The sequence below is a fragment of the Pseudoalteromonas sp. '520P1 No. 423' genome (genome assembly GCF_001269985.1).
In the GTDB taxonomy this organism is placed as follows: domain Bacteria; phylum Pseudomonadota; class Gammaproteobacteria; order Enterobacterales; family Alteromonadaceae; genus Pseudoalteromonas.
Genome location: NZ_BBZB01000002.1, coordinates 1 through 57,671, shown reverse-complemented (window position 1 = coordinate 57,671; position 57,671 = coordinate 1). Strand labels below are relative to the sequence as shown.

The following is a 57,671-nucleotide window of genomic DNA, read 5'->3' as shown; positions in this document are numbered from 1 at the left end:
TTTATAACGTACCTTAAATCAGAAGAAGCTAAAAATATTATTAAACACTATGGCTACCAGGTGAAATAATGAATTTATCACTTGGTCCTGCAGAAATAGCCGCATTTTGGCTCACGCTCAAACTGGCATTATCAACAACCATTATTCTAATGCTAATATGCATTCCACTTGCTTGGTGGCTAGCTAAAAGTAAATCTTGGTTTGCCATGATCATAGAATCCATTGTTGCATTGCCTATTGTATTACCCCCTACGGTATTGGGATTTTATTTACTTATTGCTTTTTCACCACAAACCTTACTTGGTGAACAATACCTTGCGCTCACAGGGCAACAATTGGCATTTTCTTTTTATGGTATTTTGTTTGCTTCGCTCATTTATTCACTGCCTTTTGCGATACAACCTTTGCAAGCGACATTTTCACAACTCGATAATCGATTATTAGAGACAGCACAATCATTAGGTGCCAAACCTTTAGATGCCTTTGTTTCAGTTGTATTACCTATATGTAAAAACGGCATTATTAGTGCTGCATTATTATGTTTTGCTCATACTGTAGGCGAATTTGGCGTTATATTAATGATAGGTGGTAATATCCCCGGCGAAACGCAAGTACTGTCAATTGCATTATTTGATGCCGTAGAATCACTGCAATACGATAAAGCACATTTAATGGCTGCAGGGTTATTAGTATTTTCTATGGTTATTTTAATTGTAATGAATATTTTAAAAAGAGGGCAATTACGTGCTACAGATTGATTGCGCTATCACATTAAATCAAAGACATTTTAAATATAAACAAAGTTTAGATCTTAACAACCGATGCATTGGCATTAGTGGCGATTCAGGTTGTGGAAAAACCACACTACTACGAATTATTGCAGGCCTTGAGACACGTGCTACCGGCATGATTCAATTAAATGCAATTGTGTTACAAGATTCTGATAAAAAGCTAATGGAACCTGCTTTTAACAGAGATATCGGTTTTGTTTTTCAAGATACACGGCTATTCCCACACCTTAATGTTTTAGCCAATCTAAATTACGCTTTAAAACGTGCTAACAGTATAAATTTTAGTTTAGAGCGGGTAGTTGATGCATTTTCTTTAACGGCTTTATTAAAGAGAATGCCACAAATGTTATCTGGTGGTGAAAAACAAAGAGTCGCAATTGCCCGTGCTATTTTAAGCTCTCCTAAATTACTTTTAATGGACGAACCACTCAGTGGTTTAGATTTAGCTCAAAAAAATGATTTATTAAAATATTTTAATCAAATTAAATCTGAGTTTAACCTACCCATTATATATGTCTCACATATAGAGCAAGAGCTTAATGAGCTCAGTGATGAAATAATTTATTTATAACGTTAAGATTTTTCAACTGTAATACTCCATATATTCCTTTATTATCAAGATTAATTTTAATAAAGGAATATTCAAATGATACGTTTGATTTTGTCATTAATGGAGATATTTGGACAACACAAAGACAAGAGTCCAATGTATACATCAAAGAAGTATGGCGAAAACTAGATTAATTTAGAGAAGTGTATGACACCTGCTATTGTTTTTTTAAAAAAGAAAAAGGTCTCATTTGATATTCACCAATACCAACATGAAGCAGGTGCGGCATCTTATGGCATTGAGGCAGCACAAAAACTAGGTATAGAGCAACACCAAGTTTTTAAAACAATCGTGCTTGAAACCGAACAAAAAAAATTAGTCGTTGCTATCGTACCAGTTGATAATCAGGTTAATTTAAAAAAACTAGCTAAAGCATGTAAAGTTAAAAAAGTGGTTATGGCTGATAAAATACAAGTTCAAGCCAGCACTGGGTATATATTAGGTGGCGTCAGTCCATTAGGTCAAAAGAAACAGTTACCAACCTTTATCAATAAGTCAGCTTTAGATCAGCATAAAATTTATGTTAGTGCAGGGCGTCGTGGTCTAGAAGTGTCATTAGCTGCAAATGACCTATCACAATTATTACAAGCTAACTTTTGTGATTTAGTTTAATAGCTGTTTAGTTTATAGCATTAAACAGCTATTCATTAGTTAAAAAGTGCTTATTCTGGTTTTTTAAACAATAAAGTAAAACGATCTGAATTGCCGCGTACAGTTTTACGACCCACTTCGAAACGTAATTCATCATCCGATTTATAGTGTAAATTTGAATAATCAACCAAAGTGAAACCCGCTTGCTGAATTTCTTTTATTGCCAGTACAGGATCAAAACATCTACCATTTTCATCATTCTTTTTTTGCATATGTCTGCGAGTTTGATCTACAACACCATAAACCCCACCAGGTTTTAAGGCTGAAAAAGCCGCTTTATTAATACTTGTACGTTCTTTTTCATCAAAGTTATGATAATTACGGAAGGTTAAAACCGCATCTAATCATTGACTTCAAAATCAAGATTTTCTAGCTTGTAATCAACAGGGCCAATCTCTTTGACTTTATCAAAAGGTTTTGTAGTTAATAAACTATCGCTTAAGCGTTTAGTACCAAGACTTAAATAAAATTGCCCTTTATCTCTTAAAGCGGGCGCTAATAGTTTTGTATACCAGCCACCTCCAGGAATAATTTCTAGCACTTTCATATCTTCTTTAATGCCAAAAAACTCGAGTGTTTCAGTTGGCTTTCTATTACGGTCTCTGTTTTTTTCTTTACCTGTACGAGTTTCTGAAACCATCGCAAGTTTAATATTACCAGTAAAGGCCCCAGCTAAAAGATTTGGTGCGATTAGTGTTGTTGTAATTAATAGTGGGAACAAGAATTTTTGTCATCGTACTTCCTTTAATTTCTATTTTGATATACTCATCAATGGTCAGAATATTTGGATAACAAATCCATCAGCCATTTATTTTGTTAAATAGGCATATTGAATATGTATAAACTGCCCATATAGGATTTCCAATATATGTAAGCAAGTACTTGAAAATTAGTCTTATAATAAATCTATTTATCTGTTTCTTGAAAAATTATAGAAAATAAAAAGTTACAATCAGGTATTAATATTGTTTATCTATCAACTTAGAGCAGCCAGTAGAGTTTAATTTAAATCTATGCCGTTTTCTTGATAGCAGTTGTCCTTTTAGTTAGAAATTTTGTTCTTAACCACATTGTAAATATTGCCTTCAAACCCATACTGAATACTATTGTCTATCAAATTCGTGACTAATTGTGCATGACAACCAGGAGAAGAAATGAACTTATCGTAAATAATTTATAATATAAAGTTCATTTTATTTTTGTAAGTAAATCGACTTGCAAGAATGAAGTTGGATTTTGAGTGGAGTAAATAATTAAAAGTGTACTTATCAAAGTGTAATAAGTACCAATTCACTTGTGGAAATTGAACCGAAGGAATAATATAAAAACTTTAATGCTTTGGTTTTACACCATTACGTACCATATCTTTTCCTGATTCAAATACTTCTTTAGTCACCCATTTGGAAAAAAGAAGTTTCTGGCTTTTATCAAATACAGCAACAAAATGTCTTCCATCAGCGTTATTAGTTGCTAAACCAACACCTTCAACACCGTTTAGACCCAGGCTACCATCTTCAACTGATAGTAAAAAACGTTCTAATTCAACCAAATTATCAATTATGTCTAGTTCGCTACTCATTTTTTATACTCTTAATTTTTATCTCGCTGCAACTACTGCAGCTAACGTTTTAATTAGGTGTATTTTACAGTTGATACTTAAAAAATTGAAACTAAAACTTATTAATATTTTTCAAACATTATCCTAAACCACGAATGCCTAAGTATAAGCCTGAAATATAAGAAATCATCCAAGAAGCCCCCACTAAAATGCTAAATCGATGAAAGTTATTTAATAATTTAACATCATTATTTCGTATTGGTAGAAATGCCCAGCAAAAGTGAAACATCATTAAGAAAAGCCCAAGAAAACCTGAAATCGAATGAGCTGTGAATATTAAATGGCCAACATACAAATACATTAATAGCGTACCAAGTGTATCTGTTAAGACACCTAAGCCAAACATTGTAATATGCCATTTTTTTAATTGTTTATGGCAATAGTCATTCCAAATACCAACGGAATAAAACACAAGGGCAAGAGTGAAAAATACGGCTCACCATAAAATAAGTAAACTCACTTAAATATCCTTAGATTAAAAAATGGAGTTTAATCTAATTGAGAATCAATTTCACTTAAGTTGTATACATTAAATTATGACGTAACGCGTAACGAACTAATTAGGATAATAATAAAAGCCTTTTTCGAATGTCGGCAGGCATTTTTTCAATTGCATAACGGATCGTAGCACGTGTCATTCTTTTATAATTACTCTCAATATAGGTTGCCACATCTTTTTCATGATGTACGGATGTCACTTTTAATAACCAACCTATGCTTTTTTGCACATACTCATCAGGGTCATTAAGTAAGGTGTCACAGTTTTTAAAAATTAACTTTTTATCTAAACAGTATATTGATTTTCCTATTTTTCTGTTAATAAACTTAACCCAGACAACATTACTCGCACGGCGACACCAAGATACTTCTGAATATATCCAATGTTGGGTTTGCTCAATTAAATGCGGTCGAGTAAGTAAAAACTGATAAATGGTTTTAATACATAAATCATCTACTAAAGACCAATTAGATGCATAATTTTCTAACCAAAACTCAAAACGCAACAGTAAATCATCATTATAATATTTTTTAACAAATTTATTTATTAAACCAAAAGCAAGCATAACTTCTTCACTGTATTGTGCTTTATAAAGTAAACTTTCAGATATAAAAAGGACTTGATTTGCAGTAAGGTCATTGTGCAGTTTATGAAAGTTTGTAATCACTGACTTTATATCAGAGGCATTAACGCCAAGGCAATTGATCCCACTAGGGAAGTAACGTTCGCTCGCTTTTACTTTTAAAGGCGAGCACACTTTAGCCAGGCTGGTTTTCAACTCTTGAACATAACTTTCATTTTCTATCATAATTAAACACAGTGCTAAATATTATGGATCCATAAAAAGTAATTTAGCATGTTTATATAAGCTATCCCAATCAACTTATTTACCAACATAAAACGCTACTTCTGTATGATTTTCAAACCAAAAGATGTATTTTTATACATTTTTGATAAGAAATATAATGCGCGTACTGTGAGCGGGTGCTTATTAACTTTTAAATAATATTGTAAATAACTTAATTATTGATTAAATTCTACAAATTAGCTTTTTACTTTGCATTAATTAGACTTTAACTAATAAAAGATCCTAACTAGAAAGTTAGGATCAGGGCTTCAGTACAATACATGCAAGACACTGATTTATATTAAAAAGTTATAATCTAATTTTAAATGGGCTGATCTCAGATAACATAACTTGATGCCTGTGAGTTATTTTTCCATCTATATCTTTTAAACCAAATGAAATAGTAGGATCTTTTTTTTGCCAATCTATTAAGATCTCTCCGTAATTAACCTGATTTGTAAAATTCCCAACTCTATGAACGTTTGGGCTAACATGCTTCCACTTTTCAGTGAGCCCTGAACTTGTTATCTCCCACAAGGGGTAGTCTATTAAATTATTAACCCTAGATACTTCGCCCCAATGTGTATCTCCACTAACGATAATAACGCCATTCACTTGATATTGTTGAATTAAATCCATTAAACGCGCACGATCTTCAGGGTAGTTAGCCCAAGATTCCCATCCTGTAAATTCAGGTAATAACTGAAGGCTAGACCCGATGATTTTAATCTTTGATGGTTTTTGTAACTGTATTTCTAACCAATCCCATTGAGACTCACCTAACATAGAAGCTTTGCTATCTTTATGAATTTTATACGGACCCATATTTAAAGGTTTTCGTATATTTTGATACTCACTTTTTGATACCGCAGAAAGTTTAGAACGATTCCAGCGTAAATCAGGTAATATTACCTGAACCTTTTGATCTGCTTCACCATACATATATGAAGTGTATATGCCATCAGGCCGTGTTCTCCTTATTGAGTTTTTGTCTTCGTTAAAGAAATCCAGCATGATCTGACGGCTTTCTTCTTTTTTAGCATATTCAATGCCCGCATCATTTTCGCCAAAATCATGATCATCCCAAATAGCAATTACTTCAGTATTTTCTTTCAGGGTTTTTATGCCAGGTATGTTTCCAAGTTGTTTATATTTATCTGCAAGTAAATCCATATCTTCTGTATCGCCATAAACATTATCACCAAGGAATATAAACAGATCGGCTTGTTCTTTATTAATCGCATCTAAAATCGGCATAGGTTTAGTTTGATTACCGCAAGAGGCAAATATGATTTTTTGCTCTTGCGATAACACTAAATTAGGTAATGCCAATAAAAAAAATACTATTGACAGTGATAAAATTTTTTTCATTATAAATCTCTATAAGCTTGCATGTTGCTGATATTTTTTAAGAATAAAGTTAATAGGTTTACCTGCGACTGAGCTAAACTTTTTTGAATCTTGCCCTAATATGGTTAATACAGTTGCCGCAACCTGATCTTGTTTCACTTCATAAGGGGTGGGGGTGATACCTGAGGGAGTTATATCAGGGCCAATAGCTGCAAGCCAAATTTGTTCCAAACCTATAATGCCTTTTTTAAAATCCTTTAAGCTTTTTAAATAACCCGTAGTTGCTTGTTCTGATGCATGATGCTGCCAATCATCTGCAGTTGCACCACGGCCATGATCAGTAACCATTAACATCACTGTATTGTTTTTATATCCTGGCGTTGACTGAATAGTGTGCCATAAATCTGCCAAATATTGATCCGTACGTTTAGCTGCATAGAGGTATTGATCGTAATGCCCATCATGAGCAAAATCATCAGTCTCGCCTAGTGCGATATAGGTCATTTTTGGTTTATTTTTAAGTAAATTATGTTGTGCAAATCGATATGTAAAAGAATCAAGTCGTACATTGTGCCAAGGGCTTGGGATCTCATCTTGCAAGGCATTTAATAATTGACTGTAATTATCAGTTTCACTTGATTTGGCAAAACCTGCATTCACTGTCAATTTACTTCTATCTGTATTGATGATGTACGGAAATACATCCCAACTAGCAAAAGAAGCCACTTTATTTTTATATTCTTTTTGTGCATTGAGCCATTCAAGAAATGTGATATTTGGGTTATTGAATTTTTTATTACTATCAATTTTTGGATCTGCAAAACCCGTTAAAATTTCACTATAACCTGGATATGAAAAATACCATTCATTTGCCACTGACATGTAAGAATTTTTGTTCCTATCACCAATAACAGCGCCCTGTGTGACGATACTTTGCCAAAAGAATGGCATCAGCTTTTCTCTTCGAACAGTGATATCCTGATGCCAAAAATCTTGTTCAAGTTTTGATGGGTTAGATACAAATTTTTCATTATTTATCATGCTAAGTTGCGCACCATAAAATACTTCTTGCCAACGTAAACCATCGATTGTTACCAAAACCACATTATCAGCAGCAGGGTTACAAAATTTACAAGCAGTGCACTAACGCACAGTAATTTTTTAAACTTAATAAAACCTTAAAAAAAGAGCAGGTGATAAGCCTGCTCTTTTATTTTATATAATAAACTAGAAGTTAGCTGTGAATGTTAAGCTTGCTGTACGTGGAGCACCAATGAAATATGAACCTTCAATACCACCCGCTAAGTAATCTTTATCAAATACATTATTAACAACAAATGATACATCCATTTCACTGAGGTTACCGACACTCAAAGGAATTGCATATCCTATATTAAAATCAACAATCGTCGCATTGTTTAAAACATCTGTATTTTCTTTATTACCGAATCTATCAGAAGTATATTTCATGCTGGTACCAAAACGGAGATCTCCGTTAAAGTAATTCGCTGACAGTGCCAAAACATCCTCAGCCGCACCCGCAACTTTATTACCTGCTGTACCATCAGCTTCTGATATTTCGGTGCTTGCATATTCCGAGCGGTTATTTGTATAAGATCCTAGTACAGACCAGTTTGATGACAGATGATAAGTTGCGCTTAATTCAACCCCTTGTGATTCAATGCCACCGTCATTTCGATAAGTGCCATTTTCACCATCATAATCAGGTGCCCCCGGTGTATTAGCAGAAATAAAAGTAATACGATTATCAAAATCAATTGTGTAGGCAGTCAGTGATAAGTTTAAGTCTTGTGTTTGGTAACGTAACCCTAAATCTATATTATCAGCTGTTTCAGGCTCGATTTGAGTTAAATCAGCCAATCCAGACTCTAAAATCTCATCTTTGATTGCCGAGAAGTTTTGACTAAATCCAGCAAATAAAGCTAATGAATCATTGAAATCGTAAACCGTACCAATACTCGCTAATAAATCTGAATCACTATTTATACTGCCCGTTTCTTGTTTAATAAAATTATCAACACGGTCAATATCTACAAAGTATTGCTGAACACCCGCATTAACACTTAAATTACCAAAATCGATATTATCTTGAAGATATAATCTCACTGTATTAGTCGTATAACTTCTATCATATTGAACTCGGTACGGTGTATTGTTATATGATGGGCCTTGGCTTGCATCTAACATGTGATGCCAATCTCTAATTTCATCACGATCAGAATTTTCAAACCATAACCCCGTTTTGATCTCATGTTGATCAACTTGTAAATTATAATTGCTCGTAAAGCCGTATCTATTCTTTTTGTAATGAGTATGGCGATAAGACATAACTGCTATCGCATCATTTTGATAACAATCAGGATGAAGTAATGAATCACCTCCAAATTGAGAAGTACAATTTTCATCAGGTTGTAATGGGTTTCCAGCTAAATCAGTAAAACCATATTTTGTTGTGCTACCCCCTGACTCGTCTTTATCTACAATATTGCCTTGTGCATCAGTTGCTGCATTAATATACGGAGGCATCCAATCACCACGGCCTGAGTTTTCATGGTAGTAAGGTGTAAATTGAATATCAGAGGTATCAGAAATAACATAATCAAGTTTCACGTAAGCTAGCGTATTTTCTCTTAATGTAGACCAACCTTCTGCAAAGTTTTGATCATAGTATGGCGTGCCAGTCCAATCACCTGTTAATCTATCTGAATCAGGGTTTTCATTAAACTGGGCAATTGACACACCATTGTAGTTATCTTCTTCAACATCATCATAAGATAAACGTGCTGCCACAGATAAATAGCCAATAGTAGACTCTACTTTCGCTTCAAAGTGTTGGCGTTCAGCCCCAGCATTAGAGCCTTCATCAATCCAACGTTTATTGCTTGTTTGCGAGTAACTTAACATTGCATAAGTATCAGAAGCTATTTCGCCTGTTTCATGGCGAACAAAATATCGCGTGGCATCATGATCTGCATTGGTATATGCAAAAGTTGTCATTTGTCTATCACTGAGTTTCTTTGTTAAGAAATTTAAGTTACCACCTAAAGCTTCTAACGATGCAGATGAAATATCAGATGTCCCTTGTGCAACTTCAACCGTAGCTAGATTTTCACTATCAACATAACGATTAGCTTTAGCACCGCCTCCATAACTAGAACCACCATTAGGCACGGCATCTACAGTCATACCTAGTTGCTGTTCATTCAAGTTAGTTGAAAAACCACGCATACTGATCGTTGTTGACCAATCATCGCCGCCAAATGAATCACCTTCGCTTATGATCACACCTGGTATGCTTTTTATTGCAGCTAGCACGCTATTGTTAGGCGCTTGTCGTTCAATTGCATCTAAAGTAACCACATTATTTGCATGTGAAACGCGTTTACCTATTACCGAAATTTGCTCTATCACTTTTTCATCTTTTGTTATTACTTCTTGCGCCCAAGTTGGACCACATAAAGCTAATGCAACCGATGTCGCCACAAGGTTTGATGCTTTAAACTTAACCATTTTAAATCCCAAAATATTCATTCATTAGAAAATGCTTCAAAGTTGAAAGGTTCTGGCCACATAAATACTCTTAAAAGAAAGCGCTAAAACTGTTTAACGATGAAACTATTACGAAAATTCGTCGCTATTCTTAAAGATTTAAATGACATTGGCATGACAATAAAAAGTCATTTAAATGAATATATAAAGTCACCTTTTTTACTAAAAAATAAGTAGTTACCAAATTTTATTGTTTATCTTGTACTTTTAATTAGTCGTTAAATTTTTTTTAGCTTTAAGTCGAATTAAATTAAATACTCTAAACCATTGAATTTTAGTATTAATTTATAAAGTAAATTTTAAAATGATAAATTTTTGTTAAAAAAACGAATAGAGTATTTGATCTAAGCGCGTTTTTGTGACGTAATATAGATAATTACACTGGTCAGATGAGTCAATTATGAGCCTTAGAACAACTTTAAGAAAAGTATTACCTACAATTTCAACAACAGAGCAAGAAGCATTAGATGCTGGTGATGTATGGTTAGAAACTGGAATTTACCAGGGTAAGCCAGACTTTAATGCTCTAAGATCTATTCCTGTTGCTAAACTAACTGCAGAGGAACAAGCTTTTTTAGATGGCCCAGTTGCAGAATTAATCGAAATGATTGATGATTTTGAAATCCAAAACAGCATTCATCTACCAGATAAAATATTAAACTTTCTTAAAAAAGAGCGCTTCTTTTCTCTTATTATTCCTAAAGCATATGGTGGTCGTGAATTTAGCCCTTATGCAAATTCAACAATTGTAGGCACTATTTCGACTAAAAGTTCAGGTGTTGCTGTAACAGTGATGGTTCCTAATTCACTAGGTCCAGGTGAATTGTTAATGCACTACGGAACTGATGAACAACGTGCATTTTGGTTGCCTCGTTTGGCTGATGGCACCGATATTCCTTGTTTTGCCCTTACAAGCCCAGAAGCGGGCTCTGATGCCGGTGGTATCCCTGATGAAGGTATTGTTACTATGGGTGAATACCAAGGCGAACAAGTACTTGGTTTAGAGGTGACATGGGATAAACGTTATATAACATTAGCCCCAATCGCGACTGTGCTAGGACTGGCGTTTAAAGTAAAGGATCCACAAAAACTATTAAGTGCCGATCAAAATCTAGGTATTACTTGTGCCTTGATCCCACATGATCACAAAGGTGTACAACTTGGTAACCGCCATAAACCTATGGGCGTGAACTTCTATAATGGTACTACTCGTGGTGATAAAGTATTTATCCCAATGGAATTTATTATTGGTGGTCAAAAGAACATCGGTAATGGATGGAAAATGCTTGTAAGTTGTTTAGGTGCTGGTCGTGGTATTTCTTTACCTGCCATGGGTGTATCTACCGCTCAAGTGTCTTTTAAAAGTGCAGCAGAATACTGTGCTGTACGTGAGCAATTTGGCTTATCAATTGGTCAGTTTGAAGGTATCCAAGAAAAACTCGCTGATATTGCAGGTAAAGCATTTTTACAAGAGTCTATGCGTGTACTAACGACGGAAGGACTTGGTTTAGGTTTAAAACCATCAATCGTTACTGCAATTGCAAAATACCATATGACAGAAATTGGTCGTGATGTATTAAACTCAGCTATGGATATTCAAGCAGGTAAAGCAATTCAATGTGGTCCACAAAATACCTTAGCGCAAGGTTATATCGCACAGCCGATCGGAATTACAGTAGAAGGTGCAAACATTTTAACACGTAACTTGATGATATTTGGTCAAGGTGTGATGCGTTGTCACCCGTATTTACAAAATATGGTAGAAACAATTCATAGTGACGAAAATGGTTCAGATAAAAAGTTTAACAAAATCTTATTAAGTACTGTCGGTTATAGTGTATCTAATAGCTTACGTGCTTTTAGTTTAGGTTTAATGCCATTTATGGCAAGTGCAAACTCAAGTTTAGCTGAAGTTCGCCCTTACGAAAAAGCGATAAACAAACTCGCTTCTAAACTTGCCGTATACGCAGATTTTTCATTATTAGTACTTGGTGGCAAATTAAAGCAAGCTGAAATGTTATCTGCCCGCTTAGGTGACGTTATGAGCTATTTATATGCAGCTATGGCATCAATTAGATACTACGAACAAAAAGTAGCAACTGAAGATAAAGAGCAAGCAAAAGCTTATTTCCATTATGCGACACGTTGGTCTTTATTACAGGCAGAACAAGCATTATTTAAATTCTTAGATAACTTCCCATCAACAGCCACTAAACATTTGATGAAATTATTAACACTAACTTACAATGAAAAGATGCCGAAAATTAGTGATGATTTAATACGTGAACTTGCAAAACAAGCACAGCTAGATACACAAATTAAAAAGCAACTAACACATTTAGTAAAAGTTACACCTGGTAGCGGTCATGAAATTAATGAGAATGCTTATAAGGCGAAATTAGAATGTTTAGATTTATTAGCTAAAGTTAAAAAAGGTTTACGTGGCAAAGTATTTAAATCAGGTGTGAGATTTCCTGATACTTTAAGCAATGCTTTTACTGCAAATGTCATTACAGCCGATGAACTTAAAAAGCTACTTGATTATAATACTAAACGTGAACTTGCAATTCGAGTAGACGAGTTTGATTTTGATATGAATTTATTAAGTGCAGTTACCAATGAAATAGAAAAAAAAATTGCATAATCCTCCCTAATCAACATTGTAACAAAACGTCACTTTAACCCAGTGACGTTTTTATTTTAAATTGATGAACAATTAAACTAGCGTGGAGTCTTGTTAATGGATTAACAAGGCTTTTTTTATTTCCGACTCGTATATAAATTAAGTGTATTACAACGCACAACCCTGTATTAATAGCAATAATCATATATCCTGTTATCTTATTTTGTTAATTTTTGACAGGGGCCTTATATGTCTTCTCCTCAACCTGGCATATTTGTAGAAACAAGTAACCAATTCTATTTTCTTGAATATCAAGTAGATCACAACTTACCGTTAAATGAAATCAAGCAACAGCTTACAAAAGCACTCGATAGCCAAAACAATGTAAATCTGGTGATTGCCTTTGGTAAATCTTTGCTTAATAAGCTTGAAACACAAACAAGCATATTAGAACTAAAAGAATTTAAAACCATTAATGGCGTTAAAAATTTCACAGCTGAAGGCACACAAAGAGATGTGCTATTTTGGATCCATAGTAATAATATCGGAAAAAACTTTGATGCTATGATGTCTATTCATAATGCAATGAAACCAATCGCCACAGCTGAGCTTGATTTACACGGTTTTACATATCACGACGATAGAGATTTAATTGGCTTTATTGACGGTTCTGCCAATCCAAAACTTGCAGAGCAACATCAAGTTGCCTTGATCCCTCAAGGCGAAAAGTATGCTGACGGTAGCTACATGCTTACTCAGAAGTGGTGTCATAACTTAGCTGAGTTCAATAAAATGCCAATACCTGAGCAGGAACAAACAGTAGGGCGTACTAAAATAGACTCAATTGAACTTGAAGGAGAAGAAATGCCAATAAATTCACATGTTAGTCGCACAGATGTGAAAGTAGATGGTCAGGCAATGAAAATGTATCGCCGCAGTGCGCCTTTTGGTAATACTAGCCAAAACGGTTTGTATTTCTTATCTTTTGCTTGTGAAATGCAAAGGTTTACCAGCCAGTTAAATAGCATGTATGGTTTAACTGAAGATGGTATTCACGATAAATTAATTGAATTTTCTAGTGCTAAAACTGGCTCATATTGGTTTGCGCCTGCAATAAATGATTTAAAACGTTTTATTCAGTGTAATTAAAAACTTTATAATAACTCATTGATAAGCTAGACTAATATTGAAATTCATAAGATATTAGTCTTTTGACTGAGGTATATACACGAGTGAATAAAACATCATTAAATCAAGAAGAAAATCTTTCTTTTGCTATTAGTCATCAATTATTACCACAAGCACATCAAAGGCTAGACCTTTACTTTTCAATTCCAGTTGAAATGGGGATCAATCCATATACTTTATCCGAAGAAAACTTTTTTCATAGCAGTATCAATACCCGAAGCGCTTATTATTCGGACCAACTACATTTACCCTTAGTACGAAGCCGTTTTATTGCAAAACAAAAAGGTGAGCAAACAGATTATCGTGTAAACCTAAATTTATTTTCATATCAAATCAGAATTGCTTTAAAAACAGATATTAAGCAAACTTTATTAATAAAAGATGCTGATGAGTTTTATCCTAAAGTCGATGAAATTGTAGAGCAAATTACTTCATTACTTAAGAAACTACGTCGCTATACTCCGCCAGATAAAAAGCTAAGTTCATTTTTTGAAAATGCAGATAACTACTTAAGTTGGAATGTTGAGCAATCATTTTTAAAATTACTCAGCAATGGTCCAAAAAGCAGTGAACATGCAGAAATCAGAGAAAAGCTATTTGAAGTGTGTCGAAACGAAAATGAATATCGCACCACCAATCAATATAATTCGGCAACAACAATTGATGATCCCAACCGGATCTCCAATAAAATGCGTTTATTGCAAAGATTAATTGAATATGGCGTTGTATTTAAAAAAGAAAATAGAAAATTAAACATTAACTATAAAAAAGTTGTTCGCGGCTTAGTAACAGCTGTTATTATGGCTTTTGTGATGATGTTGATTTTACGTGCCCGTACAACATTTACTGAAATCACATTGTTATTAGTCTCTTTTCTTGGGTTTATTTATGGCTTACGTGAAATATTTAAAGATGATATCACAACACTCATTTGGAATTATTTGAAAAAAGGCAGACCCAAATGGCAGAATATCTTCACTAATAGTGCAACAAAAACCAAAATTGCCGTGCAAACCATTTGGTTAGAATATATTTCAAAAACAGATTTACCGGAACAAGTAAATAAACTTTTTCAAAGCCGTCGACAACAAAACAAACAAGATGCTCAATTGTTGCACTTCAGAAGCGATACCAAAGTACTTGTAAAAGACTTTATGCCCGGTTATGACGAGATCCAAGAGCAAATATTATTTAGCTTAGCGCCATTTGTAAGATATTTAAAAAAAGGAGATGGTAAATTATATAACTTTGAAGGTAACAAGATCAGCAAGCAAGCCGTTGAACGTAGATATCAAATTAATTTAGTTATGGTGCAAACTAATAAAGACAATAAGCAAGAGTTACAAAGGTATAAAGTAACTTTAAATCGTTCTGGTATTATAAATATTGAAGGGATCACCACAAAATAATAGTAATTAGTTTTTTTACTTTCTGTAAAGCCCCTTACAAAATAGTCATTCAAAATGTATGCCCAAATGTTATACTCTCGGAGAAATCACACTTTAGGCTATCAAATGAAAACCATATTTTTACTTCTCTGTTTATTTAGCACTCTTGTATTGGCAAAACCTGAGGTAAAACCATTTGATCTCGAAGCAAATATGAAAAATATGGGATTACAATTTAAAAAAGCAGTTAAAGCCCCAAATCAAGAGGTATTAACTGAACAATTATTAAAACTGACTAAGCTTGTTAAATTAAGTAAAACCGCTAAATTTCCAGATGGTAAAAAATCCATTTCTATAGAAGGTTTAAACAAAGTAATTAAACAAATAGAATTATCTCAAAAGCTAAATTTTGATGGGAAGTTTAAGCAAGCAAAAGAAACACTAATGAAGGTGGATAACTTAAGAAAAGAATATCATGAGCACCATAAGCCACCGAGTGTTTGGAAATTGATTTTTGGTTAGAAATTTAGTTTTAAATCATCAAAATATGATACAAATTAATCACTACGCTCACTTTATCAGCAAACAAACATAATATTGATAAATATACTGGAATATTCATAAAACACTGGTATAACAAATAGTAGAAGGTTTGTTATAGGTGAGCAGATATGAATACAGAATTAAGCCGTGAATGTTTAACAGCCATTGAGTCTCATGATGTTAAACTTGATATTTTTGAAGAATTAGAAAAACAAAATTTAAATTTAACCCAAGTGATCTCATTACTTGCTCAATATCAATCTATCAGTGAAAACGATGATGATGATATTGCTGATACTTGGTTAGACGGCCTCTCTGATGTTGACCGCCAAATTTTAAAAGCCTTTGAAATTGCTCGAGGTCGCTACGAACAAGGCCATTAACGCCTTAATTAGATAAATCGTACTGAGCAATAGTTTTATCTATAAACCTTGCTCGATAACTTTGCGCTCGTTCATGTGGCGCAAAATTACTCAATGATTTATTTAAATACTTTATTGCTTGTCTGATCTCATTTTTATTTTCATCAGTGAGTTCATCAACACTATGGCAATGTGTTATATTCATAATAACCATCATACCAACCTCCGCTTCAACAATTTCTTCTATAAAACCGTTTTGTGTCGTTAAACTAAACTTACCATTGATAAAATGCTGCCATTGACTCTGAACATGTTCTTGTAGCTGATCAGTAAAGGTTTCATCTTCACAATAAAAGCCTAGATTTTGTAAATAAGATAAATGCGTACAATACTTATTGAGAAATAACTCAAATGCTTGTGATGGCGTGCAATCCTCAATACTATTAATTAATTTAGCCCATTTATCACAGCCTCTAGCGTAAAAATCCCAATACTCTTTACATTCATGTAAACCATAATAAGAGCTACATTCGATTTGACTATTTAATCGATACGCTGGTTTGGGGAATATACCCAGTTCTTGGAGTCTAGTTAATTGCTCAATATCAATAGAGCACGACTCTAAAATCTGGTTTTGATCGTAAAAATGTGAAGATAAATATTCAAATAAGCTCATTAGGTTACCACTGTTTATTTATACAGTTATTGTATAATGCAAGATATCAGCATTTATTTCAAGCAGATATTTATCATTTAGTATAAACAGTAACAAAAAAAGCTGAAAAAACAGGCTTCAAAGATGCTAATTTTGCGAAAAATATGGTACAAATAGGAAAATTTTAAATAATCAAATTATGCTAATGCGCTCTATAGAACAAATCAAACAAGCAAGCCTTATCACAGCGATCAAAACACCGTATTTAAGCAACGGAGATATTGACCTTAAAACTTACGACGCATTAGTTAATGCTCAAATAGACAATGGCGTAGAAGGTATTGTTGTTGGCGGTACAACAGGTGAAGGCCAATTAATGAATTGGGAAGAGCATCTTATGCTAATCGCCCATACCGTTACTTTATTTTCGGGTAAACTGATTATTATCGGTAATACAGGTAGTAATAATACAAGAGAAGCCATAAAAGCCACAGAATATGGATTTGCGACAGGCATGCATGCATCTCTTCAAATAAACCCTTATTATGGACGCACATCAGATCGCGGTGTTAAAGAGCACTTTGAAAGACTATTAGCCTTAGGTCCTGCTTTTGTTTACAACGTACCAGGGCGTACAGGCCAAGATTTAACACCTGAAATCATTGAACCACTAGCCAAACATGAAAACTTTATCGGCGTAAAAGAATGTGCCGGTAATGAACGCATTGCTGCCTATGAAAGTAAAGGCATTGCATGTTGGTCAGGTAATGATGATGAATGTCACGATGGTCGCCATTTATTTAACTCTCACGGTGTTATTTCAGTGACTTCTAATTTATCGCCAGCATTAATGCGACAATTAATGGATAAGCAAGATGATGTGTTAAATAAACAGTTAATACCTTTAATGAACTGGTTATTTTGTGAGCCTAATCCGATTGCAATCAATACGGCATTAGCAATGACATCAGCTGCTAATCCAGTATTTAGATTGCCATATTTGCCGCTAACACTTGAACAAAGAGATGCAGGCTTCGCATTAATGTCTGATATCAACTCTTCAGATTTAGTGGGAACTACACTTAATGTTATGTCTGATGATGATTTCATTATTTGCTAACTAGCGCTAAAATCATATAAAATATGCCTTCTAGAAGAAGGCATTTTTGTTTCTGGTCATAGGTTGTAGCCAACTAAATTGTAACCCTGAAGCGCGATTCATATTAGATTCAGTTTACTTGCTCTTTAATAAGGTAATAAATACCAAAAGAGTAAGCTAAAATGAAAAATAGAATAATTAGATTTACCATATATATTTTAATTGCTGTAACGTCTTTATCGAGTTATTCAAACGAAGAATATGAATTCACTGAAGCAGAACTGGCTCAAATGCTCGCGCCAATCGCGCTATACCCCGATAGTTTATTAACACATATCTTGATTGCATCAACCTATCCTCTTGAAATAGTGCAAGCACACAGATGGCAGCAAGAGAGTGAATATTCACGCCCAACATTAGAGAGTCAAACTTGGGATCCCAGCATAAAAGCCCTGATCCCATTTCCTAAGATCATTGAAAAATTAAATACAGACTTAAATTGGACACAAAACTTAGGTGATGCATTTTTAAATGATGAGCAAAGCATATTAGCAAGCATTCAAATATTACGTCATAAAGCAAAGCAAGCTGGTAATTTATCACAAATGGATAATGTTCAGATCAGCCAAACGAATGACAATATCATTATCAAAACAATTCAAAGGGAAGTGGTATATGTGCCTTATTATGATACTCGTGTAGTGTATGGAGATTGGCATTGGTCACATCACCCGCCAGTATATTGGCATTATGCACGTCATCATAATTACTACCACCGAGATGTATTTTCTTGGTCACCTGGGGTACATATTTCGTTTAATCATTTTTTTACCACATTCCATTGGCATAATCGCCATGTGATTATTAGGAAAAAATACCCAAAGAATCATCACAATATCACAATAGTAAAACCTAAACGTTGGCACCATAACCCAAAACATAGACACAATGTTGCTTACCGTTCAGTTAAAGTAAAGCAAAAATATAAAACAAACCGTGCTGCGGTATCACAAAATAATATGGTTAAAAAATTAGCCCTACAAAAACCGTATAAAAAAAATGTGCTGGTAAATAAACACAAAACATCTTTTAAAGCCAATACTCGCCATAATCAAAAGGTAACAAAAGCCAGCTCAAAACATACCAAAGTAATTAAAAATCAAAATTACAACAAACAAAAAGTTGTAAAACAAATTAACAATCGAAATCATAAAACTACTCACTTTAAATCATCAAAAGTAAAAGTGACAAAAAACAATACTCATAAAACTAAAAGCAATAAATCAACAAAAAGTAGCTTAAGAAAAAACAACCATCAAAATAGACATCAACACAAAATTAAAAGAAACAATCAGAGCAATAAAGTTAAAAATAGAAGAGAGCATCACTAACTCTATAACGAAAAAACCCTGCAACATTGCAGGGTTTTTATTAAAAAGACTAGGCTTTTATCTCGTTAATTAACGATAACTAGTACTTAAACTTCCTAACAATACTTGACATATTAATCGCTAATTTGGCCAATTCATCAGATGCTTGCGCAGTTTGTAATGATGCGCCAGCAGTATTTTCTGTATAACGAGATATCTCAATAATATTATTATGTACCTCTTCTACATTGGCATTTTGTTTACTGGCAACTGTTGCATTTTCAGCATTTTGGTTGCTTACATCTGATACCAGATCTGTCACTAAATGCAGACTGCTAGTGGTATCTTTTACCAGAGTAATTCCATCAATAGCTTGCTGAGATGCACTACTCATCGCACTTACTGAACGATTTGATGATTCTTTAAGTGCAGATATTTTATTCTGAATTTCAATCGTTGACTGTTGTGTTTTACCAGCTAACATTCTGACTTCATCTGCAACAACTGCAAAACCACGTCCTGATTCGCCGGCTCTTGCGGCTTCTATCGCGGCATTTAAAGCAAGTAAATTAGTTTGGTCTGCGATGCTATCAATCACACCTAGAATACTACTAATATCTTGTACTTGTATTTCTAGCTCTTTTAATTCAGTCGATGCACGCTCAACTGAGCTCACCAAATTTTTAATCGCACCTTGCGAGTCTCTCGCCACTTGTGCACCATTAATAGACTCTTGATTTGCACGATCTGTTAAAGTGGCAGTTTGCTCTGTATTCATTGCGATTTCAGTAATGCTACTACTAAAATTGACCATAGATTGAGAGGCTTGATCTGTTTTACTTTTTTGTAATGTCACAACTTCATTCGTTTCTTTTGTTACACATGATAACTCTTCTGACGCTGAAGCTAGTTGACCCGCATGTTTATCAATATCTATAATTACATTTCTGATATGTGCTACAAACTTATTAAAAGCTTTACCTACATCTCCAATTTCATCTTTACGTTGCGCAAGACACAGAGATGCTGTTAAATCTCCTTCACCTTCAGAAATATCAGTTATGCGATCAACAAGTAAATTGATAGGTGAAACAAGTACTTTAGTGATATATAAACCAATTAAAATACTCAATATCGCAATAACAATTAAACATATCACAGAATATAAAAATAAATCGTCTGACAATTTATAAGCATCAGCAAAAGCTTCTTCAACATCTATCTCTGCCATTAAAGCCCATTTTAATTGACCAAAATTGATAGCAGTATAAGCTGACAATACAGGCACATCTCTATAATCAGCAAAGATATCAACGCCTTCGATTCCCTGTAAGGCTTGAGAAACACCAATAGTATCAACAAATTGTAAACCTATTGCCGAATCGTTTGTTTCTATTCTATTTATATTAGGCTGTTGTGATGATTGTTTTAATGCTTTGATGTAATTAGTTTTATCTTCAATTAAAAAACGGCTTTCACTACGAAGTAATTTATCTTGGCCAACTAAATAAGTCTCACCAGATAAGCCTAAACCCACATCTTGCCATTTTTGATTGCTTGTCATCGTATTATTAATACCATCAATTGGCATTTGGTAAATAAGCACTGCAATTGTTTCACCTAACGCATTTTTAATAGGTGATGATATAAACGAAGCAGGGAAGTTGTAAGATGGAAAGTAATTTTTAAAATCAACTAAAGCGGTGTGATTTACATCAAATGAACTAACTGACTGTCTAAAAGCATCTGAAATACCAGAGTTTGAGTAGGGACCTTGCTTTAATGAAGTGGCAAAATCTAATTCTTTATATACTGAGTAAACAATATTTCCGGTTTTAGCATCCGCAATAAATATATCGTAATATCCAAACAAATTTAAGAAATCACGAAACATATCATGATATTTTTCATGTGTTGTATCGTAATCTGTATTACCACCCGAGTTAAGTTGGTCTTTACTACCTAGCGGGAATTGATTAGAAGAAATATATTTATTTTGAAAATGAACACTACGGTCACTTAGCTGTGATAATTTTGAATTAGCATTAATTTTTGAATTTGGATTTTTTAGATTAAAAGTTTGCGTAAAGTCAGACTGATAATATCGAGAAAGATTACTTTTATTAGTTGTTATTGCATTCAAATCGATATTTTCTTGATTATAAGATGATATAAAATCGCTGGAAGCATCAATCACTGCAGGGTTTTTTGACATACTGATAATTTGAGAATTAATTGTATCAAAATACGATTCTATTTGTGTTTTTTTTAATTCTCGTAAGGAAACCAGTCTTTCTTTAGTTTTAGTTTCTAGCGCATTAAAAGAGGCTTGATTTGCTTCTAATGTAATGATCAAAGCAATTATAAGTGCGGGTACTAGTGCTAAAAATATAGCTTGAAATATTAATTTAGATTTAAGTTTCATTACTGTTCCATTAGCAATTGAAAATAAACCACTTAGGTAACTAAGCGGCTTTATATTTATGAATGTATTTTTTAAAGATCAAAACTGCGATTATATGAAACAGATATTAAATCATCATCAAAAGCTTCATTACCATCTACGGTTGTTACCATTAGACTTAAACCACTGATATGAGATAGGGCAATACTAAAATCACGATAATTTTTAGTATCTTTTAAATCATAAAAACCTGCATGTAAATCTAAAGAAAAATCATTCGCTAATTCAAATGTGTAGTTACCTTCAAAATAGGTAGAATCTGTAAAACTATCACCCCATTGGCTATCAACTAATGTTGAAACACCTATACTCAGGCTATCAATGCTTACTTTGATATAAGCTTCACTGAAATGGTTATCTTCACCGCCTTGATAACCGTAATATATATAACCAAAATCCACATCCGCGCCGTTAATTTCAGTTGTATAACCTGAATAAAAATCATATTCAAAGTCAGTTTCATCACCAAAATCAACTGTTGAAAACCAAGTTCCAGCATAAAAGCCAGCTTGATGATTATAATCAACACCTGCAGAAACCACTGGTTTTTTATCTGATTGCGTTATACCACGCCATATATAATTACTGGTTATACCAACATTAGTTGAAACCGTATGTTCTGAGGATGACAGGTCGTTAGCCACAGCAGTATTTAAGAAAATGCCAAGAAGGGCTGAAGTAAGTAAAGTTTTATTCATAATTTTTTATAATCTATTGCATTAAAGAAATTCATTATTATAACTATTTAATCTATCGAAAGCGGGACACACTCTAGTTTAAATAAGGGATTGATTCAACTTATATTACATAAATATTACAATTTGAACGAGAATCATTATTGAGATAGAAGGTTATAAAAACCAGTATAAATATAACCAATTAATTAATAATGAAAAAATAGATTTAAAATCAACTACTCTATTTTTTATAAATATCTTTTTTTATAAACTACTCATCTAAAAACGCAACAATACCCATAATAGAAACTGATTCTGCAATAAAACAAACAAAGCAAAATAAGTCAATTATTGAAATAAATAACAAGAGGACATTTGGTGTTTGTTAGAGTATAATGCGCGACCAATTTTATACCTGTGCCATTAGTGAGAAATATAGCATGAATTTTAAATCTTTTAGCTTTGCACCTGAAATTCTTCGTGCCGTCGAAGAATGTGGTTACCAAGAGTTGACACCGATACAACGCCTGGCAATCCCTTTGGTACGAAAAGGGCACGATGTATTAGCAAATGCACAAACTGGTACAGGTAAAACAGCTGCTTTTGCATTACCTATTTTACAAAAAATATTTGATGCGCCTAAAGAACGAATGACAGCAAATGCACGCGTATTAGTATTAGCACCAACAAGAGAATTAGCGGAACAAATCGCAAAAAGCTTCGAGAAATACGGTCAGTATATTGACCTTAAAGTTGCAGCAGTTTTTGGTGGAGTAGATATTAATACTCAAGCTAAAAAGCTTAAGCAAGGTGTTGATGTTATTGTAGCAACGCCCGGTCGATTAATAGATCACATTAACTCTTGTAATGTAAGCATCTCAAACGTTGAGTTTTTAGTTCTAGATGAAGCTGATCGTATGTTAGATATGGGTTTTATTACTGAAATCAATAAATTAATGGAAGCGTCTAAATCAGAACGACAAACTTTATTATTTTCTGCAACTTATCCAAGTGCTATGAAAAAGTTTTCAGCTTCTGTACTTAAAAACCCTAAAATTGTACAAGCATCAAAAGACAATGCGACTGCAGACACAGTACAACATGTTGTATATCCAGTAGAGCAACGCAAAAAACAAGAGCTATTATCAGAATTAATAGGTACAAAGAATTGGCAACAAGTTTTGGTATTTGTTAATTTTAAAGAAACAGCAGACGACTTAGTTAAAGAGTTAAACCTTGATGGTATTAAAGCCAGCGTTTGCCACGGAGATAAAACACAAGGTAACAGAAGACGTGCACTTCGTGAATTTAAAGAAGGTAAAATTCGCGTACTAATAGCAACAGAAGTGGCAGCTCGCGGTATCGATATTGAAGGGTTAGAGCGTGTAATCAACATTGATTTACCTTGGTTGGCAGAAGATTATGTTCATCGTATCGGTAGAACTGGCCGTGCAGGTAAATCAGGACAAGCGGTCTCTTTTGTTAGTCGTGAAGAAGAGCAAACACTTGAAGAAATTGAAACATTAATCGGCACTAAAATTCGTCGTATATATGTTGCGGGTTATGAAGTGAGTAACCGTGATGCATTAGTTAAACGTTTACATAACAAACCTAACCATTTAAAACGTTGTGGTCGTACTAATAATGCAAACTCACAAGCGTCTGGTGAAGCGCGTATAATGAACAGAAAGAAGATTTCTGGTGTACGTAAAGGCGCTAAAGGCCAAAAGTTAAAATTATCGAAGTAATATTCATTTTATAAATTGACTAAGAACAAAAAAGGAGAAGCAAATGCTTCTCCTTTTTTTGACTTTAACTAATTTACATTAATAAACCAGCGATAATATAGGCGATACAAGTTATCGCACCACCAAATAATGCATAAGGTAATTGAGTTTTAACATGCTCTAATAAATCACATCCAGATGCAATTGCTGATACAGCTGTGGTATCCGATATTGGAGAGCAATGATCACCAAATATACCACCACCTAAAACGGCAGCAATAATCAATGAAGGCGGTAAACCTAAAGAGTGTATCAATGGTACAGCTAGCGGTATTAATATTGCAAATGTGCCCCATGATGTGCCCGTCGTAAAAGCAATAATTGCACCAGCAATAAACAGTACAACAGGTATCATAAATACAGGTAAAAATTCACCTACAATACCTGCTATAAAAGTACCTGTACCAAGCTCTTTTAAACTCGCGCCTAAAGCAAGAGAGAAAAGCACAATTGTAACCAAAGGTAATAACTCCGACATACCTGAAAAGCCTATTTTAACAAGCTTTTGGTGTGAAAACTTTTTTGTAAATAACATCATAATATAAGCAACAAAACAGCCCATAGCTGTAGCCCACAAAATAGACTTAGAACCACTTCCTGATGCTAAATCACCACCGCCGGTATAGAACATAAAAGCAATCATGCCAAATATCATAGTACCCAGTGGTAATAACATAAAACGTGCTTTTGTTGGTTCAAATTCATGCTCGTGTTTCGCATTAACTTCGCTTTTGATCTCACTATCTTTCATAGGACCATAGACTTTGCCAGAAAGTACAGTAAACAACACAAGTGTGATTGCTATAAGTGGATAGAAATTATAAATCACTGTGCCCCATAAAACTGAAGCCGCAGACTCATTAAATTCATAACCACTGAGCAGTGCTAATACATACGCTCCCCAGCCATTTAATAATACTAAAATACAAATTGGTGCAGCTGTACTATCAATGATATAAGCAAGTCTCGCACGACTCATACCAAACTTATCAAATAAACCTCTAGATAAAATACCTGATGTAAGCACACTGAGGTTTGATTCAATAAAAATAAACATGCCCGTAAAAGTGGTCATTAAACCAACCTGACGGGGGTTTTTTGCTACACCTTTATTCATTAACATTTGAACAGTCGCTGTTACACCGCCCGAGTGGCGTATATATGCCAATAGTGCACCTACTAATAAGCTAAAAATAAGTATTCTAGTATTACCTGGGCTACTAAACACAGCAGTTATGCGTTCAATTGCAGTGATCCCGCCCATAAATAATGACTGTTCCTGATCTTTAAAAGCCAATAGCAGTTCAGACGAAAATATTGCCATTAACAAAGCCAAAATGACTTCTTTTTTCCACAATACAATTGTGATAGCCACAATCGGAGGTAAAACTGTTATCCAATCCATACAAATCCAACTTAATTTTTATTTTTATTTTTATTTAAAAATACAGGCCTTTATTAAGCGCCAAATTAACACTACAAACTTATAATTATAAGGCCTCGAAAGCTAACTTAAATTGATCTTCATTGCAAATAATTGAGGCTGAAAGAGGGTTAAAATTAAACAAAAATGCATATAAAATGTTTACAGTAAATTTAATGAACAATTCTGATAGAATGATTTCAATTAAGAGCTATTTATCATTTTTGAACATAAGGATTTCTAAACAAACATGTCAGTGAGTAAACAAACAAACAAAGATTATTTATTATTGTTTTTTAAAGGAGCAGGAATGGGAGCAGCTGATGTTGTTCCTGGTGTATCAGGCGGTACCATCGCTTTTATAACCGGTATTTATCAAAGATTACTCAATGCTATTCAAAGCGTTAATTTAGAAGCGGCTAAACTATTATTTCAAAAGGGTAGCCTAATAAATAATATTAAATCGTTATGGCAGCATATTGATGGTAATTTTTTATTAGCGGTATTTTCGGGCTTGCTCACAAGCGCAATTTCACTCGCTAAAATCATCACTTTTATGTTAGCTAACCATCCTATTTATGTATGGTCATTTTTCTTTGGTTTAATAATCGCCTCATTTATACATATTGCTAAGCAAGTCGAAACTTGGAATATTAAAACCATATTAAGCTGTATTTTTGGTGCTGTTTTAGCATTTACTATCACCACATTAAGCCCAACCGATGTTGAGCCACAATGGTGGTATTACACAGCTGCAGGTGCTATAGCAATTTGTGCAATGATATTACCCGGCATATCTGGCAGTTTTATATTACTATTACTTGGCATGTATGCACATGTATTAAGTGCAGTTAATTCTTTAGCATTTGATTTAATATTTTTATTTATCACAGGTTGTATTATCGGCTTAATGGCCTTTTCACGGGTATTAACTTGGTTACTTAAACATTATCATCAAATCACTTTCGCATTGTTATCTGGATTTTTAGTCGGTTCTTTAAATTTATTATGGCCATGGAAACAAGTACTTACTACATATACAAACTCTAAGGGGATCATTAAACCATTAAGCCAAAAGAATATCTTACCAGATACCTTTTTGCAGTTAACAGGGCAAGATCCTAAGCAAGTTACGGCAATTTCATTAATGTTATTCGGCTTATTGTTAATCTTATTTATTGAAAAGCTCAGCAAAAAATAAAAAGATCGATTTGAAGTGCGAATAGAAATATATTTGCACTTTTGATTTTATTACTATATAGTCTACAGTCTAGTTAGTTAATCTTCCTCTAATATTTACCTAACCAGCAGTAATGCCTTTTCTTGCCTTGATCCAGTAAGCCTGCATTTAAAAAATAATAAGCTAAATTATCGTACGGCGAATATCATATTAAATCTCTATTTAGACCTTTAATATACAACCCAAATTTTATTGAATAAAACAATAAATATTAACTGATCGTCAAAACTGTAATGAAGCTGTAACTAAATTTTGTTTTATTAGTAGATGTTTACTTCTACTCTTAAGACAAACAAAAAAGTGAGTTTTATTATGTCTTATACATATAATGGGTCTGAGATCCAAATTGCACATCCAGTGCAGACAATCTCAATTAATAATTTACAAGTGATTTTTGCTGATAGCCAAGGTCAAAAGAGCACAAAATTTGATACAAAGAGTCAAGCAAGACAATTTGTAAAATGGCTCAAAGTAAATTAATTGCATAACTTTAGATGTGCTTCGCTTTTGAAGTGCATCTAGAGTGTTATCCCTTCCATATATCCAACTATCCGTCCATTAATTTAACGACTTTCAAATTTAAATCTAGAAATCAGAAATATAAAATTTTTGTAGTATTGTTTACAAAAATAAAAAAACTAAAGTATATTATGATTAGTAAGTTACTAATGGAATCGATCACTTGCTTAAAAATAAATCATTATTCAAAGAGTTAATTACCTGGTTTATACTTTTGTCTTTGATCCCTGTGAGTCTCATTTCTTGGTTTAATTATGACCAAGCCAAATCTAGTAAGCTGATCTCTGCACAACAAAAATTAAACCAATCCTCTTATTTTAAAAAAAAATATATTTCAAATTGGTTTGAATATAGGTTCACAGATGTACAAAATCAATCCAAATCAAAAGCCAACTTAGCTTTAATTAAAAACCTGAGTCATGGTTTTAGTACGAGCAATTTTTCACTTAAATCTTATGTTGAGAGCTCTGATTGGTCAAATCACGTTACCACTTCTCAATCCGACTTAGTAAATTTTAAAACTAATTATCAATTTATATATGACTTATTGTTAATTGATGTTAAAGGTAACATCCTCTTTTCAGTAGAAAAAGAAAATGATCTTGGCACAAATTTAATATCAGGAGAATACGCAAAAACAAAATTTTCAAAAGCATTTAGAGACACTATAAAAACCCATAAAATACAGTTCTCCGGAATAGAACGATATAAACCATCTCTTGATAAATTAGCTGGTTTTATAACATCTCCTATTTATGATGAATCAAATTCACTTATAGGTGTCTTTGCTTTGCAATTAAATTTAAAACCTGTATTTGATTTAATTACATATAAAGAGTTCAATAATAGTTCACATACCCACTATATCGTTGATCAAAATGGTATTTTACAAACCCCTATTAGAGATGATTGGGAACAGGTTTTAAATAAAAAATTCTCAAATAAAAACCTGATGCCTACGGAAGCTGACCATACAACTATCTCTACCGCCTATTTAATGCCTGAAGCTAATGCCGTTTTTGCCGTCCATAAAGTTATTAATCTAAGGAATATTCAATGGATTTTAATCAGCGAAGTGAATGAACTAGAAGCACTTTCAGCCGCAAATTCAATGTTATCCACTTCATCAATCTTTGTTTTCATTATCATGGTAATAATGCTATTTATTGCCATTATACAAGTTAGAAAAATAACAATACCTATAAATGAACTTGCTAAAGCAAGTCAAAATTTTGCGCTAGGAGAAGCTGGTCAAAAAGTTGTTATCCACTCAAATAATGAAATTGGTAAATTAGCGAGTTCTTTTAATAACATGATCTTAGCGCGTAATGAATATGAGGAAAATATTAAAAAAAGTAATCATGAAGTAAAAGCTGCACTTGATGAATTATCACATCAGCAATACGCACTAGATCAGCACTCCTTAGTTGCCATCACAGATGGTAAAGGCACTATCACCTATGTGAATGAAAGATTTTGTCACATATCAGGTTATGACAAAGAAGAATTAATTAATAATAATCATAGAATTTTAAATTCTGGCTATCACCCAATATCTTTCTTTAAAGATATGTATCAACTAATCGCAAAGGGAAAAGTATGGCATGGTGAGGTCTGCAACAAAAATAAAACAGGTGAATTATACTGGGTAGACACAACCATCATTCCTTTTTTGAATAATAAAAATAAAGTATTTAAATATATTGCGATCCGCACAGATATTACAAAAAGAAAACACATAGAGCAGCAAAATAAAATGCTACATTCAAATACTAATATTAAATTTAATATTGCTCAAAACCTTGCACAACATAGTTCTTTAAAACGTCGTATACAAGAAGCTTTAGAAAGTAGCTTTGAAATTACAATATTACAAAACCACAAAAAAGCAGGTTTATATTTATTTGAAGAAAATACTTTAAGTCTATGTCATTTTAGTGGTCACTTTTCAAAAGATATAATTAAAGAAGAACAAATTAATAAGATATATAAATTAACTCAAAAAGTGCTAGAAAGTAAAAATATCCTATTTATAAAAGATAGTTACAGTGACCTTAAAAAACACAGTGACTTACCTGAAATACTTAATCATAATTTGCTTGTGATCCCTATTTTTAACCATCTTTCTGATGTATTAAGTGAGCCGATCGGCGGGTTATTTTTTTACTGTGATTCTAATATAGAAATAAATGAATATCTGGATTTAATGGATGAAATAACAAATCTGTTTGCCGCTGCTGTCATGAGGGAGAATGCCAGAAAACTATTAAAACAAGCGACTGAATCTGCAGAACAAAATAGCCAACTTAAAGGTGAATTTTTAGCAAGTATGAGTCATGAAATTCGTACACCGATGAATGGTGTACTAGGCATGTTAGGTTTACTGCTAAATACAGAGCTCAATGTTGATCAACTCCATAAAGCATCTTTAGCAAAATCCAGTGCTGAATCATTACTAGTTTTAATCAATGATATTTTAGATTTTTCTAAAGTTGAAGCCGGTAAAATGAACTTAGAATATATTGACTTTAATTTACGGGGTATGTTTGGAGAGTTAACAGAATCAATGGCACTTCGTGCACATGAGAAAAGCCTAGAACTGATCTTAGATCTAACAGAGATCGAATATTCTATGGTTAAAGGCGATCCCGGCAGAATACGTCAAATTCTCACTAATATTGTAGGTAATGCAATTAAGTTTACAAGTTTAGGGGAGGTGCGGATCAGTGCTTCAATGACAAAAGTAAACTGTGAATTATTAGAACTCAAATGCCAAGTTACAGATACTGGTATTGGGATCCCAAAAGGTAACTTAAATAGCCTATTTGATACTTTTACCCAAGTCGATGCTTCAACAACAAGAAAATATGGTGGTACAGGTCTTGGTTTAGCTATATCTAAAAAACTCTGTGAATTAATGAACGGGGAGATTTCAATTGAAAGTGAAGAAGGCAAAGGCAGTTGCTTTACATTTACTGTGGAATTACAAAACAGTACACAATCTCAAAAAGTACTACCACTAATTGATATTAGTAAATTATGTATTTTAATAGTAGATGATAATAAAACAAATAGAGAAGTCTTACGAGGTCAGATCGAGCATTGGGGTGCAAATGTTCATGAAGCAAGCGGTGCAGCTCATGCTTTAGATATACTCAATACAACACAATTTGATGTTGCATTACTCGATATGCAAATGCCAGATATGGATGGTGCAGAACTCGGTAAACAGATTAAAAATAATAAAGCTTTGAGTGATTTAAAATTAGTCATGATGACATCAATATCTAATTCAGATGAAATCGAATTTTTCGCAAAAATTGGTTTTGATGCTTATTTTCCGAAACCTGCTACAACATCAGATTTATTCAACGCACTCAATGTTGTTGTTGATAATGGTGAAGCTCGCCACAACGCATCCCCTATTGTTACCCATAATTATTTGCAAACATTACTACCCACAAACCAAAACCACAATATAAAACTATTATTAGTAGAAGATAACAAAGTAAACCAACTTGTAGCTATGGGGATTTTAAATGAACTAGGGTACAAAGCTGATGTTGTAAAAAACGGTCAAGAAGCGATTGATGCATTAAAAAGATCAAGAAGTGATTCACCATTTAACTTAATTTTAATGGACTGCCAGATGCCAATTTTGGATGGTTATAAAACCACTCAAGCAATACGTAGTGGTGATGCTGGCCTAAGATATACAGATACACTCATTATTGCAATGACTGCCAACGTCATGCAGGGAGACCGTGAAAAATGTATTAATTGCGGTATGAATGACTATTTAAGTAAACCAATCGATCCATTATCATTACAAGAAAAATTAAAGTTATGGCTCAGTGGTAAAAATTATCAGCATATAAAAATTGACTCCATCAAATTAACAAATAATGAGGAGGAATTATTGCAAGTTCCTAATAATGTAAACAATGAAAATTCTGAAACTTTAGTAGCTTGGGATCAAGATAGCGCACTCAAGCGAGTATTAAATAAAGAAAAATTATTAAAGTCGCTTATTGAAATATTTCTCACTGAAATGCCGTCCCGTTTAATTGATTTAAAAACAGCTATTAATAATCAAGATAATGAATCTATAAAATCAATTTCCCATACCATAAAAGGCGTAGCAGCAAATCTCAGTGCATTAAAGTTACAACACTTTTCATTTGAGTTCGAAAAAGCAGGTAAATTAGCAATAACACAACGGTATTATCCCCTTTATTTACAATTAGATGCTGCCTATACAGAAATCACAAATCTGTTTAAGTCATATATTAGTGACGAAACAACACATGAAAAAATACAACCGAGTAAAGCTGTTTCAATAAAACAATATACTGAATTAATAGTAAGTCTGACTGAGATAAAGCTGCGAATAGAAAACAATGATTATGTTGAGCCTGATGAAATTTCAAACTTTCTTCAATGGGATTTAAATAAAAATTTAGTAGATAAATTGCATTTACTCGAAACTCAGATTGGCCAATTTGAAATATTATCTGCATTAGAAAATATAGAGGTAATTTCAAATCATATTACAAAAAAAATCAAAAGCGAAGGGTCTAATAATGAATAATAAACCGCTAATATTAATAGTCGATGATTCGCCAACAAATATTCAACTACTTGCAGCATGTTTAAAGAACGACTATAGACTAAAAATAGCAACAAGTGGTGAACAATGCTTACAACTGATAAGCGACAATATTGAACCAGATCTGATCCTATTAGATGTTGAAATGCCAGGATTGAGTGGTTATCAAGTGTGTGCAAAATTAAAAGTTAAAGATTCCACGGCATCAATTCCAATCATTTTTGTAACAGGACGTCAAGGAGATGAAGACGAGACAAAAGGCCTCAGATTAGGTGCGGTTGATTACATCACAAAACCAATACGACCAGCAATTGTTGTCGCTAGAGTAAATACCCATATCACATTAAAGTTACAGCACGATAAATTAATAAGCATTGCAATGCATGATCAATTAACCGGATTATACAATCGTCATTACTTGCTAGAAGTTGCAACTCAAAAAGTTTCAGAAGCTTTGAGGCACAAATATCCATTATGTGTATTAATGATTGATATAGACCACTTTAAATCAATAAACGATACATATGGTCATCACTGCGGAGATCTGATTTTAAAAGCAGTAGCAACTGAGCTCTCAATTGGTAATAGAGAAGAAGATATCACTGCACGTTTTGGCGGTGAAGAATTTGTAGTCATATTCGACCACTGTCACTTTGTTGATGCACAAAAGAAAGCAAATGCTATTCTTAAACTAATCGAAGAATTAAAACCTGAAGGATTGACTGTTACTGTGAGTATAGGATTAGCTAAATTAATAAAATCCGATGAGCATTTTTCAAATCTACTAAAACGTGCAGACTTAGCTTTATATGAAGCCAAAGGAAAAGGGAGAAATAGAGTGGAAGCAGCGGTCGCACCAAACAATTAAGGAGAGTAAAGTTATGGACAATCAAAAAAATCATCAATATATCTGATATTAAAATATCCAAAACCAGTGAAGAAATAAATAATTATAATCAGCAATCGAGTGGCATTATGAAAGGCATGCTCAGTGAATTAGAAGATATGTTATTCAGCTTAGGCTTAGATGACGATCAAGAAAAAGCATTAATGCAGTTAGCAGATAAAGCAACAGAACAACTTGTGAGTTTAAACCAGACAACAAACGATTTAGACAGCGAACTTAATGTTATTTTAGATAGTTTAAATGAGTATTATCAATCCCATACAGATAATTAAAAACAACAAGTTGTAACATTAAAGTTAACAATGGTAAGCTTTTGTTATTTATGATTTTTAATATTGACAGTGATTATAGTTTAGTTATAAGTTGATATTTTAATCAAGAACAAGGAATGTCTTATCTTCAAATTTTTAAATACTTACTGCTACCATTTTATATTAATTTTTTGTATTTTAGTTTTATTGAGTGGGTGTAAATCGACTAATCAAACTGACAATAAAAATGAAATCCCCAATATTTAAACTATCGTTGATCCGCAAATATTTGGCCTCAAACCTAATATTATTGGCAGTGATAAATTATTTGAACTAACAAAAATGGAGCAAAATAAATTCTTTGAATATTATAACTCTCAAAATCGCGCTGAAATCCCGCCTCATAAACGCGTTTATAATTATCTAGAAAATAACCTACATGCATTTAATTATTATGGTGAAACCTATACCGCACAAGAAACCATAGATAATAAAGCCGGTAACTGTATCTCTTTAGCAATATTAACAACGGCTTATGCAAAATTAGCAAATATTCAATTTGCATATAGTGAAGTCACTACAGCACCAGTATATTTTAAAGAGTCTAACTTTCAATTAATTTCTAATCACGTTAGAACAAAGCTCTACGATCCGACATTTATTGAAGAAGATAAGATGGCTTACTTTTATAAACCCGGGATCATAGTTGATTATTTCCCAAGTAGAAATAACTGGTCAAATGGTATAGCAACATATGATAAGTTTATTTCTATGTATTATAGAAACTTAGCAGCAAAGTCATTACTGAAAAATGATTTAAACACAGCTGGCTGGTTAACTTTAGAATCATTAAAATTTGCACCTAACAGCTTAAGTGCAATTAATTTACTTGCTATTATATTTAGAAGTCTAGATTATTATGACTTATCGGAGAAAGTGTATCTTCATGGTTTAAAATATAGTAAAGACAACTTAAATTTACTCACAAACTATCAATTATTATTAGTTAAACAAAATAAAACAATAGAAGCTGAACAGCTACAGATTAAAATTGATAATGCAGCAGACCCAAGCCCATTTAGGTGGCTCACTTTAGCAGATGAACATTACAATAATCAGAAATACCTTGGGGCTATAAAGTACTATAAAAAAGTAATAGAAATAGCGCCTTATTTACACCATGGTTATGCCGGAACAGCTAAGTCACTTTATGCGTTAGATGAAAAACGCGCATCTAAGAAGTTTATGAAAATCGCTTTAGAGAAAACTCATGAAGCAAAACAAGAAAAGCTCTATAAAGCTAAACTAGCCATTTTTGAAAAATATTAACGAATAGAAACAAAAAAACGCCAGAATAACTGGCGTTTTAGGCTTGGATAAAGCCGAGTTTATATAATTTCTATATTATCTAGCGTTTGTGCTTTCAAATATTTTATCTGCAGAAGCCGCAACAAAACCAGTATATACTTCGCCATCAGGTTTGTTATAACGTAAAGCAAATTCATAGAAACAGCTAGGGATCTGCATCTCACAATCGCTAAATTTAACATTAAAGTTATCAGCAAGTGTTGATGATTGCTCAAGTAATACTTCAGGAGAACCTTTAACAAGCCCACCTGTTGTATTCATCTCAAAATTAGCATCAATCAATTTTTGATTAACCGCTTCAATTGTATCAAAGCCGGCTAAGTAGTTAATACTTACTGTAAAGTGGTTTGCACGGTATCCCCATGCCGCAGTCCACGCAGCATACTCACTTTCTTTTAATAACATTTTGTAAGTGTCAGAATCAATTGACCAATGCGTACCTGAATAAATAAAGTTTTCAGCAGTAACCGCTGCTTCATCTACTTGATCAACAATATCTGTGATAACTTTTTGCAGTTCATCAGAGAACTTTTCAACTAATAGCTCAGAGATAAATACTTTAGGTTTAGTTGGATCTGAATGTTCAAAGTGTTTAGCGTATAAATGTTTTGAATCAAAATGATATTCACCACATTCAGTGTAACCAACGGCTTTAAAGTGTGCAGCGAGCTTTTCTAAGCCTACTTTTTCAATATTAAAAGTACGAAGTGCAATATGATCATTAATCACATCATCTTGTTGCGTAGAGCCTAATAATTCATGAACTTTTTTAGCTGATGGAGTCACTGCTAAGTAGTCAGTCCATAAGTTTTCAAAAAGTGTATCTACATTTTTGTGCATGTTAATTCCTAAATCTTAATGATAAGGAAGCAAATAACTTTGCTCCCTAATTACTCGCATTTTTTATTAAGTTAATATCTTAAACTGACAAACCAGGCGCTAAAGTTGCTGGCATAGTTACTTTTTGTGCTTCAACAGAAGCAACAGGGTATGCACAATAGTCAGCAGCATAAAAAGCACTGGCTCTGTGATTACCACTGGCACCTATACCACCAAAAGGAGCGGCGCTTGACGCACCTGTAATAGGTTTATTCCAATTTACGATACCTGCGCGTATACGCTTAAAGAAATGATCGTAATCTGCTTGCTCATCTGCTAATAATCCTGCAGATAAACCAAATGAAGTATTGTTACCTTCGTTAATTGCTGCATCAAAGTCGGTATATCTGTAAACTTTTAATAGTGGACCAAAGTGCTCTTCATCAGGTAATGATTGTGCATTTGTCACATCCACTATACCTGGAGATACAAAACCAGTTCCAGCTTTTAAGTGCTTAAGTTCAACTAAAGACTCACCACCAATCGCTAATATTTCAGCTTGCGCTTTTACCATACCTAAAGCCGCTGCTTCTGAGATCATCGCCCCCATAAAAGGTTGCGGTTCAGCAAAAGACTCACCTACTAATATGTTGTTAGTCGCTTCAATCAATTTAGCTAAAATTGCATCGCCATTTGCGCTTTTCTCAATAAATAAACGACGTGAACACGTACAACGTTGACCAGAAGTAACAAAAGCTGATTGTAAAATATCATGAACCGCAGAATTTATATCAGTAACACCTTTAACGATTAGAGGGTTATTTCCGCCCATTTCTAATGCTAATATTTTACCTGGGTGACCAGCAAATTGCTTATGTAATAAGTGACCCGTATTAGAGCTACCAGTAAAGAATAAACCATCTATATCACTATGAGAAGCCAATGCTTTACCTGTTTCAAGCTCACCTTGTACTAAGTTAATTACACCATCTGGTAAACCGGCTTGTTGCCATAGCTGTAATGTGTATTCAGCTACCATAGGTGTTAATTCAGATGGTTTAAATACTACGGTATTACCAGCAAGTAATGCAGGTACAATATGCCCGTTAGGTAAATGACCTGGGAAGTTATAAGGGCCAAATACAGCAACAACACCATGTGGTTTATGACGAATAAATGCTTTTGCACCAGGCATTGGGTTTTCAGTCGTACCTGTACGTTCATCATGGGCTTTAATTGAGATAGCTATTTTACCGGCCATCGCTCCCACTTCTGTACGAGTTTCCCAAATAGGCTTGCCTGTTTCTTTAGCAATAACAGTCGCCATCGTTTCACTGTTATCTTTTAATAGCTGTGCAAATTTATTGAATATTTCAATACGTGCGCTTGATTCGAGATCTGACCAAGTATAAAAAGCGTTGCGCGCTGATTTTATTGCACTATCTACTTGTTCTTCTGATGCACCCGCACCTTGCCAAATAACTTCACCATTTGAAGGATTAACTGATGAAAAGCTCGGTCCGGTTCCAATAAGCCATTGGCCATTTATAAGTTGTACATTGAAGCTCATAGGTGCATCCTTAAGTTAAGTTGATAAATCTAATTGAATCGCCTTCACTTACATTAAGTGCTTTGGCAACTTCAGGTGATATAAGAGTAATACCTTGCTCTTTGATGTATTCCACTTGTGGCGTGAATGTAGCTCTAAAATCTGCAATGCTAGTATTACAAATAGCAAAAACAGTTTCATTTGAAATATCATCAGAAATTGTCACTTTGCTGTTTATACTTTCTTTGACTGAACGTATTTTATTCAGTTTTGATTCTACGGTAGGTCCGGCATCAAACAGATCAACATAACCACGATGTTCAAATCCTTCCTTTTCAAGCAAACGCAGTGCAGGTTTTGTTTTTTCATGAACCTGACCAATAACCGCCTGTGCTTTTTCACTGAGCAAATTGGCATAAATAGGATGCTTAGGCATCAATTCTGAGATAAAGCCTTTGCTGCCAATACCAATAAGATGATCGGCCTCAGGAAAGTCTATGCTAAAGAAATGCTCTTGCAACCACTCCCAAAAAGGAGAGTGACCATGCTCGTCAGATACACCACGCATTTCAGCAATAACCGTATCAGCAAACCTTGTAGGATGCTCTGCCATAAATAAAAAACGTACACGAGACAATAACCTACCAGCTAAGCCCTTACGAAATGCTTCTCTGAGAAATAAGGTACATATTTCACTGGCACCTGTGTAATCATTACACATAGTAAGTACTTCTACAGTGTTATAAACACCAAGCGCTTTAGAGTGATGAACAGATTTACTTTTATGATAATGATATAAAGGTACATTCATGCCAACAGCTGCTTCTATCGCTGTTGTACCAATAATTTCACCTGTTTGTGTATCTTCTAAAACAAATAGGTATCCTTCATCACCTGGTGATGATGCAGACTTATTGAAGCTTAATTCTGCTCTTGATATTTTTTCTGATAACTGTTCATCATTAACCGGTAATGATGTGAAGCCATGACCTGATTCAATAGCAATTTTTTTTAAAGCATCAAAATCAGATTTTTTGATAGGTCTAATTACTTGCATAGTAAGTTACTCATACCTTTTATAGACATCAAAACAGACTAATTAGTATATTTTACTATTTAGCCTGTTTAATTAATTAAAAAGTGATTAACCTTTAACTACTTGTGCAACCGCTTTTTCAAAGCGCTCTAAACCTTCTTTGATATCTTCAAGTGGGATCACTAATGAAGGTGTAAAACGAATCACATTAACACCCGCAACTAAGCTCATTAAACCATGCTCAGCTGAAGCCACTAAGAAATCTTTAGCACGACCAGCGTAATCTTCTGTTAATACAGCGCCTAAAAGAAGACCTTTACCACGTACTTCAGTAAATACATTGTATTTTTCATTAATTGCAGCAAAACCTTCACGGAACAGTTCCTCACGCTCTTTAACGCCGGCTAGTACTTCATCTGTGTTTACAGTGTCAAAAGCCGCCTCAGCAACAGCACAAGCTAATGCATTACCACCATAAGTAGAACCATGCGTTCCAATTTTCAAATGTTTTGCGATTTCAGTGCTTGTTAGCATTGCAGCGATTGGAAAACCGCCACCTAATGCTTTAGCTGTTGTTAAAATATCAGGAGTAACACCTAAACCTTCATAAGCATATAAATCACCTGTACGACCAACACCAGTTTGAACTTCATCAAAAATAAGCACAGCATTGTGTTTAGTACATAAATCACGGACGCCTTGCATAAATTCATTTGTAGGAGAAATAATTCCGCCTTCACCTTGAAGTGGTTCAATCATAACTGCACATGTTTTATCAGAAATAAGCGCTTCAAATGCAGCTAAATCATTATAATCAACGTGGTAGATATCGCCTGGCTTAGGACCAAAACCATCTGAATAAGCAGCTTGGCCACCCACTGTTACAGTAAAGAATGTACGGCCATGGAATCCTTTATTAAATGCGATGATTTGGCTTTTTTCTGCACCGTGATTATCAAGTGCAACACGACGTGCTAACTTTAATGCGGCTTCATTAGCTTCAGCGCCCGAGTTTGCAAAATACACTTTTTCAGCAAAAGTGGCATCTACAAGCTTTTTAGCTAAACGTAAAGCAGGCTCATTTGTCATAACATTAGATAAATGCCAGATTTTTTCGCCTTGCTCTTTTAAAGCGTTTACAAGGTTAGGGTGACAATGACCTAAACAGTTAACAGCAATACCACCGGCAAAATCGATAAACTCTTTACCGTTTTGATCCCATACACGAGAGCCTTCACCTTTAACAGGGATCACAGCTGATGGTGCATAGTTAGGTACCATTACGTCGTTAAATAATTCTCTTGTTACTTGCATTTTAAAACCCTTCACTTGCAGATTAAATATGGCTAAAAGTTTAGTTCACATTTGTATAAATGAATCTAACTTCAGCACTAATTATTATGATTTATTAATTATGTGTATTATTTATTTCAAAGTGCAGTGTTATTTTGTTAAAATTAACCAATATAATGAACAATATGACCAAAAGAGTTATCAAAATGATAAGTGAACAGGATGAAAAGCTACTTTCTATACTAAGAACAAATGCTAGAACCAGTGTTTCTGACTTGGCCAGAGCACTCAGTTTATCTCGCTCTACCGTACAAAATCGCATCGCAAAACTGGAAAGAAGCGGTGTAATTAAAGGTTACGTAGTGCAATATGGAAATGAGTTTTCACAAGATTTAGTATCTGCACATGTTTCTATAAAAGTGAAACAAAAACTGACAACAAAAACAAACTTAGAACTTAAACAAGTTAGTCAAATTAGCGAACTTTACGCAACAAGTGGAGAGCATGACTTAATCGCGATAGTACAAGCGCAGTCATTAGCTCAATTAAGCCGTATTCTTGATGATATTGGTAACTTAGATGGCGTAGAGCGTACAAATTCTTCTGTTTTATTAGAAACCAAGTTTAAACGCTAAGACTTTTTTAAATTTTACCATTTTAATGATTGGTCGTTGAGCCTTGCTCGTTTACAATGTCGCTGATTTTTGACTTTTACTTTTTGGAACACCTATGACAGATACCAAGCGCCTCAACAAATTTATCAGTGAAACGGGGTTTTGTTCTCGCCGAGAAGCTGACAAATATATTGAAAGTGGAAAGGTAACTATTAATGGTTTTAAAGCCGAAGTGGGTACTCAGGTATGTGAAGATGATGTTGTTAAAGTAAATGGTCGACCTTTAAAAGAAAAACCAAAAGCTGTTTATATCGCATATAACAAACCAGTTGGTGTAACTTGTACAACAGAGAGGAAAATTCACAGTAATATTATTCGTGCGATTAACTATCCTGAACGTATTTTTCCTATCGGTCGATTAGATCGTCCTTCAGAAGGTTTGATTTTTTTGACAAATGAAGGTGATATCGTTAATAAGATTTTAAGAGCCGGTAATAATCACGAAAAAGAGTATGTCGTTAAAGTTGATAAATCTATTAATAGTACTTTTGTTCAAAAGATGTCAAATGGTATTCCAATACTTGGCACTGTAACTAAAAAATGTACGGTTAAGCAAATAAGTAAAGATACATTCTCAATGATATTAACGCAGGGATTAAATCGTCAGATCCGTCGTATGTGTGAATATTTAGGTTATGAAGTAATTACATTACAACGTACGCGTATTATGAATGTTACCCTTAAAGGTTTGCCTGTTGGTAAGTGGCGCCATTTAACAGACACTGAGATGCAGCAAATAAATGGTTCTGTTGAGAGTTCAGGAAAGACTGAAGAGCATTCGATGGATGCTAATAAACGTCAACAGAATAAATCGTTTAAAAAAGTAGAGAATGATCAGAATAAACGTTTTAATAACAAGGCTGGATCATCAGATAGAAAAAGAAGCTTTAAAGATAATTCTTCAAATAACGAGTCAAAAAAGACATCAAAGAGAGATAATAAAAAACCTTTTAATAAAGAAAACAAAACGCATAGTAATAAAGCAACAAAGCCAAAGCGGATTAAAGGCACATTATCTTTAAAGAAATAAGAATTATAAATCTAAGACCATAAAAAAAGCATGATTTAATCATGCTTTTTTTATTGATAATAAGTGAGTTATAAAAGTTTTATTAGATCACATTTGTATCAGGACAAACAAAATCACTATATACACGACCTACTTTATCTGGTAATTCTTTAATTTCATCTTCAGATATCTTTTTCGATAAACTTTTTAAACCTTTTAATTTACCGTTAGAAATTATCATTTCTTCTACAAAATGATCAGTTGGTTCTAAATAATATAAGTAATCAAATTCTTCATCATTTATACGTTTTTTTATAGGTGAAGGTACTGTTTTTATTACATTTTTTTCAAGTAAATCTAACAATGCAGCTCGCATATCACGGCGTTTTGTTACGATTGATACTTGTGGTTTACCAAAAGATTCCATAATACGTAATAAGCTGATAGGTTCTTTTCTGTCTAATGTTGCTGATGTCCACATACTAGAAAGATATAAGTCTAAATAACGTGAAAAGGTTGAACCATAACAAGTTAATCTACTGAATAAAATTTGTCGATAACTTAAATTTGATATTTCTTGGACTACAAAATCACTAAATCCTATATAACAGCGGTCTCTTCCTCTGCCATTACCTTCAAGTTCAAGTACAGCATCAGACCATACATCATGAGTGATTTCAGCACGACGTTTTGGATTATTTTGATCTGTTTGACTAATACGAGTTTTAGAGTCTCTGATTATTGTTAATGATTCACGTATTTGTTCATAGCTTTTTGTTTTACCCATCAATTGAAGGTATTTTTTTATTTCGTATAAACTAAAACTTGTGCCATATCGCGTTATGCCACCAATAGACTTTCTTTCGAGACCATTTGTTGATGCGATTAAAAAAATTACTTTTTCAATAAGTTCTTCTGCATCAGAAGGTAGAGCATAAAATTCTACTTTTTCTTTAGTTTTACGATCTATTCTTTGGATCACAGCAGGTTGAACACGACAAGTATAATCCATACCCTGAATAGAAAAATTGTTTGAGATTGAAACTGTATTGGAAGCTAAATCAGCAACAGGTTTAATTGCGCCATATCCTCGATAGAATCTTGGGATCAAATCAATACTTGTAATGGAGTTTGAATATTTACGCTCTAAACTCAGATCATATTTATCCCCATCTAATACTTCGAATAAACGTAATCGCAAAGCTTCTTTCGGATCTACTTTGAAATCTGGTGTAGTTGCTAGCATTAGAGGTTCTCTTTTTCTTATTAGAATGATCTTTAAGTGTTTTGGATCATAAAATTTATATTTAAAGCATGCAAGATAGCTTTGGTTAGAAATAGAGATCTTTTTTTGATCACATATTTTTCTATGAAAAGGTAAATAAAAGGAATTGTTTTTAGATTAGGTTAAAAGAGTAGAATTTAATATTAAAATGAGGTGTTGGATTAGTTTAGGAAGGATGATTTAAGTTATTGATAATAAGGTTTAAAATAAACTAAACGAACTATATATCTAACCAATCGGATGCTTAATTCTAACCATTAAATAAGATATATCTAACTAAAGATTTCAAGATTTCTAACTAATAAGATCTTTGATGAGATCAATATTACTAACCAAGGTGATATCTATTTCTAACCATATTAGATCACTATTTCTGACTAATAATATTTAAAAAATAGATCTATCCACAACAAAACAAGCTTTTATGGGCTTTTAGATCTGTATTTCTTACTATCAAATACGTTATTTCTAACCAAAATAAATTTTTGCGATCAAAAGATCTAACTAAAAGATCAGATAATCTAATTAATAAGAACGGTATTTCTTACCAAAAAAATGAGTTACTCACAGGTAAAATACACATTTGATTTTCATTGTTAAACTTTATTTACAATAAATTTAAATTTTAATTACAAGTAATACTCATTTTGTTGTTTTTTAGATCAATGTTTAGATCCATATATTTGGTTAGAAATCGTGATCATTATTTCTAACTATATAAAAACTTAATTCGCATTTTTTAGTAAGAAATATGCTGCTTCATTATTTTTTAGTTCGAAATATGCGCCTTGAGATATTTATTGTATAAAAAACAGTTTAATTTTTGGTTTTTTGGTTAGAAACATCATGTTTATTTATTTATAGATCTAAATTTATAACCAATATATTGATTACTAAATCACGGAATATGGATTTTTTGGTTAGAAATATGCGACTTTATATTATGTTTTGGATCTTATGGTTAAAAAGCTCATGCAATGCAGATATGTTTGGTTAGAAATATGCTGTCTATATAGCTTAATTCGTATAGTTAATGAACTTTTTGAATATGTTTGGTTAGATATATGGTTCGTATTTTGGATGTTGATTAAATAACATACCAATTACTACCGTTTGTAGTAATTAGTTTGGTTAGAAATATGGTGTTTGATCTAAGATGTCATTTAGATCATATAAATATTTACAGTTTTTAGCTTAAACACTCTTATTTTTTGTTACATACCTTGCTATTAAGCAGGCATTAACATCACTTTTAAGCCTGCATTAAAGGTAATATACTCGAGTTATTACAAGGGGTATAAAAATACCAGTTGGCAGCAAAAAGTATTTAATATGAAAGATTTTAATTTAATATTTGAGATATTTTTCGACGTTTAAAAGGCTTAATTAACCGCCGCCACGAAAGTGTAAACCCGGTATATACTAAAAAACATGCTGCTAAAGAGGATAGGCCGGCGATAGTTTGTCCTATAAAACCAAAATATTGCCAGTATGTAAGAACCTAACGACTCCCCATGCTTGATCCCCACTTGACCAATCTGAGCATCGTTTAACTCGAATAACTTCTGCTGTATCATTTGATAAATATAGTGCATAGGCCATATCGTAGTTATTTCCAAGGCTTCGATCGATATAAAAACGGGTATTACCGACTTCACGACCAAATTTTAGCCACATTGAATGCCAATCGCTGGCACCGTTATCTTTAGCGTGTTGTTTTGCAAAATTAAACAATTCTTTATAAGTTTGCTGGCCATTAATTAAGTCTACGGGAATTCTCTTTTGGCGTGGGCCTGGAGGTGCTTCTGAATATGCCCCATAGAGTATTTCATTTGCCCAATTAAAATGAAATACAGTCGCTGTAATGACTATGATAAACAATGGAATTATTGTCCAAATACCCAACACATGATGCCAATTATAATGTTTGGCATGTCGGTTTTGTAACTATTCACTAGGGGTAAATTATTTTCTAATGATCCTTTTTAGCTATTGACCGATCCTGCCAGTTTGCCAAGCCAGTGCTATGACTTAATCGCCCTAGCTTCAATGAATTTAAACAGCATCAACATCACTGAAATAGTTGAGAAAACTAAAGCTCAGTTACAAGAAGATAAAAGTCTCACGCCTGCGTTGAAGCTGTCTATCGAGCTTATTCTTGTTATCGTTGTTATGCTTGCCAGTAAATTGGGACTTAACAGTAAAAATAGTCGTATTGCGCCATCAAAAGATATTAACCGAGAAAAACAAACCAAAGATAAATCAGATAAACCAACGGGTGGACAAAAAGTCCGAACGGGTAAAACGCTAACTTAGACAGATACACCGGATGAGATAGAAGTCATTTTAGTTGACCGAGACATGTTACCTCAAGGACATTATCGTGAGGTGGGTTTTCAAAAGTGGCAAGTTGTCGACATCGACATCAGTAAAGTGGTGACAGAATACCAAGCAAAAATTCTTGAAAATGCGTAAGGAAAACGTTTTGTTGGTGAGTTTCCAGAAGGCGTTAACAGTCCTATCCAGTATGGCGTTGTTGTGAAAGCGCATGCCGTTTACTTATCCCAATATCAATTACTCCATTATAACCCTATTGAAGAATACTTTGCCGACCAGCTCGGTATCCCCATCAGTGCGTGTAGTTTGCTTAACTTTAATGAGCAAGCCGATGAACTGGTCAAGTCATCAGGTGCAGAAGATATCATAAAAACGTCATTACAAAGCTCTCACCAAACGTTACATGTTGATGAAACTGGTATTAATATCGGTGGAAAACGGCGATGACTTCATGGCGCGTCAACGACGTCGTGGACGTATTTTTATCCTCATGAAAAAAGAGTAAAAATAGCGATGGATGACCTCAACTTAGATGAAGACACTAAGCGGCAGTACTTAACGCAATATCAAAAAATACTAGCCGGAGGTGAAATTGAATGCCCCGCGCCCGATGAAAACAGCCGTATAAAAGGTCAGCGAGGGCGATTAAAACGAACAAAATCCAGAGCATTGTTGGAACGATTAAGAGATTATCAAGATGATGTCTTACGCTTTCTGACGAGCGCTGGAGTTCCATTTACCAATAATCAAGGAGAGAATGATATCAGGATGACAAAAGTTCATCAAAAAATATCTGGATGTTTTAGAAGTATGCAAGGCGCAGAGATGTTCTGTTTGATCAGAAGCTATTTATCGACTTGCAGAAAACAATATGTATCTGCAAGCCTATCTCTTGAATTGCTATTCAAAAATCAGCTTCCAGGTGTATTTATTGAAGATAAGGCTGAATAGTTACAAAGGATCATTAGAAAATAATTTTCCCCTAGTGAATAGTTACTTAATTTCAATGATCAAAAGCAACGATGACATTATCGCTTCTTTACTTACTCTAAATAACCCAAAAGATAAAAAGTGGGATTTAGCAATAGAAAGTTCGGATGTGATTACGACAAATACTATTGGACTCATCGAACGATTAAAAAGTAATTATATAGCACAAGAGTTAAACTTAACTAATAAACATAAAAATGCGATTAATAAGTTGAAAGCATGGGTTTCAGGTTTAATTGCCATATATTTATTCATGATCATATTTGGTACACGCTGGATCATTAAAATATTGTAAAGCCACTAGAGAATATTACCCATATTGCGAATAAACAATTAGATACTGAAGAAGACATTAAATTTGTATAACACTATGGTCCGGAAGAAGTCATTGAGTTATCTCAAACCATTCAAAATTTAACGCAACACATTAAATTAGAAATAACGAAAGCTAAATTGCAAAGAAATGCAGATGAAGCTAATAAACGTATTACTAGCATAATGAATTCAGTACCCACTTCAATTATTTTAGTAAATGAAATAGGGATAATTAAGGAAACAAATAAAGCAGTTAATAAACTATTTGAAGCTGATGATAAGGATATTCTAAATAAAAAAATTGGTCATTTTTTACCAATTTTAGCTATGGTAAATGGTAACTTTGATAAAAATAGCGCAACAAAAACAATGCAAGAAGGTATTTGATCTTCAAATATAAAAAATCTTATATTGAATACTCAGGATGTTTAGTTTCTATTTTTGGTGAAAATCATTATTTAATTGCAATAAGTGATATTAATGATAGAAAACACGATCAATTGGCTTTATCACAATTAAATCAACAATTATTGCATGCTGAAAAAATGGCATCCATAGGTCAGTTAGCAGCAGGTATCGCCCATGAATTAATAACCCTATTGGTTATATACGAAGTAATATCGAGATATTAACTGAGTATTATCAAGTGATCATGGATTTTAAAAAACTTGTCATTGAAAATAAACCATCAACTGAAATTGAAACTTATTATTAAGAGCAAGATCTGGATTATATTTTTAATGATATTGAAGCTGTTATCAAATCATGCCAAGACGGAACAGGTAGAGTATCAAAAATAATCAAAGACTTAGGTAGTTACGTTCATCAAGACAATGAAAAAATGGAACCTGTAAATATCGATGAGCTAATAAACAAGAGCTTAGTATTAGTTGCAAATGAACTAGAATATAAGGTAGAGCTTATTACACAACTTGAAGCGTCTTCTGTAATTTATGGCTACCCGCAGAAACTACAACAAGTCTTTATTAATCTATTAGTGAATGCATCTCATGCAATACAGAATTCTGGCAAAGTATGGATCACAAGTAAACTTATTGATTCTGAAGTTAATAAAATAATTAATACACTAATATTTGGTCAAAATACGCAACTTATAAAATAAGAAATTTCATAATACATTGATTTTTAATTAGTAAAATAATGGAATGGAGTTTGCCTTCATAAATAATTAAAACAATCAATATTTATAAAGGACTAATCTATGAAACAAATGAAAAAAATAGCAATTACATTAGTAGGCGGTTTTTTACTTTTAATCGGCCTTTTATTTATTATTTTACCAGGCCCTGCAATTATCGTTATCCCATTAGCCCTTGTTTTGTTAAGTAAAGAATATCCAATAGCAAAGCAGTGGTTACGTAAATTTCAGCGATACTCACGTAAAAGTGCACAAAAGTTAGATGCGTTTTTTTCAAAAAGATAAATCAAAACATTTAAAATGTCTTAATAATACCTTTAATAAGTGCAGCAGTTTGTTCTGGCTTTTCTAATGGAAACATATGACCTGCATCTGCAAACTCTACTGTATTGATAATATTTTGCTTGGCAAAGCGTTTTACCGCTTTGCCAGTACATACACCATTTTGAGCATAAATTAATGTTGCAGGAATATTCAACTTACTTTTATAACTGCCAAGATTAACAGGTAGCGTTCTAAAAACTTCAGTTTCCACCTCAGCTGAGAATAATAACTCTTGTTTTTGATTTCTGTTAACAAACCCATGGTTTGCATAGTCAGATAAACAACGAATATCAAAGTTTTTAAATAATGATTTGTGTTTAAACTGTTCTACCATATTAGTATTTAATGGCCATTGCTTACGTCTTATATTTGATTTGCCCGCAGGGGATATTTTATCGAATAATTTTGTACCTTTGAGTAACTTCATCATAAAAGCTGTTGTGCCTGTAAAAGCCGGTGGATCTAGCATAATAAGGCCTTTAAAAAGGTCAGGTCTTTGACATGCTGCCATAAAGGAAATAACACCACCAAACGAATGTCCAATATTAATTACTTTTTCATGCTCTCGATTAAGTGCTTTTTTTTGTGTGATCACAAACGCGATTAACTCATCAACAAGGTATTGCCAATTATGGGTAATAGAATATAAAGGGTTATGCCCATACTTTTCTAATGCAATAACTTTAAAGTCATCGCTAAATAAATCTAAAAATGTATTGTAACTTTTAGCAGGGAAGCCATTAGCATGCACAAAATTTATGATGTCATGTTTCATTTTAAAGAATCAACCGTAGAGTTATTGCTCTATTTTAAATTAATAAACAAAATAACAATAATTTCATTTAATAGCTAATTATTTTCGGTCCACTATTTAAGTGAACTAAACTCATATATAAGTAAGGCTAGATGCAATTATAGACTCGCATCTAACCATACCTAGGTATATAATACATCGCGATTATTTTTGAGTATGTGTATGGAACGTAATAGAGTTGTATTAGTAGATGTTAATGATAATGAATTAGGTACTGCTGATAAGATGCAAGCCCATGAAAAAGGTTTATTGCACCGAGCATTTTCTATTTTTGTTTTACGAGAAACTAATGGAGTAAAAGAAGTATTATTACAACAGCGTGCATTAACTAAATATCATTGTGGCGGATTATGGAGTAATACATGTTGTTCACATCCGCAATCAGGTGAAAACATAACACAATCAGCAATTAACCGACTCACTGAAGAGTTAGGTTTTACCGTTAACAACCTTATTTGGGTCGATAGTCATTGCTATAAAACTAAATTATCTAATGATTTAATTGAGCATGAGTTTGATCATTTATTTGTAAAGCACCTCAGTAAACAAGCGTCAGACAAATTACAAATCCGACCTAATCCAGCAGAAGTAAATGCAATCGACTGGCTAAATATAGAACAGATAGAATTAGAGCTTAAAAACACTGCAAATAAATATACTCCTTGGTTTAAAGATACATTTTATAAAGTACTAGATAAATTATAGATAGAAGAGATAAACCGCTTCTATCTTGTTACAAAATATATGAAATCTTAATCATCAAACTCTAACTTGGTGACAACTAAAATATCATTTTAATTTAAAGATCCTTTTACCTCAACTTCAATACCGTTTTCAAAATCGTTTACCGTTCGGCCTTTAAAATCCGTAAACTCGTTTGTAATAACACTATGTCCATCAACTTTGATTAGTTAACATTTTAATGACAAAAACCACATAAAGTGGAATTTATTACCTAAATATTGCACTTTTATTATTCAGATAAACAAAATAGTAATCGAAAATTAAAATTTAATCCAATATTATCATAACCTTAAGTTTTGCATACTTTATGCATTTACATTCATTAACATAAGGGTTGTTAATTTAATGTTTCAGTTGTGTTTTTAGTGTTACCTTGGTGTTCCCAATACGGGCTAACAACAATTATAAATTGAAACATCCAGGGTAATAAATATGAAAAATACATCAACTAGAACCATTCTGATGACGGCGAGTGCTTTATCACTAGCAGTATCTACAGCCTTATATGCAGCACCAAAAGGTGTTCAGCTGACAGATAATGCTATTAACTCAGTTGCTTCATCACCTTTACCTAAACGCTTTATTATAAAATACAAACAAAATAGCACTGTTGGAATGGATGACAACTTTGCAGCTTTTGCTTCTGATGATTTATCAGTTGCATCTACAGTAAAAAGCAAATTACAAAGTCTTGGTGGACAGATAAAAGCTGAGCATAAAAATATAAATATTATTGCAGCGGAATTAAGTGCATCAGATGCTATCGCATTAAGCTTTGATAGCAATGTAGAATATGTTGAAGAAGATTTACCACGCCGTTTAATGGCACAAAATGTGCCATATGGCATTGGCATGGTTCAAGCAGATCAAGTTGATGACAGTGTTGCATCGGCAAGTTCTGGCGGTAAAAAAATCTGTGTTATTGATTCAGGGTTAGACTTACCACATGAAGATATGGGTGTTCGTGGAGACACGATAACAGGCACGAATGATAGTGGTACAGGTAACTGGTTTACACACGGTGGTCCTCACGGTACTCACGTTGCTGGAACAATTGCAGCATTAAATAATGGCATAGGTGTTCGTGGTGTGATCGGAACAAATCCAAACATGCATATCATTAAAGTATTTAATGAGGCCGGTTGGGGATATTCTTCTGATTTAGTTAATGCAATTAATACATGTAAAAATAACGGTTCTGATGTTATCAATATGAGCTTAGGTGGAACGGGTTCAAGTATTTCAGAAAAGAATGGTATAAAAGCAGCTTATGACGCGGGTGTATTACTAATCGCAGCAGCGGGTAATGACGGTGTTGTAACAAAAACAACTGACATTGAAAGTTTCCCTGCTTCTTATGATTCAGTAATGTCAGTTGCTGCAATTGATAGTGCAAAAGCACTTGCTGATTTCTCACAAAAAAATAGCCAAGTAGAAATTTCAGGCCCAGGTGTTGATGTATACTCAACTTATCATACAGGCGGTGGTTCTGTTGTTGAAGTTTCTGTAGCAGGGACTGGTTACGCAGCAAATGCAATGGAAAATCAAGGTACAGCAAGTGGTTCTTTGTATAACTTAGGAACTGGTGAAGCTATTGACAACGGTGCTTCTGGTCGTATTTGTTTAATTCAACGTGGTAACATATCTTTCCACGATAAAGTAAAAGCATGTCAAGATAGCGGTGGTGTTGGTGCGATTATTTATAATAATGCAGCTGGTAGCTTTGGTGGTACTTTAGGTGATACTAATGCAACTTCAATCCCAGGCGTGACAGTATCAGACACTGATGGTGCGGCAATGTTAGCTAACATTGGTATGAGCGCAAGCATCAATATTGGCGCGGGTAATTACGGTAAAATGAGTGGTACTTCAATGGCATCCCCTCATGTAGCTGGTGTTGCTGCTTTAGTATGGAGTCATCATCCTTCTTGTACAAATGTTGAAATCCGTAATGTTCTAAATACAACAGCGCAGGATCTTGGCGATTCTGGTCGTGATGTTAAATTTGGTTATGGCCTAGCACAAACTAAAGATGCAATTGATTACATCACTGCAAATGGTTGTGACGGAAGTGGTACAGGACCAGGTCCAGTTGAACCACCAGTAGGTAACACAGTACTTGAAAATGGTGTAGCTAAAACAGGTCTAGCAGCAACTACAGGTAATGATGTAGTTTACACTATGGAAGTACCAGCAGGCGCAACTGATATTTCTTTTGCTATGTCAGGTGGTACAGGTGATGCTGATATGTATGTTAAATTTGGTTCAACTCCTACAGATAACAGCTATGACTGTCGTCCATATGAGAGTGGAAATACAGAGTCTTGTACTGTGACTGATACAGCCGGTACTTATTATGTTCGTGTAAAAGCATATAGTAGTTTTTCTGACGTTTCTTTAACTGGTACTTTTACTGAATCAGATAATGGTGGCGGTAATGGTGGTGCAGTACAACCAGTAAATGAGACTGTGTCAAATATATCTGTAGCAAGAAGAAACTGGACTCGTTACACATATGATTTAACTGCAGGTTATGCTGATTTAACAGTAGCCATTGCAGGTGGTTCTGGCGATGCAGATTTATATGTTACACAGGGCAAGCAATCAACTAAAACAGCCTATGACTGTCGTCCATATGAAAATGGTAATGCAGAAACGTGTACATTTGCAACACCAGCTTCAGGTACTTGGTACATCGATATTTACGGTTACTCAGCTGCATCAGGTATGACTTTAACATTACAAGCAACACCTGAATAAAATAAACTAAATTTCCCAAATTGAGTTTATAAAGGGCAACATATGTTGCCCTTTTTTTGTTTCCAAAATATTGATTAATTGCATATTTTCTGTCATTTTTAAAGTAACTTTACTTTTCAAGGTGCATTAAATGGCAAATTGGCTAACAGGACAAGTTAAAGCAATAACATGGTGGAATGATAAGTTATTTTCATTAGTGATAAATGCCCCCATCAAAGAATTTAAGGCGGGTCAATTTACTAAATTAGCAATGAACATTGATGGTAAACGGGTTGCTAGAGCTTATTCATTTGTTAATTCACCTGAAGATCAAGATTTAGAATTTTATTTGATTAAGGTCGATGAGGGAAGCTTATCATGCCCTCTGGCAAGTTTAAAACCAGGAGATGAAGTTGAAATTTCAGAAATTGCCTCAGGTTTTTTTACGTTAGATGAAGTGCCAAAATCTGACCAATTATGGTTATTATCAACAGGTACTGCAATAGGACCCTTTTTATCTATTTTACAACAGCAAGCTGTATGGCAAAACTTTACTGAAGTGATATTAGTTCATGCAGTTAGAAACCAAGAAGACTTATCTTATCAAGAATTAATTAACGGCTTATGTCAAAAATACTCACAACTTAAGTATGTTTCCGTTGTGAGTCGCGAAGAAAACTCATTAGGTTTGGAGGGTAGAGTGCCTTATCTTTTAGATTCTGGAGAATTGTTTGATTTTTGTGGCATTACACCCTCTATCAATACGAGCCAATTTATGATCTGTGGTAACCCACAAATGGTTAAAGATACAAGTTCAATTTTAAATCAAATGGGCTACGAGCGAAATCGCCGAAAATCCCCTGGACATATAACTGTTGAGCAATATTGGTGATTTTATAGGTAACTAATTTAACAATATTCATTATGAAGTAGCGTAATCATCTTACTAACAATATCATCAGCGATACTATAATAAATCGTTTGAGATTCTCGTCTTGTTTTAACGAGTTTCTCTTTGCGTAATTTAGCTAAATGTTGAGATAGGCTGGATTGGCTTAAAGGAATAACTTCATTTAACTGTGTTACCGACATTTCAGAGATGCCTAAATGGCATAAAATAATCAATCTATTTTCATTTGACATCGATTTTAATATAGCCGCAGCTTTACCTGCTTTATCATGCATTTGTGTAATGCTCATTTCTTTCATTGATAATTAATAATATTTTAAAAATATAAGTATATATGACACACAATAAATGCAATAGCATTTTGTAATCCATAATTAAATTAGAGAAACCTAAATTAGTATTTGCTAATATATTTTTTTATTGTATTCTAAATCTTCAATATAATACTTCAAGGTATCACATGTTAAATGTTCTACTATATTTAATGCCATTAGTTGGTGGCATTTTAATTGGGTTATCGGCGTTAATTTTAATGATGTCTATAGGCCGAATTACTGGGATCAGTGGGATATCAAGTGGTTTGTTAAAAACAAATCCTGAGGGTGGAAAACTTTGGCGAATAACTTTTATAGTAGGCTTAGTTGTAGGTGCCTTTTTATTAGACATTTTCACTCATAACCAGCAAGTATCCACAGATGCACTTTCATTTCCAGTTATTATAGCCTCTGGTTTATTAGTTGGTTTTGGTTCTCATTTAGGCAGTGGTTGCACAAGTGGTCATGGAGTCTGTGGAATAGGGCGATTATCTATGCGTTCAATAATCGCTACTTGTTTATTCATGTTCAGTGGTGCCGTTACAGTATTTATTATCCGACATATTATAGGTCAGTAAAATGATTAAATATTTACTCATATTATTATCTGGGATACTGTTTAGCTTAGGTTTAGTTATTTCAACTATGATTAACCCAAATGTCGTTTTAAACTTCTTAGATGTATTTGGTACTTGGGATCCATCATTAATCTTTGTTATGTTGGGGGCTTTAATAACGGTAGCGATTGGCTTTAAAGTTATATTCAAACAAAAAATGCCAGTTTATGAAAAAAGGTTTCATCTGCCAAAAAAACAAAACATTGATGTAAAGCTTATCTCAGGGGCGATTATATTTGGAGTTGGGTGGGGATTATCGGGTTATTGTCCAGGTCCTGCAATTGCAAGTATATCTTATGGCATCTTAGAAGTGTTTTTATTCATATTAGCAATGTTAATTGGTTTTAAAAGTTCACAGTGGTTACAGCTAAGTAGTAAAAAATCCTGAGTTTTATCTCAATTGAAAAGTGATTCTCAAAACAAAAGTTATGCTTTATCTGCTAGGATAGGGCTGACGCCAATAAATTGATAAACTTATACGGTTTTTTACTTAGTCACTTATATTACACCATAACATCGTTTTTTTAATCATTTAAACACTAGCAGACAAACTACAAAAGGCTAATTTGATTTCAGGTTTGCAGCATAAAAATACACTTACAAAAATATTGATAAATGTATCATATTTTACAAATTTATATTGAGACATAAATTTCAATTCAAATTTTACTAAAGATTAAACCCACAACTAAATAATCTAAATAACATAGTTTTACTGGCGTTAGGGCACCTTTTACCGTTAAAATTGTACTTATATTTAAATGAAAGATTTTAAGGCTAGAATTCAGATGGGCAGAGCTTTCCAGAATAAAAAAAATGATATCGCTAAAACAGCTGGTCAAAAAACAAAAATTTACTCAAAGTACGGTAAAGAGATCTATGTTTGTGCAAAAAACGGCGGTGTAGATCCTGATGGAAATCTATCATTACGTCGTTTGATTGAACGTGCGAAAAAAGATCAAGTACCAGCTCATGTCATAGACCGTGCTATTGATAAAGCTAAAGGTGGCGGTGGTGAGGATTACAGCTCTACACGTTATGAGGGTTATGCGCCTGGTGGCACTATGATCATCGTAGACTGTTTAACTGATAACAATAGCCGTACTTTTGCTGATGTACGAGTTTGTTTTACAAAAGCAAAATCAAAAATTGGTGCTCAAAACTCTGTTTCTCATATGTTTGATCACCTTGCTATTTTTGTTTTTGATGGCGATGACGATGAGGCTGTACTTGAAGAACTTATGATGGCTGATGTAGATGTCACTGATGTGGAATGTGAAGATGGAAAAATAACAGTTTTTGCACCTCATACTGAATTCAATAATACAAAAACAGTTTTAGATGCGATGGGTGTTAAACTAGATGTAGAAGAAATATCTTTCGTACCTCAAAATATGACTGCTATCTCTGGAGAAGATGTAGAAATCTTTGAACGTTTCCTTGAAATGTTAGAAGATTGTGATGATGTTCAGAATGTATATCATAACGCTGAATTTTAAATCTATTAAAGTATAAAACAAAACCGCTTTAAGTATTAACTAAAGCGGTTTTTTATTTCCATCCTATCTTACCAGTCATTATTATTGTACTTTTTTCATTAATTTAATCATCACTGTAATCTTACCTTTTACTTCAGCACTATTTACCATTTTGTTTACATTAATTTACATACAAAAATAATCATCTAACTACCTGTTATATATCTTTTATTTATAACTTTATGGATTTTTTACTGTTAAATACTATAAAAAACACATTGCATACAATATATTTGATGTTATATATTAACTTTAGAAACATTGTTTTAACATTTGTTTCTAATTTAATAGGGATAAATTGGACACCTAAAATTGTTACATTAAACAGTTTTAGTGAAGGAGCCTCTGCTTTCAGAGTTTAGTGCCCTGACATTCAAGAAGTGAAGTGAATTATTATGAAGATAACTACAAAAAAAACATTATTAGCAAGTGCCGTTTTATTCTCACTAAATATGGGATCAGCACATGCTTCTCAGTTATGTGGTACGAAAACTTTAGATAGACAAGGCGAAGTCCCATTAAACCAAATGCAATGCATCACGGACTACGGTCATTATCTTTTTATCAATGTCCCTTATGAAAATAGCCAAGTAACTATCTCGACATCTGGTGGTATATTTTCAGGTAGTGATGCTGATATTATTTTATATGATGGGGATGATTGGAGCGGGAATGAAGAACAATCAAGTAAAACCTCAGGAACTAATGACGAAACATTAACTTTTACTTCTAGGGCTGGAAATCGATACTTTAGAATTTCAGGTAATATAGAACAAACGAGTTTAATAGTGACTGTAACAGGAGGAGACATTCCGCCTCCAATGGGTGATTACATTGTATTTAATACTGATATTCAAGTCTCTCTACCAGCACCAATAATCACATCAAAATCTGGCTACGGCAGTACAATTCCAGCTATTTTGGCTGCCAGTTATAGCGACTTTGAAGCCATTGCAAGCGCCAATGTTGATCCTATTACTCATGTCGCACAAGCACTTCATTATTTAGCCAGTACCAATGATTTAACTGATCCAGACCTAAATCAAATTTTATACTTTTTAGGTTCATATAAATATTATGCAGCAGATATGACTGATGCTGAAGCGGCCCAGTTAAGCATTGCTTTACAAGCAGTGGCTAAAATGACTGGTTTTTTAGGTGAGGGAGGGGCTGTAATACAAGAGGGATATGCTAAAGCATTAAATAATTTTGAGCGTAAAGCCGGTGCAGCATACTTTAAAGATCATCTTCCACATTTATTAGCGATAATTCAATCACATTCATTAACAACAAATCCATTTTCAATCAGTAATGCAGGCGATTCAACGATGGCATTATTAGGTGCGATTGGATCTGCAGCATATTATGGTGATGCCAGTGTTAAATCAGCAATTAATACAAATATGCTAGACGTTCTATCAGTACTGCGCTCTTTTGCATTTCTTGGTGAAACATCTTTAGATATGCGTTGGTCAACGGAAGCGGATCGAAAGTGGATTTTACCACATACTATGATAGCGCTAGGTAAAGTCGCGAGTATTGCTACTGATGAAGCAAAAGTACGTTTTGATAGCACTGTTTTAGAGATACACGGTAAAGTAACTAAGGATATTTCAGTTGAAACGACTGAAAAAATTATCACTAAAAACTACCTAGAGTCAGCAGGTCGTTTATGTGAATCGACAGATCCTTTATTCGGCAGTTGTGTTGTACCACCAAAAGAAGAAGATATATTAACAGTCTCCCATGCCTGTACTGATAAAATTACCATAAGAGCTCAAAGTAGCATTAGCCAAGCAACACTCGATCAATCTTGTGCTGATATGGCACTACAAGAAACAGAGTTCCATGCATTTTTTAATACTAACGGCATTCCAGTAACTGGTGATAAAAACGATACGATTGAAGTAATTGCATTTGCAAGTCCTACTGACTATGAAAAATATGCTCCTGAGTTTTTTGGGATCAGTACAGATAATGGTGGTATGTACTTAGAAGGCACACCTGAATCAGATACAAACCAAGCGAGATTCATTGCAATGCAATGTCCTGATGACTGGGTAGGTGGTTCTTGTCAATATATAGATCAAATCTACAATCTACGTCATGAATTTGTACATTACTTAGATGGCAGATATGTAAAAGCAGGTTCATATGGTTCATTTGATTACAATGTATCTTGGTCTGAAGGTATGGCAGAATACATGGCTAATGGTAATGATCATCCAAGAACATTAAATACATTAAAAGGCAAAACTATTCCACCATTATATAACTTACTATTTATGGCTTACGGCTATGATGAGTTATACCCTTGGAGTTATTTTGCTATGCGTTACCTATCAGAAGAACATCCAACAGAAATAGAAAGTTTAACTTCTGCATTACAGGCAGGTGATAATGCTGCTTATATCGAAGTGATCAAGGGGGTGGCTGAACGTACACAAAATGGTTTTGAAGCTTTTGTATTAGCAAATTCTGAAGCTGTGGCACCAAAAAGTGCACAATCACCATCAGCAGATACGATTGGTAGCTGTGATTTAGTTCAACAATATGCACGTCCTGTAGATGCTAATTCTACGAACTTTACATTTACAAATACAACTAACACACCAGTTTCTTTATTTTGGCTAGATAATAATAAAGGCACACCAAACTTTGGTAAAAACTATAAAACGTTAAGTCAAGGAGATACATATTCTTCTTCAAGTTGGAAAGTGTCAGATCGTATGGTCTTAACCGATAACAATATGAATTGTCTAGGTGTCGCTGTTATGGGCGAAAATACGAATACCT

Annotated in this window: 50 protein-coding genes and 3 pseudogenes (1 of these 53 running past the window's edge); 33 read left to right on the top strand and 20 right to left on the bottom strand. The window is 33.6% G+C overall.

What is annotated here, in order from left to right; translation table 11 throughout:
- The 4 genes from modA to ybaK form a co-directional block, all read left to right on the top strand.
- Positions 1–69, top strand: the 3' end of a protein-coding gene (modA, locus tag PSA_RS18865) for a molybdate ABC transporter substrate-binding protein (RefSeq protein WP_042145508.1). 657 nt of this gene lie to the left of the window's left edge; the window shows 69 of its 726 coding nt (coding positions 658–726); the start codon falls outside the window, past its left edge; it ends in the stop codon at positions 67–69.
- A complete protein-coding gene (gene modB / locus PSA_RS18860) occupies positions 69–758 on the top strand; it encodes a molybdate ABC transporter permease subunit (protein WP_042145506.1) in 690 nt (229 codons plus the stop codon). Before modA ends, modB begins: the two co-directional genes overlap by 1 nt.
- A complete protein-coding gene (locus PSA_RS18855; RefSeq protein WP_052379998.1) occupies positions 745–1,362 on the top strand; it encodes an ATP-binding cassette domain-containing protein in 618 nt (205 codons plus the stop codon). Before modB ends, PSA_RS18855 begins: the two co-directional genes overlap by 14 nt.
- A gap of 186 nt (positions 1,363–1,548) precedes the next feature.
- Positions 1,549–2,013, top strand: a complete 465-nt coding sequence (gene ybaK / locus PSA_RS18850) for a Cys-tRNA(Pro) deacylase (RefSeq protein WP_042145503.1) — start codon at positions 1,549–1,551, stop codon at positions 2,011–2,013.
- A 50-nt stretch (positions 2,014–2,063) separates the two neighbouring features.
- On the opposite strand, the gene PSA_RS26510 is transcribed toward ybaK, so the two are convergent.
- From PSA_RS26510 to PSA_RS18815, 8 genes and pseudogenes are all read right to left on the bottom strand, one after another.
- Positions 2,064–2,264: a hypothetical protein gene (locus PSA_RS26510; RefSeq protein WP_231665415.1), complete on the bottom strand. Its 201-nt coding sequence runs from the start codon at positions 2,262–2,264 to the stop codon at positions 2,064–2,066.
- A 128-nt stretch (positions 2,265–2,392) separates the two neighbouring features.
- Positions 2,393–2,773: a hypothetical protein gene (locus PSA_RS26505; protein ID WP_231665413.1), complete on the bottom strand. Its 381-nt coding sequence runs from the start codon at positions 2,771–2,773 to the stop codon at positions 2,393–2,395.
- 609 nt (positions 2,774–3,382) lie between these two features.
- Entirely contained in the window at positions 3,383–3,631 is a 249-nt protein-coding gene (locus tag PSA_RS18840) for a hypothetical protein (protein ID WP_042145501.1), read from the bottom strand.
- 118 nt (positions 3,632–3,749) lie between these two features.
- Positions 3,750–4,091: pseudogene (locus PSA_RS18835) on the bottom strand (HsmA family protein); the annotation flags it as partial.
- Positions 4,092–4,230: 139 nt separating this feature from the next.
- Positions 4,231–4,977, bottom strand: a complete 747-nt coding sequence (locus tag PSA_RS18830) for a DNA alkylation repair protein (protein ID WP_193216506.1) — start codon at positions 4,975–4,977, stop codon at positions 4,231–4,233.
- 348 nt (positions 4,978–5,325) lie between these two features.
- On the bottom strand, positions 5,326–6,387 hold the full coding sequence (locus PSA_RS18825; protein ID WP_042145498.1) for an alkaline phosphatase D family protein: 1,062 nt from the start codon (positions 6,385–6,387) through the stop codon (positions 5,326–5,328).
- Positions 6,388–6,396: 9 nt separating this feature from the next.
- Positions 6,397–7,470 carry a phosphoglyceromutase gene (locus PSA_RS18820; RefSeq protein ID WP_193216505.1) on the bottom strand — a complete coding sequence of 358 codons (1,074 nt, stop codon included), beginning with the start codon at positions 7,468–7,470 and terminating at the stop codon, positions 6,397–6,399.
- Between the two features lie 123 nt (positions 7,471–7,593).
- Positions 7,594–9,897, bottom strand: a complete 2,304-nt coding sequence (locus PSA_RS18815) for a TonB-dependent receptor domain-containing protein (protein WP_042145497.1) — start codon at positions 9,895–9,897, stop codon at positions 7,594–7,596.
- Between the two features lie 439 nt (positions 9,898–10,336).
- On the opposite strand from PSA_RS18815, the gene PSA_RS18810 reads away from it, so the two are divergent.
- From PSA_RS18810 to PSA_RS18790, 5 genes are all read left to right on the top strand, one after another.
- Entirely contained in the window at positions 10,337–12,580 is a 2,244-nt protein-coding gene (locus PSA_RS18810; RefSeq protein WP_042145496.1) for an acyl-CoA dehydrogenase, read from the top strand.
- A 228-nt stretch (positions 12,581–12,808) separates the two neighbouring features.
- Positions 12,809–13,708, top strand: coding sequence for a Dyp-type peroxidase (locus tag PSA_RS18805; protein ID WP_042145494.1), 900 nt, complete (start codon positions 12,809–12,811; stop codon positions 13,706–13,708).
- 83 nt (positions 13,709–13,791) lie between these two features.
- On the top strand, positions 13,792–15,156 hold the full coding sequence (locus tag PSA_RS18800; protein ID WP_042145493.1) for a hypothetical protein: 1,365 nt from the start codon (positions 13,792–13,794) through the stop codon (positions 15,154–15,156).
- 105 nt (positions 15,157–15,261) lie between these two features.
- Positions 15,262–15,657, top strand: coding sequence for a cytochrome b562 (locus PSA_RS18795; protein WP_042145491.1), 396 nt, complete (start codon positions 15,262–15,264; stop codon positions 15,655–15,657).
- A 149-nt stretch (positions 15,658–15,806) separates the two neighbouring features.
- Complete coding sequence (locus tag PSA_RS18790) at positions 15,807–16,061, top strand: hypothetical protein (protein WP_052379996.1); 255 nt, start codon at positions 15,807–15,809, stop codon at positions 16,059–16,061.
- 4 nt (positions 16,062–16,065) lie between these two features.
- Here PSA_RS18790 and PSA_RS18785 read toward each other — a convergent pair whose 3' ends face one another.
- Positions 16,066–16,716, bottom strand: coding sequence for a DUF6058 family natural product biosynthesis protein (locus tag PSA_RS18785; protein ID WP_042145489.1), 651 nt, complete (start codon positions 16,714–16,716; stop codon positions 16,066–16,068).
- Positions 16,717–16,900: 184 nt separating this feature from the next.
- Here PSA_RS18785 and dapA point away from each other — a divergent pair, with 184 nt between their 5' ends.
- Positions 16,901–17,815: a 4-hydroxy-tetrahydrodipicolinate synthase gene (dapA, locus tag PSA_RS18780; RefSeq protein ID WP_042145487.1), complete on the top strand. Its 915-nt coding sequence runs from the start codon at positions 16,901–16,903 to the stop codon at positions 17,813–17,815.
- A gap of 161 nt (positions 17,816–17,976) precedes the next feature.
- Complete coding sequence (locus PSA_RS18775; protein WP_052379995.1) at positions 17,977–19,185, top strand: DUF3300 domain-containing protein; 1,209 nt, start codon at positions 17,977–17,979, stop codon at positions 19,183–19,185.
- A gap of 79 nt (positions 19,186–19,264) precedes the next feature.
- Here the strand turns inward: PSA_RS18775 and PSA_RS18770 are convergent, their stop codons facing one another.
- Positions 19,265–21,589 (bottom strand): methyl-accepting chemotaxis protein, encoded by a 2,325-nt coding sequence (locus PSA_RS18770; RefSeq protein WP_042145484.1) that lies wholly within the window; start codon positions 21,587–21,589, stop codon positions 19,265–19,267.
- Between the two features lie 71 nt (positions 21,590–21,660).
- Complete coding sequence (locus PSA_RS18765) at positions 21,661–22,326, bottom strand: TorF family putative porin (RefSeq protein WP_042145482.1); 666 nt, start codon at positions 22,324–22,326, stop codon at positions 21,661–21,663.
- Between the two features lie 419 nt (positions 22,327–22,745).
- Between PSA_RS18765 and PSA_RS18760 the strand changes: the two genes are divergently transcribed.
- Positions 22,746–24,053, top strand: a complete 1,308-nt coding sequence (locus tag PSA_RS18760) for a DEAD/DEAH box helicase (RefSeq protein ID WP_042145734.1) — start codon at positions 22,746–22,748, stop codon at positions 24,051–24,053.
- A 73-nt stretch (positions 24,054–24,126) separates the two neighbouring features.
- Here the strand turns inward: PSA_RS18760 and PSA_RS18755 are convergent, their stop codons facing one another.
- On the bottom strand, positions 24,127–25,497 hold the full coding sequence (locus PSA_RS18755; protein WP_042145479.1) for a Na+/H+ antiporter NhaC family protein: 1,371 nt from the start codon (positions 25,495–25,497) through the stop codon (positions 24,127–24,129).
- Positions 25,498–25,765: 268 nt separating this feature from the next.
- On the opposite strand from PSA_RS18755, the gene PSA_RS18750 reads away from it, so the two are divergent.
- The 6 genes from PSA_RS18750 to PSA_RS18730 all read left to right on the top strand — a co-directional run bounded on the left by PSA_RS18750 (position 25,766) and on the right by PSA_RS18730 (position 34,370).
- Complete coding sequence (locus PSA_RS18750; protein WP_042145478.1) at positions 25,766–26,716, top strand: DUF368 domain-containing protein; 951 nt, start codon at positions 25,766–25,768, stop codon at positions 26,714–26,716.
- A 351-nt stretch (positions 26,717–27,067) separates the two neighbouring features.
- Positions 27,068–27,235 carry a hypothetical protein gene (locus tag PSA_RS25945; protein ID WP_193216504.1) on the top strand — a complete coding sequence of 56 codons (168 nt, stop codon included), beginning with the start codon at positions 27,068–27,070 and terminating at the stop codon, positions 27,233–27,235.
- Positions 27,236–27,437: 202 nt separating this feature from the next.
- Positions 27,438–31,865, top strand: coding sequence for a response regulator (locus PSA_RS18745; RefSeq protein ID WP_052379994.1), 4,428 nt, complete (start codon positions 27,438–27,440; stop codon positions 31,863–31,865).
- Positions 31,858–32,751: a diguanylate cyclase gene (locus PSA_RS18740; RefSeq protein WP_042145473.1), complete on the top strand. Its 894-nt coding sequence runs from the start codon at positions 31,858–31,860 to the stop codon at positions 32,749–32,751. Before PSA_RS18745 ends, PSA_RS18740 begins: the two co-directional genes overlap by 8 nt.
- Positions 32,752–32,858: 107 nt before the next feature.
- Complete coding sequence (locus PSA_RS18735) at positions 32,859–33,062, top strand: hypothetical protein (RefSeq protein WP_042145471.1); 204 nt, start codon at positions 32,859–32,861, stop codon at positions 33,060–33,062.
- Between the two features lie 321 nt (positions 33,063–33,383).
- The gene (locus PSA_RS18730; protein ID WP_042145468.1) at positions 33,384–34,370 is read left to right on the top strand and encodes a hypothetical protein; all 987 of its coding nucleotides are present in this window, start codon (positions 33,384–33,386) and stop codon (positions 34,368–34,370) included.
- 75 nt (positions 34,371–34,445) lie between these two features.
- On the opposite strand, the gene PSA_RS18725 is transcribed toward PSA_RS18730, so the two are convergent.
- From PSA_RS18725 to PSA_RS18710, 4 genes are all read right to left on the bottom strand, one after another.
- A complete protein-coding gene (locus PSA_RS18725; RefSeq protein ID WP_042145466.1) occupies positions 34,446–35,249 on the bottom strand; it encodes a DUF1338 domain-containing protein in 804 nt (267 codons plus the stop codon).
- Positions 35,250–35,328: 79 nt separating this feature from the next.
- The gene (gene astD, locus PSA_RS18720) at positions 35,329–36,798 is read right to left on the bottom strand and encodes a succinylglutamate-semialdehyde dehydrogenase (protein ID WP_042145463.1); all 1,470 of its coding nucleotides are present in this window, start codon (positions 36,796–36,798) and stop codon (positions 35,329–35,331) included.
- A gap of 10 nt (positions 36,799–36,808) precedes the next feature.
- The gene (astA, locus tag PSA_RS18715) at positions 36,809–37,834 is read right to left on the bottom strand and encodes an arginine N-succinyltransferase (RefSeq protein WP_042145460.1); all 1,026 of its coding nucleotides are present in this window, start codon (positions 37,832–37,834) and stop codon (positions 36,809–36,811) included.
- An 87-nt stretch (positions 37,835–37,921) separates the two neighbouring features.
- Positions 37,922–39,127 (bottom strand): aspartate aminotransferase family protein, encoded by a 1,206-nt coding sequence (locus PSA_RS18710; protein ID WP_042145458.1) that lies wholly within the window; start codon positions 39,125–39,127, stop codon positions 37,922–37,924.
- Between the two features lie 185 nt (positions 39,128–39,312).
- Between PSA_RS18710 and PSA_RS18705 the strand changes: the two genes are divergently transcribed.
- Together PSA_RS18705 and rluF are read left to right on the top strand one after the other, a co-directional pair.
- On the top strand, positions 39,313–39,741 hold the full coding sequence (locus PSA_RS18705) for an Lrp/AsnC family transcriptional regulator (protein ID WP_042145454.1): 429 nt from the start codon (positions 39,313–39,315) through the stop codon (positions 39,739–39,741).
- 94 nt (positions 39,742–39,835) lie between these two features.
- Positions 39,836–40,810, top strand: a complete 975-nt coding sequence (gene rluF, locus PSA_RS18700; protein WP_042145452.1) for a 23S rRNA pseudouridine(2604) synthase RluF — start codon at positions 39,836–39,838, stop codon at positions 40,808–40,810.
- A gap of 82 nt (positions 40,811–40,892) precedes the next feature.
- Here the strand turns inward: rluF and PSA_RS18695 are convergent, their stop codons facing one another.
- Together PSA_RS18695 and PSA_RS18690 are read right to left on the bottom strand one after the other, a co-directional pair.
- A complete protein-coding gene (locus PSA_RS18695; RefSeq protein ID WP_042145450.1) occupies positions 40,893–42,035 on the bottom strand; it encodes a hypothetical protein in 1,143 nt (380 codons plus the stop codon).
- A gap of 1,506 nt (positions 42,036–43,541) precedes the next feature.
- Positions 43,542–43,997, bottom strand: a pseudogene (locus PSA_RS18690) (PepSY domain-containing protein); the annotation flags it as partial.
- Positions 43,998–44,123: 126 nt separating this feature from the next.
- Here PSA_RS18690 and PSA_RS24765 point away from each other — a divergent pair.
- From PSA_RS24765 to PSA_RS18650, 6 genes and pseudogenes are all read left to right on the top strand, one after another.
- A pseudogene (locus PSA_RS24765) lies at positions 44,124–45,362 on the top strand (transposase).
- Between the two features lie 55 nt (positions 45,363–45,417).
- Complete coding sequence (locus PSA_RS18670) at positions 45,418–45,696, top strand: hypothetical protein (RefSeq protein WP_127924116.1); 279 nt, start codon at positions 45,418–45,420, stop codon at positions 45,694–45,696.
- Positions 45,697–45,854: 158 nt separating this feature from the next.
- Positions 45,855–46,103, top strand: coding sequence for a PAS domain-containing protein (locus tag PSA_RS18665; protein WP_042145436.1), 249 nt, complete (start codon positions 45,855–45,857; stop codon positions 46,101–46,103).
- Entirely contained in the window at positions 46,100–46,348 is a 249-nt protein-coding gene (locus tag PSA_RS18660; protein ID WP_042145434.1) for a hypothetical protein, read from the top strand. Before PSA_RS18665 ends, PSA_RS18660 begins: the two co-directional genes overlap by 4 nt.
- 209 nt (positions 46,349–46,557) lie before the next feature.
- A complete protein-coding gene (locus PSA_RS18655; protein ID WP_042145431.1) occupies positions 46,558–46,839 on the top strand; it encodes an ATP-binding protein in 282 nt (93 codons plus the stop codon).
- Positions 46,840–46,938: 99 nt separating this feature from the next.
- Entirely contained in the window at positions 46,939–47,160 is a 222-nt protein-coding gene (locus PSA_RS18650; RefSeq protein ID WP_042145430.1) for a PGPGW domain-containing protein, read from the top strand.
- A gap of 10 nt (positions 47,161–47,170) precedes the next feature.
- On the opposite strand, the gene PSA_RS18645 is transcribed toward PSA_RS18650, so the two are convergent.
- The gene (locus tag PSA_RS18645; protein WP_042145429.1) at positions 47,171–47,974 is read right to left on the bottom strand and encodes an alpha/beta fold hydrolase; all 804 of its coding nucleotides are present in this window, start codon (positions 47,972–47,974) and stop codon (positions 47,171–47,173) included.
- A gap of 201 nt (positions 47,975–48,175) precedes the next feature.
- Here PSA_RS18645 and idi point away from each other — a divergent pair, with 201 nt between their 5' ends.
- The 3 genes from idi (at position 48,176) to PSA_RS18630 (ending at position 52,388) form a co-directional block, all read left to right on the top strand.
- Entirely contained in the window at positions 48,176–48,718 is a 543-nt protein-coding gene (idi, locus tag PSA_RS18640) for an isopentenyl-diphosphate Delta-isomerase (RefSeq protein ID WP_042145428.1), read from the top strand.
- 471 nt (positions 48,719–49,189) lie between these two features.
- Positions 49,190–51,517, top strand: coding sequence for a S8 family serine peptidase (locus PSA_RS18635; protein ID WP_042145425.1), 2,328 nt, complete (start codon positions 49,190–49,192; stop codon positions 51,515–51,517).
- Between the two features lie 130 nt (positions 51,518–51,647).
- Positions 51,648–52,388: a ferredoxin--NADP reductase gene (locus PSA_RS18630; protein WP_042145423.1), complete on the top strand. Its 741-nt coding sequence runs from the start codon at positions 51,648–51,650 to the stop codon at positions 52,386–52,388.
- Between the two features lie 17 nt (positions 52,389–52,405).
- Here PSA_RS18630 and PSA_RS18625 read toward each other — a convergent pair whose 3' ends face one another.
- Positions 52,406–52,696 carry a metalloregulator ArsR/SmtB family transcription factor gene (locus PSA_RS18625; RefSeq protein WP_042145420.1) on the bottom strand — a complete coding sequence of 97 codons (291 nt, stop codon included), beginning with the start codon at positions 52,694–52,696 and terminating at the stop codon, positions 52,406–52,408.
- Between the two features lie 170 nt (positions 52,697–52,866).
- Between PSA_RS18625 and PSA_RS18620 the strand changes: the two genes are divergently transcribed.
- The 4 genes from PSA_RS18620 to PSA_RS18605 all read left to right on the top strand — a co-directional run.
- Positions 52,867–53,298: a YeeE/YedE family protein gene (locus PSA_RS18620; protein ID WP_042145418.1), complete on the top strand. Its 432-nt coding sequence runs from the start codon at positions 52,867–52,869 to the stop codon at positions 53,296–53,298.
- 1 nt (position 53,299) lies between these two features.
- Complete coding sequence (locus PSA_RS18615; protein WP_052379989.1) at positions 53,300–53,725, top strand: DUF6691 family protein; 426 nt, start codon at positions 53,300–53,302, stop codon at positions 53,723–53,725.
- Positions 53,726–54,125: 400 nt separating this feature from the next.
- The gene (locus tag PSA_RS18610; protein ID WP_042145416.1) at positions 54,126–54,836 is read left to right on the top strand and encodes a YebC/PmpR family DNA-binding transcriptional regulator; all 711 of its coding nucleotides are present in this window, start codon (positions 54,126–54,128) and stop codon (positions 54,834–54,836) included.
- Positions 54,837–55,270: 434 nt separating this feature from the next.
- Positions 55,271–57,671, top strand: a 2,401-nt coding sequence (locus PSA_RS18605; protein WP_197276854.1) for a collagenase, incomplete at its 3' end; no start/stop codon positions are given.

Coding starts and splice junctions, on each gene's coding strand:
- PSA_RS18625 (WP_042145420.1), bottom strand. CDS start 52,696: ATGAGCATTACACAAATGCATGATAAAGCAGGTAAAGCTGCGGCTATA.
- PSA_RS18830 (WP_193216506.1), bottom strand. CDS start 4,977: ATGATAGAAAATGAAAGTTATGTTCAAGAGTTGAAAACCAGCCTGGCT.
- dapA (WP_042145487.1), top strand. CDS start 16,901: ATGCGCTCTATAGAACAAATCAAACAAGCAAGCCTTATCACAGCGATC.
- modB (WP_042145506.1), top strand. CDS start 69: ATGAATTTATCACTTGGTCCTGCAGAAATAGCCGCATTTTGGCTCACG.
- PSA_RS18795 (WP_042145491.1), top strand. CDS start 15,262: ATGAAAACCATATTTTTACTTCTCTGTTTATTTAGCACTCTTGTATTG.
- PSA_RS18760 (WP_042145734.1), top strand. CDS start 22,746: ATGAATTTTAAATCTTTTAGCTTTGCACCTGAAATTCTTCGTGCCGTC.
- PSA_RS18705 (WP_042145454.1), top strand. CDS start 39,313: ATGATAAGTGAACAGGATGAAAAGCTACTTTCTATACTAAGAACAAAT.
- PSA_RS18725 (WP_042145466.1), bottom strand. CDS start 35,249: ATGCACAAAAATGTAGATACACTTTTTGAAAACTTATGGACTGACTAC.
- PSA_RS18765 (WP_042145482.1), bottom strand. CDS start 22,326: ATGAATAAAACTTTACTTACTTCAGCCCTTCTTGGCATTTTCTTAAAT.
- PSA_RS26510 (WP_231665415.1), bottom strand. CDS start 2,264: ATGCAAAAAAAGAATGATGAAAATGGTAGATGTTTTGATCCTGTACTG.
- PSA_RS18785 (WP_042145489.1), bottom strand. CDS start 16,716: ATGAGCTTATTTGAATATTTATCTTCACATTTTTACGATCAAAACCAG.
- astA (WP_042145460.1), bottom strand. CDS start 37,834: ATGCAAGTAATTAGACCTATCAAAAAATCTGATTTTGATGCTTTAAAA.
- PSA_RS18655 (WP_042145431.1), top strand. CDS start 46,558: ATGGAACCTGTAAATATCGATGAGCTAATAAACAAGAGCTTAGTATTA.
- PSA_RS18730 (WP_042145468.1), top strand. CDS start 33,384: ATGGAGCAAAATAAATTCTTTGAATATTATAACTCTCAAAATCGCGCT.
- PSA_RS18650 (WP_042145430.1), top strand. CDS start 46,939: ATGAAACAAATGAAAAAAATAGCAATTACATTAGTAGGCGGTTTTTTA.
- PSA_RS18775 (WP_052379995.1), top strand. CDS start 17,977: ATGAAAAATAGAATAATTAGATTTACCATATATATTTTAATTGCTGTA.
- PSA_RS18740 (WP_042145473.1), top strand. CDS start 31,858: ATGAATAATAAACCGCTAATATTAATAGTCGATGATTCGCCAACAAAT.
- PSA_RS18610 (WP_042145416.1), top strand. CDS start 54,126: ATGGGCAGAGCTTTCCAGAATAAAAAAAATGATATCGCTAAAACAGCT.
- PSA_RS18790 (WP_052379996.1), top strand. CDS start 15,807: ATGAATACAGAATTAAGCCGTGAATGTTTAACAGCCATTGAGTCTCAT.
- PSA_RS18840 (WP_042145501.1), bottom strand. CDS start 3,631: ATGAGTAGCGAACTAGACATAATTGATAATTTGGTTGAATTAGAACGT.
- PSA_RS18810 (WP_042145496.1), top strand. CDS start 10,337: ATGAGCCTTAGAACAACTTTAAGAAAAGTATTACCTACAATTTCAACA.
- PSA_RS18770 (WP_042145484.1), bottom strand. CDS start 21,589: ATGAAACTTAAATCTAAATTAATATTTCAAGCTATATTTTTAGCACTA.
- astD (WP_042145463.1), bottom strand. CDS start 36,798: ATGAGCTTCAATGTACAACTTATAAATGGCCAATGGCTTATTGGAACC.
- PSA_RS18815 (WP_042145497.1), bottom strand. CDS start 9,897: ATGGTTAAGTTTAAAGCATCAAACCTTGTGGCGACATCGGTTGCATTA.
- PSA_RS18735 (WP_042145471.1), top strand. CDS start 32,859: ATGAAAGGCATGCTCAGTGAATTAGAAGATATGTTATTCAGCTTAGGC.
- PSA_RS25945 (WP_193216504.1), top strand. CDS start 27,068: ATGTCTTATACATATAATGGGTCTGAGATCCAAATTGCACATCCAGTG.
- PSA_RS18710 (WP_042145458.1), bottom strand. CDS start 39,127: ATGCAAGTAACAAGAGAATTATTTAACGACGTAATGGTACCTAACTAT.
- PSA_RS18750 (WP_042145478.1), top strand. CDS start 25,766: ATGTCAGTGAGTAAACAAACAAACAAAGATTATTTATTATTGTTTTTT.
- idi (WP_042145428.1), top strand. CDS start 48,176: ATGGAACGTAATAGAGTTGTATTAGTAGATGTTAATGATAATGAATTA.
- PSA_RS18670 (WP_127924116.1), top strand. CDS start 45,418: ATGATCAAAAGCAACGATGACATTATCGCTTCTTTACTTACTCTAAAT.
- PSA_RS18695 (WP_042145450.1), bottom strand. CDS start 42,035: ATGCTAGCAACTACACCAGATTTCAAAGTAGATCCGAAAGAAGCTTTG.
- PSA_RS18620 (WP_042145418.1), top strand. CDS start 52,867: ATGTTAAATGTTCTACTATATTTAATGCCATTAGTTGGTGGCATTTTA.
- PSA_RS18630 (WP_042145423.1), top strand. CDS start 51,648: ATGGCAAATTGGCTAACAGGACAAGTTAAAGCAATAACATGGTGGAAT.
- PSA_RS18755 (WP_042145479.1), bottom strand. CDS start 25,497: ATGGATTGGATAACAGTTTTACCTCCGATTGTGGCTATCACAATTGTA.
- PSA_RS18635 (WP_042145425.1), top strand. CDS start 49,190: ATGAAAAATACATCAACTAGAACCATTCTGATGACGGCGAGTGCTTTA.
- PSA_RS18645 (WP_042145429.1), bottom strand. CDS start 47,974: ATGAAACATGACATCATAAATTTTGTGCATGCTAATGGCTTCCCTGCT.
- PSA_RS18805 (WP_042145494.1), top strand. CDS start 12,809: ATGTCTTCTCCTCAACCTGGCATATTTGTAGAAACAAGTAACCAATTC.
- rluF (WP_042145452.1), top strand. CDS start 39,836: ATGACAGATACCAAGCGCCTCAACAAATTTATCAGTGAAACGGGGTTT.
- PSA_RS18615 (WP_052379989.1), top strand. CDS start 53,300: ATGATTAAATATTTACTCATATTATTATCTGGGATACTGTTTAGCTTA.
- ybaK (WP_042145503.1), top strand. CDS start 1,549: ATGACACCTGCTATTGTTTTTTTAAAAAAGAAAAAGGTCTCATTTGAT.
- PSA_RS18825 (WP_042145498.1), bottom strand. CDS start 6,387: ATGAAAAAAATTTTATCACTGTCAATAGTATTTTTTTTATTGGCATTA.